The sequence below is a fragment of the Hahella sp. CCB-MM4 genome (genome assembly GCF_002260525.1).
Taxonomy (GTDB): domain Bacteria; phylum Pseudomonadota; class Gammaproteobacteria; order Pseudomonadales; family Oleiphilaceae; genus Hahella.
Genome location: NZ_MRYI01000010.1, coordinates 1 through 57,671, shown reverse-complemented (window position 1 = coordinate 57,671; position 57,671 = coordinate 1). Strand labels below are relative to the sequence as shown.

General features: G+C 49.9%; 43 protein-coding genes and 1 tRNA gene (1 of these 44 running past the window's edge). 19 read left to right on the top strand and 25 right to left on the bottom strand.

Features of this window, described 5'->3' with window-relative positions:
• Positions 1-1,464, bottom strand: the 5' portion of a protein-coding gene (rlmKL, locus tag BTA51_RS17015; RefSeq protein WP_094709385.1) for a bifunctional 23S rRNA (guanine(2069)-N(7))-methyltransferase RlmK/23S rRNA (guanine(2445)-N(2))-methyltransferase RlmL. Its footprint begins 729 nt before the window's first position; 1,464 of the gene's 2,193 nt are visible here — the first part of the coding sequence; the start codon lies at positions 1,462-1,464; its stop codon lies beyond the left edge, outside the window.
• 418 nt (positions 1,465-1,882) lie between these two features.
• Between rlmKL and rmf the strand changes: the two genes are divergently transcribed.
• Positions 1,883-2,092 carry a ribosome modulation factor gene (gene rmf, locus BTA51_RS17010; protein ID WP_026179888.1) on the top strand — a complete coding sequence of 70 codons (210 nt, stop codon included), beginning with the start codon at positions 1,883-1,885 and terminating at the stop codon, positions 2,090-2,092.
• Between the two features lie 126 nt (positions 2,093-2,218).
• Here the strand turns inward: rmf and BTA51_RS17005 are convergent, their stop codons facing one another.
• The gene (locus BTA51_RS17005) at positions 2,219-3,238 is read right to left on the bottom strand and encodes a quinone-dependent dihydroorotate dehydrogenase (protein ID WP_094709383.1); all 1,020 of its coding nucleotides are present in this window, start codon (positions 3,236-3,238) and stop codon (positions 2,219-2,221) included.
• Between the two features lie 513 nt (positions 3,239-3,751).
• Entirely contained in the window at positions 3,752-4,018 is a 267-nt protein-coding gene (locus BTA51_RS17000; protein WP_094709381.1) for a PilZ domain-containing protein, read from the bottom strand.
• A 414-nt stretch (positions 4,019-4,432) separates the two neighbouring features.
• Here BTA51_RS17000 and BTA51_RS16995 point away from each other — a divergent pair, with 414 nt between their 5' ends.
• A complete protein-coding gene (locus tag BTA51_RS16995) occupies positions 4,433-5,602 on the top strand; it encodes a cation diffusion facilitator family transporter (RefSeq protein WP_094709379.1) in 1,170 nt (389 codons plus the stop codon).
• 49 nt (positions 5,603-5,651) lie between these two features.
• Here BTA51_RS16995 and BTA51_RS16990 read toward each other — a convergent pair whose 3' ends face one another.
• The 4 genes from BTA51_RS16990 to uvrB all read right to left on the bottom strand — a co-directional run bounded on the left by BTA51_RS16990 (position 5,652) and on the right by uvrB (position 11,211).
• The gene (locus tag BTA51_RS16990; protein ID WP_094709377.1) at positions 5,652-6,467 is read right to left on the bottom strand and encodes a DUF4126 family protein; all 816 of its coding nucleotides are present in this window, start codon (positions 6,465-6,467) and stop codon (positions 5,652-5,654) included.
• A gap of 326 nt (positions 6,468-6,793) precedes the next feature.
• Complete coding sequence (locus tag BTA51_RS16985; RefSeq protein WP_246841071.1) at positions 6,794-7,564, bottom strand: sulfite exporter TauE/SafE family protein; 771 nt, start codon at positions 7,562-7,564, stop codon at positions 6,794-6,796.
• Between the two features lie 53 nt (positions 7,565-7,617).
• Entirely contained in the window at positions 7,618-9,108 is a 1,491-nt protein-coding gene (rmuC, locus tag BTA51_RS16980; protein ID WP_094709375.1) for a DNA recombination protein RmuC, read from the bottom strand.
• A 78-nt stretch (positions 9,109-9,186) separates the two neighbouring features.
• On the bottom strand, positions 9,187-11,211 hold the full coding sequence (gene uvrB / locus BTA51_RS16975) for an excinuclease ABC subunit UvrB (protein WP_210404864.1): 2,025 nt from the start codon (positions 11,209-11,211) through the stop codon (positions 9,187-9,189).
• A 176-nt stretch (positions 11,212-11,387) separates the two neighbouring features.
• On the opposite strand from uvrB, the gene BTA51_RS16970 reads away from it, so the two are divergent.
• The 10 genes from BTA51_RS16970 to BTA51_RS16925 all read left to right on the top strand — a co-directional run bounded on the left by BTA51_RS16970 (position 11,388) and on the right by BTA51_RS16925 (position 23,157).
• The gene (locus BTA51_RS16970; protein ID WP_094709371.1) at positions 11,388-12,572 is read left to right on the top strand and encodes a pyridoxal phosphate-dependent aminotransferase; all 1,185 of its coding nucleotides are present in this window, start codon (positions 11,388-11,390) and stop codon (positions 12,570-12,572) included.
• Between the two features lie 97 nt (positions 12,573-12,669).
• Positions 12,670-12,745 (top strand) — tRNA-Asn (locus BTA51_RS16965).
• 574 nt (positions 12,746-13,319) lie between these two features.
• Positions 13,320-14,078, top strand: coding sequence for a response regulator (locus BTA51_RS16960; RefSeq protein WP_094709369.1), 759 nt, complete (start codon positions 13,320-13,322; stop codon positions 14,076-14,078).
• Between the two features lie 3 nt (positions 14,079-14,081).
• Positions 14,082-14,444 carry a PleD family two-component system response regulator gene (locus BTA51_RS16955; protein ID WP_094709367.1) on the top strand — a complete coding sequence of 121 codons (363 nt, stop codon included), beginning with the start codon at positions 14,082-14,084 and terminating at the stop codon, positions 14,442-14,444.
• Between the two features lie 20 nt (positions 14,445-14,464).
• The gene (locus tag BTA51_RS16950) at positions 14,465-15,067 is read left to right on the top strand and encodes a chemotaxis protein CheW (protein WP_094709365.1); all 603 of its coding nucleotides are present in this window, start codon (positions 14,465-14,467) and stop codon (positions 15,065-15,067) included.
• 147 nt (positions 15,068-15,214) lie between these two features.
• Positions 15,215-16,462 (top strand): ABC transporter substrate-binding protein, encoded by a 1,248-nt coding sequence (locus BTA51_RS16945; protein ID WP_094709363.1) that lies wholly within the window; start codon positions 15,215-15,217, stop codon positions 16,460-16,462.
• 29 nt (positions 16,463-16,491) lie between these two features.
• Entirely contained in the window at positions 16,492-18,471 is a 1,980-nt protein-coding gene (locus tag BTA51_RS16940) for a methyl-accepting chemotaxis protein (protein WP_094709361.1), read from the top strand.
• A 111-nt stretch (positions 18,472-18,582) separates the two neighbouring features.
• Entirely contained in the window at positions 18,583-22,197 is a 3,615-nt protein-coding gene (locus BTA51_RS16935; protein ID WP_094709359.1) for a response regulator, read from the top strand.
• The gene (locus BTA51_RS16930) at positions 22,194-22,688 is read left to right on the top strand and encodes a hypothetical protein (protein ID WP_094709357.1); all 495 of its coding nucleotides are present in this window, start codon (positions 22,194-22,196) and stop codon (positions 22,686-22,688) included. The genes BTA51_RS16935 and BTA51_RS16930 overlap by 4 nt, the downstream gene beginning before the upstream one ends.
• Positions 22,618-23,157 carry a hypothetical protein gene (locus tag BTA51_RS16925; protein ID WP_168188202.1) on the top strand — a complete coding sequence of 180 codons (540 nt, stop codon included), beginning with the start codon at positions 22,618-22,620 and terminating at the stop codon, positions 23,155-23,157. Before BTA51_RS16930 ends, BTA51_RS16925 begins: the two co-directional genes overlap by 71 nt.
• A gap of 9 nt (positions 23,158-23,166) precedes the next feature.
• On the opposite strand, the gene pyrF is transcribed toward BTA51_RS16925, so the two are convergent.
• The 13 genes from pyrF to BTA51_RS16855 all read right to left on the bottom strand — a co-directional run bounded on the left by pyrF (position 23,167) and on the right by BTA51_RS16855 (position 39,338).
• A complete protein-coding gene (gene pyrF / locus BTA51_RS16920) occupies positions 23,167-23,880 on the bottom strand; it encodes an orotidine-5'-phosphate decarboxylase (RefSeq protein ID WP_094709647.1) in 714 nt (237 codons plus the stop codon).
• Between the two features lie 103 nt (positions 23,881-23,983).
• Positions 23,984-25,144, bottom strand: coding sequence for a lipopolysaccharide assembly protein LapB (gene lapB / locus BTA51_RS16915; RefSeq protein WP_094709353.1), 1,161 nt, complete (start codon positions 25,142-25,144; stop codon positions 23,984-23,986).
• 5 nt (positions 25,145-25,149) lie between these two features.
• Complete coding sequence (locus tag BTA51_RS16910) at positions 25,150-25,425, bottom strand: lipopolysaccharide assembly protein LapA domain-containing protein (protein WP_094709351.1); 276 nt, start codon at positions 25,423-25,425, stop codon at positions 25,150-25,152.
• A gap of 112 nt (positions 25,426-25,537) precedes the next feature.
• Positions 25,538-25,834: an integration host factor subunit beta gene (locus BTA51_RS16905; protein WP_020406764.1), complete on the bottom strand. Its 297-nt coding sequence runs from the start codon at positions 25,832-25,834 to the stop codon at positions 25,538-25,540.
• 132 nt (positions 25,835-25,966) lie between these two features.
• A complete protein-coding gene (gene rpsA / locus BTA51_RS16900) occupies positions 25,967-27,646 on the bottom strand; it encodes a 30S ribosomal protein S1 (RefSeq protein ID WP_094709349.1) in 1,680 nt (559 codons plus the stop codon).
• Between the two features lie 146 nt (positions 27,647-27,792).
• Positions 27,793-28,482: a (d)CMP kinase gene (cmk, locus tag BTA51_RS16895; RefSeq protein ID WP_094709347.1), complete on the bottom strand. Its 690-nt coding sequence runs from the start codon at positions 28,480-28,482 to the stop codon at positions 27,793-27,795.
• Positions 28,479-30,701 (bottom strand): bifunctional prephenate dehydrogenase/3-phosphoshikimate 1-carboxyvinyltransferase, encoded by a 2,223-nt coding sequence (locus BTA51_RS16890; RefSeq protein ID WP_094709645.1) that lies wholly within the window; start codon positions 30,699-30,701, stop codon positions 28,479-28,481. The genes cmk and BTA51_RS16890 overlap by 4 nt, the downstream gene beginning before the upstream one ends.
• 63 nt (positions 30,702-30,764) lie before the next feature.
• Positions 30,765-31,859 (bottom strand): histidinol-phosphate transaminase, encoded by a 1,095-nt coding sequence (gene hisC / locus BTA51_RS16885; protein WP_246841070.1) that lies wholly within the window; start codon positions 31,857-31,859, stop codon positions 30,765-30,767.
• A 132-nt stretch (positions 31,860-31,991) separates the two neighbouring features.
• Positions 31,992-33,089 carry a prephenate dehydratase gene (pheA, locus tag BTA51_RS16880; protein WP_094709343.1) on the bottom strand — a complete coding sequence of 366 codons (1,098 nt, stop codon included), beginning with the start codon at positions 33,087-33,089 and terminating at the stop codon, positions 31,992-31,994.
• A 45-nt stretch (positions 33,090-33,134) separates the two neighbouring features.
• On the bottom strand, positions 33,135-35,750 hold the full coding sequence (gene gyrA / locus BTA51_RS16875) for a DNA gyrase subunit A (protein WP_094709341.1): 2,616 nt from the start codon (positions 35,748-35,750) through the stop codon (positions 33,135-33,137).
• A 453-nt stretch (positions 35,751-36,203) separates the two neighbouring features.
• The gene (locus tag BTA51_RS16865) at positions 36,204-36,635 is read right to left on the bottom strand and encodes a CBS domain-containing protein (protein WP_094709337.1); all 432 of its coding nucleotides are present in this window, start codon (positions 36,633-36,635) and stop codon (positions 36,204-36,206) included.
• Positions 36,636-36,791: 156 nt separating this feature from the next.
• Positions 36,792-37,646, bottom strand: a complete 855-nt coding sequence (purU, locus tag BTA51_RS16860; RefSeq protein ID WP_094709335.1) for a formyltetrahydrofolate deformylase — start codon at positions 37,644-37,646, stop codon at positions 36,792-36,794.
• A gap of 168 nt (positions 37,647-37,814) precedes the next feature.
• The gene (locus BTA51_RS16855; RefSeq protein ID WP_094709333.1) at positions 37,815-39,338 is read right to left on the bottom strand and encodes a fumarate hydratase; all 1,524 of its coding nucleotides are present in this window, start codon (positions 39,336-39,338) and stop codon (positions 37,815-37,817) included.
• Positions 39,339-39,832: 494 nt separating this feature from the next.
• Here BTA51_RS16855 and BTA51_RS16850 point away from each other — a divergent pair, with 494 nt between their 5' ends.
• Positions 39,833-42,670 (top strand): hypothetical protein, encoded by a 2,838-nt coding sequence (locus tag BTA51_RS16850; protein ID WP_094709331.1) that lies wholly within the window; start codon positions 39,833-39,835, stop codon positions 42,668-42,670.
• 72 nt (positions 42,671-42,742) lie between these two features.
• On the opposite strand, the gene BTA51_RS16845 is transcribed toward BTA51_RS16850, so the two are convergent.
• A complete protein-coding gene (locus BTA51_RS16845; RefSeq protein WP_094709643.1) occupies positions 42,743-43,957 on the bottom strand; it encodes an argininosuccinate synthase in 1,215 nt (404 codons plus the stop codon).
• A gap of 131 nt (positions 43,958-44,088) precedes the next feature.
• Positions 44,089-45,018 carry an OmpA family protein gene (locus tag BTA51_RS16840; protein WP_094709329.1) on the bottom strand — a complete coding sequence of 310 codons (930 nt, stop codon included), beginning with the start codon at positions 45,016-45,018 and terminating at the stop codon, positions 44,089-44,091.
• A gap of 271 nt (positions 45,019-45,289) precedes the next feature.
• Between BTA51_RS16840 and pyrC the strand changes: the two genes are divergently transcribed.
• Together pyrC and rnt are read left to right on the top strand one after the other, a co-directional pair.
• Positions 45,290-46,330: a dihydroorotase gene (gene pyrC, locus BTA51_RS16835; RefSeq protein ID WP_094709327.1), complete on the top strand. Its 1,041-nt coding sequence runs from the start codon at positions 45,290-45,292 to the stop codon at positions 46,328-46,330.
• Positions 46,331-46,439: 109 nt separating this feature from the next.
• The gene (gene rnt, locus BTA51_RS16830; RefSeq protein ID WP_094709325.1) at positions 46,440-47,093 is read left to right on the top strand and encodes a ribonuclease T; all 654 of its coding nucleotides are present in this window, start codon (positions 46,440-46,442) and stop codon (positions 47,091-47,093) included.
• A 91-nt stretch (positions 47,094-47,184) separates the two neighbouring features.
• On the opposite strand, the gene BTA51_RS16825 is transcribed toward rnt, so the two are convergent.
• Positions 47,185-47,787: a peroxiredoxin gene (locus tag BTA51_RS16825; protein WP_094709323.1), complete on the bottom strand. Its 603-nt coding sequence runs from the start codon at positions 47,785-47,787 to the stop codon at positions 47,185-47,187.
• A 478-nt stretch (positions 47,788-48,265) separates the two neighbouring features.
• On the bottom strand, positions 48,266-50,248 hold the full coding sequence (locus BTA51_RS16820) for an SDR family oxidoreductase (RefSeq protein WP_094709322.1): 1,983 nt from the start codon (positions 50,246-50,248) through the stop codon (positions 48,266-48,268).
• 607 nt (positions 50,249-50,855) lie between these two features.
• Between BTA51_RS16820 and BTA51_RS16815 the strand changes: the two genes are divergently transcribed.
• Complete coding sequence (locus tag BTA51_RS16815; RefSeq protein WP_094709320.1) at positions 50,856-51,152, top strand: hypothetical protein; 297 nt, start codon at positions 50,856-50,858, stop codon at positions 51,150-51,152.
• Positions 51,153-51,356: 204 nt separating this feature from the next.
• Positions 51,357-54,266: an insulinase family protein gene (locus tag BTA51_RS16810; RefSeq protein WP_094709318.1), complete on the top strand. Its 2,910-nt coding sequence runs from the start codon at positions 51,357-51,359 to the stop codon at positions 54,264-54,266.
• Positions 54,267-54,315: 49 nt separating this feature from the next.
• Here BTA51_RS16810 and sbcB read toward each other — a convergent pair whose 3' ends face one another.
• Positions 54,316-55,764 carry an exodeoxyribonuclease I gene (gene sbcB / locus BTA51_RS16805; RefSeq protein WP_094709316.1) on the bottom strand — a complete coding sequence of 483 codons (1,449 nt, stop codon included), beginning with the start codon at positions 55,762-55,764 and terminating at the stop codon, positions 54,316-54,318.
• Between the two features lie 344 nt (positions 55,765-56,108).
• Between sbcB and BTA51_RS16800 the strand changes: the two genes are divergently transcribed.
• Positions 56,109-57,083 (top strand): amino acid ABC transporter substrate-binding protein, encoded by a 975-nt coding sequence (locus tag BTA51_RS16800; RefSeq protein ID WP_141215622.1) that lies wholly within the window; start codon positions 56,109-56,111, stop codon positions 57,081-57,083.
• A gap of 17 nt (positions 57,084-57,100) precedes the next feature.
• Positions 57,101-57,319, top strand: a complete 219-nt coding sequence (locus BTA51_RS16795) for a DUF6500 family protein (protein ID WP_094709312.1) — start codon at positions 57,101-57,103, stop codon at positions 57,317-57,319.
• Positions 57,320-57,671: the final 352 nt, after the last annotated feature.

Below are 57,671 nucleotides of genomic sequence, written 5' to 3'. Positions count from 1 at the left end.
ATCCAACAGTCGCTGGTGCGCCTTATTCTCATCGATAGATTTTGGGGGCGCGTATTCCTGAATACAGACAGCGCCGTGATACCAATCCACGGCCACCGCATACTCGGGCATATCTGCATCGTATATCCGGTAGGCCTCCAGGTTTTCCCTGGCCGCCCACTTCCGTCGTTTCTTCAGATTCTTCGACAATCGGTTGGCAAACATCTGAGCCTGTTCAGAGAAAACCCTTTTCTCCCCCTGCTCCAGGGCCGCATCGTGCGATGGAAGATTTTGCGTGTAGACATCAAACAGGTACAACGTGGTAGGCAACTTGCCATTAAACAGCTTGTATTGCTTATTTGCGCGCACTCCCAACTCCCGAGCCAGATCTGCGCTGGAGGTAAATACGCCGGCCTTCCATCCATGAAACTCGCGCTTTAGCTGCCGGCCTAAATTCTGGTACAGCCCCCTTAATTCAAGCTCCTGGCCCAAGCGCTCCCCATAAGGAGGATTCGTCAACAGAAGCTTAAAGACATTCTCATCATCCGCTTCCTGCGGGTCAGGCGGAGTCACCGCGGTAACTTTCACAGCATCGCCCTGAGTTAATTGAACCCAACGGTCCACTCCGGCACGGGCAAGATTTCTTTTGGCTGATCGAATCGTATTTGGATTAAGATCATTTCCCGCAATCACCCCGCTCCATCGACGCTTTCCTAACACCGCCCTCTCCTGGGCAGCCCCCAACTCTTTCACCCAACTCTCCTTGTCAAACCAGGGAGCTTTGAAAAAGGCAAACTGTGGACTGATTAGTCCTGGCGCAATATCCAAAGCCATCAATGCTGCTTCAATTGCCAGGGTCCCCGAACCACACATGGGATCAAGGAACATGCCGTGAGTACCGCAATGCTCCGGCCACCCGGCGCGCATCAGAAGTGCAGCAGCCAGGGTTTCCTTGAGCGGCGCGGCTTCACCCTCACGCCGATACCCTCTCTGATGCAGACTACGCCCAGTCACATCCACTCCCAGGGTGATGGTCTTACCGATATTCAGCTGCAGACTCTGGGCTGCGGTGTCCTTTTCGATAACAGGTATTTCCTGCTGCCGGTCCCTGAAATAGTCATTGACCGCATCCTTAACCACCTGGGCTCCGAATCTCGAATGCCGTATGTCACCCCAGGAACCGAATGCTGAAATCCAATACGTCTTTCCGGGATCCAGGTAGTCGCTCCATTGCACTGACTTAGCCAGTTCATACACACCTTCCCGGGTAGCCTGGCGGGTTTCCCCCAGCTCAAGCAGAACCCTGCTGGCCAATCGGGAATTGAGACAGATCCTCATCATATCTGCCTGATTTCCGGTGACAACGACTCCTGCCGGTGAGGTCTTGACCAATGTGACACCAAATCCGAGTAACTCCTGCTCTAAGAGATACTCCAGCCCTTTGGCGCAGGAAACAAAAAAGTTGAAAGTCGATAGACTGGTCATAAAAGTAGGATCCGGGGACACACGTCATTGATTCAAAGGAATTATGGCCTGGGGACTCCCCCTAACCGGCCACAGTTACAAAAAATTTCAAAACGGGGTCTCAGCATTAGATGCAGTATGATCAAAAACTTATCCCCATTTAATTCCACAAAACTATAAAAAAAACGTCACATAGATGAAATAATTTGTGTACTTACGATTTTTTTTTGGCTTAACTTACTTGTGTAGCACATTTTTAAACATGTGATTAAGTTAACTAATACGCGTATTTCAGCAAGACACCATCCCCCCTAGGGATATTCAATAACATAGAGCAAAAGGAGACTCTTAATTCTTTCTCAGCCAATGAAGCAGGCCAATCATGCTACTTGCTATTGGTATTCCTGTTAAACCCAGAACACAATGAGGTTCAAGAAGAATGAGAAGACAGAAGCGCGATATGTTCGAAAGAGCGTACCTCAAGGGTTACAGAGCTGGCATCAGCGGTCGATCAAAGGACCTGTGCCCCACCGGGAACCCGCAAATGCGTCAAGAATGGATAAACGGCTGGAGAGACGGCCGCACCGATCACTGGGATGGCTATGTCGGCGTCTCCGGACTACACAAATTACCCGGTATCGCGTCCTAACCAAATTCTTTTATTCGATCACCCACTGGGGCATATTACTAGCCCCTTTATAAGGCCCGCTTGGCGGGCCTCTTCATTTCTGGTTTCAATCTCTCAACACAACAGAACAAGGCTCCGCATCAGCACTTATCGTTTGGCCAGTGCTTCAGCCACCTCTCTGACCAGTTCCGGCCCGCGGTATATCAGACCACTGTATACCTGTACCAGGCTGGCACCCGCTTCAATTTTTTCCAAAGCATCGTCTGCACTCATGACACCGCCGGAGGCGATCACGGGGATCTTCGAGTCAAGAGCCTCACACAGTATCCGAATCACATGGGTTGAACGCTTGGTCAACGGTGCCCCGGACAGCCCACCCTGCTCTTTACAGTGAGCCTGGCCTTCAACCCCTTCCCGGGACAGAGTGGTGTTGGTCGCAATCACCCCATCCATACCGAATTCAAGAATCGTCGCGGCAACCAACTGGATCTCGTCATCCGACATATCTGGCGCGATCTTGACGACGAATGGAACGTATCGCCCATATTGTTCATGACACTGGGCCTGGCATTCCTTGATCTGCTTCAGCATGGTTTTCAATGACTGTCCGAACTGCAATGCGCGAAGTCCTGGAGTATTCGGTGAAGAGATATTAATGGTGATATAAGAAGCCAATTCATAGACCTGCTTTATACAGGCGACATAGTCCGAGGCTGCTTCTTCTGCAGGCGTATCTTTGTTCTTGCCGACATTGACGCCGACAATGCCTTGGAATTTCTTGGCACGAAGACTCTGGAGCATGTGCTCCACTCCTTCGTTATTGAATCCCATACGATTGATAATCGCGTCTTTCTCTTCCAGCCGAAACAGCCTTGGTTTGGGATTCCCTGCCTGGGGCCTCGGAGTCACTGTGCCCACTTCAATAAATCCGAACCCAAAGCGAGCAAGCCCGTCAATATAATCCCCATTTTTATCCAGCCCCGCTGCAAGCCCAACGGCATTGGGGAATGTCAGCCCCATCACTTCAACCGGTTTACCTTTGACTTCAGGCATAAACAGAGGAAGAACACCGGTGGCATTGGCTAGTTTCAGGGCCTTGAGGGAGAGATCGTGGGAGGCTTCAGCTGGCAGACGGAATAGCAACTTCCTGGCAAGGGAATAACTCATGGAATAGTTCCGTTGGTTCAGAATTTATAAGAAAGTTAGGTCGCGAGGTGAGAGAACGCAATGGCGCGCTATTATAACCAACCTGATTGCTATTAAAAGTCTTGTTCGAAGAGATTCAACAAATACTTTTTTGACTGCGAGTTTATGAATTTCTGATCATCAGTGGAAAACTGATGCACGAATATTGGGCAATATGACAATCCTGTCACTTATCCACGAAATCTGTGGATAAGTTTGTTGATATCATCAGGGAAAAATCCCAGAGCCCTTAGACCCCTTAGCCCCACAGCAAATTGTACATTTTTTAATCAGTAATTTTTATCATTAAAAATCAATAACTTACAAGCATTTAACCAATAAACACCCTCCGACATAACGATCAAATTATGTTATATCTGATCGCTATTAAATCACTAGCGAATGTGACGGCACCGTCACATACAAAAAAAGCACGCGGCTTTGGCGTGCTTTTTTTGTATGCTTTTAATTAACTGGGCGGACAGAAAAGACGAATCAGGAAAATTTCAATCCCAGACCGTCCCGGGTCTGCCTGACAACTTCCATAAATACTTCCGGACTTGCGGCAAGCATGCCCTTGACCCTCAATGAAACCCTGTCCCCTATCTTGGCTGATTTAATTGATGGATCGGCAATAAACACCCCACCTTCCGAAAGATCTGTAGCTCTGACGGTATACTGCCCGGATGCCGGATGATCGAGAATAACATTCATTGACGTGTGCAAACGCTCAAAACGGCGTCGCTCTTCTTGCGAACTCATAGTCCCCACCCTCTATTATTGATTGTTTTTTGACCAGTATAGCAGAAGACTCCAGCTGACAATAAACATCCTCCTGACAGGATCTCATCACCAAATGGCAATTACGAGCCCCTCTAAAACGCCAGCCAAACCGTCAGAGCCAACTTTTGACACGGCAATGGCAACGATTCTTCAGAGGTTCCTTCAACAACGAGAGATACTTGCTTAAAATCCCTATTGGCAGCAACGACCTACAGATTAATATATACAGATTTTCATTCCCCGACTATGTCACTAATGGCATATTTTTTACCTGGCCGGATGCAGATATATTCTGTGCTACTGGCATGTCAGGCCTAAATCGGCTATTAGAAAATTGTGTGCCAGCCGCTTATATTCCATTGGAATTAAATTTTTCAGCATCAAGAAGACAAAATGACTTCAGCCTCTTTATCCACACTATCACGAGAAGAAAGAAGCCGCCTGGCCCAACGAGTCACCGTCATTGGAATGGTGTTGGATATCGCCCTGGGTTTACTCAAGATTGTCATCGGTGTACTGGCAAACTCCTATGCCTTGATTGCCGATGGAATTCATTCGTTTACCGACGCCGGTAGCGACACCATGGTGATTCTGATCACCCGCTACTCCCATCAGGAACCGGATAAAGAACACCCATATGGTCATGGCAAATTCGAAACCCTGGGCACTGTCGTCATGGGCAGTCTGTTAATTGCCATAGCTGGAGCCATGGCCTATGACAGCACCACACGACTGTTTGCCGGCGATGCCAGAGTCATTCCCGGGTGGCAGGCGATACTTGCAGCCAGCCTTTCCATCGCCGGTAAAGAGTGGATCTACCGGTATACTCTAAAGGTAGGAAAACAACTCAACTCGGACCTGATCATCGCCAATGCCTGGCACTCACGGTCAGATGCCTTGTCTTCCGTTGTGGTTCTGTTTGCCCTGCTCGGTGCAATGGCCGGCTACCCCTGGTTGGATGCTGCCGCGGCCATCATTGTGGCAATTCTCGTAGGAAAAATAGGCTGGGACCTGGCATGGAACAGTATCAAGGAACTGGTGGAAACATCTGTGCCACAAAAAAAGATGGATGAAATCCGCCAGGTGATCAGCCAGGTAGAGGGGGTTCGCGACACTCACTTCATCCGTGGACGGTTTGTCGGCCCGGAAATGGTGTTGGACCTGCACCTCCAGGTGGACCCTACCATCAGCGTCTCTGAAGGGCACCACATCGGATTATGCGCAGTTTCAGCACTAAAACAGCACATACAACACGTTTCAGACATCACTTTGCATATTGATGCAGAAGAAGACGGCACATTGGAAGAGCAGATGGCAACGGTATCACGCCTCCCCCAACGCAGCGATCTGACGAAAGAGTTAGAGCAACGGTGGGCAAATATTCTCCCCCCCAAAGCGATAAAACGCCAGCTCCTCCACTATTTGAGGGATAAGGTACATATCGAAGTCATGCTCAACACGACCGATGGGCTGGAAGATCATGAATTGAAAAACCGGATGCTGGCCGAAGTGTCGGATCTTGAATGGTTAGGCTCGCTGAGGGTGTGGAAGTCCCTGGACTAGGGACTTCCTTCGATTGCAAAGGCAAGTGGACTTCAAACAATGATAAGGGCTACTGGTCTCCAAACAGACGCTTCTTCTCCCGTTCAAATTCTTCCTGTGTTATTGCTCCACTATCCAGCAACGATTTAAGTTTTTGCAGGCGACTGTATCGGTCTTCAATCACGGCCTCTGATCCTGCAAACTGCCCGGCAGTTGAGTTGAATAAATCTCCCATGGCAAACGGTTCCACAGACGGCTTCTGAGCTGACGCCTGCTTATCCACAAGCCCCAGGAACTCACCGACTTTCCTGAAAACCAACTTGATAAATCTCCATAACTTAGGCAATAACCAAGCGGCCAGGATTAAGAATAGAATAACCAGCACAATAAATAGTACTGGATGATTCAGGGCAGTCCACAGCCCCGCCAACACCATCACATCCTCCATAATGGAAGCGGTCCAGTTACTAACAGGCTCCGGCGATGTGTTAATCGCCAGACGTGTACCGGCTTTGGTGGCATGGGAAGTGGCAGCGATCCCGCCTCCCACAATCCCTGCAGCGATGGCCAGTGCGGGAGATACATCCCCAACGGCACCCGCCGCCAGAACGGCTCCTGCTGGTATTCGGATAAAGGTATGCAGGACATCCCAACTACTATCAATTCCGGGTGTTTTATCCGCAAAAAACTCGATGAAATACATAAAACCGGCGGCTGCAATAATCAACGGATCTTGCAGCACAGCCAACTCCGCCGGCAATACAATGTTGCCGCTGGCTCCACCCAGTCCGAGCACCAGCACCGCAGCATAAAGGTTGATTCCACTGGCCCATGATACCCCCATGGTCAGGGCAATCGTTGTTACCAGGGCTTCATAGCTTTCCATTATTGATTACCTACTTCTGGCTATTACTTAGCACTTACTAATTGCAATTACTTAGCACTTACTAATTGCAATTACTTAGCACTTATTGAGTGCAGTTACTCAGCACTTACGTGTGGCCATTATTGGTATTTGCAAAGAACGGCCTCAATCTAATCCTATTAGACACGATGCACTCTGAATATAGGCTGAACATTTTGTCATGAAACAAAAAAGACATATTTTGCTGCGAGGGGAGAAAGGCGGCTAGCCTTTAGGTGGCTATCCATTTAGGTGGCTGTGGCTATCCATTTAGGTGGCTGTGGCTATCCATTTAGGTGACGAGCCATTTAGATGAAGACCCATTTCCACAGGATTCTCAGTGCCAACAGGGTCAGCAACCAGCGGAATATGGTTTTGAAGTGTTTTTCGGGGATTTTTCCTAACACTTTGAGCCCCACCCGAGTTCCGAGATAGCCGGATATCACCATCAGTACCATCGTCGGTATCCACGGTGTAAACATAAATCCGGCAAACCCGAAGGCAAGGATTTTCATGCTGTGCTGCAATGTCATGCAGGAGGAAAAATTGGCGGTATAGACCCACCGGTCAACTCCGGTCCGCCCAAGCCAGGCTGATACCAGGGGGCCTGAAGCTCCCACCAGCATTGTGGCAACCGTGGTGAGAAACCCTCCGGATATCAGACCTGCAGAGGTTTTTCCCAAACCGATCTGGGGCATAGGTCCCCAACTCAGCCAGAGTATGAACAGCGCAACCAGAACAGGAATCCAGGTCGGGTTTATACTACTGAGGAGAAACACCGAGAGCAGCGTGGCCAACAGCGCACCGATCAGGAAATAACCCACCACCCGATTATCACGATGCTGACGGGTATGCACCGCCCTGCTGGCATTCGACCCCAGCTGGACGATTCCATGCACAGGAATCAGTGCCAATGGAGGAAGGATGTCTGCCATGATCGTGATCAGAAAAGCACCGCCACCGACGCCTAGGGCAGCGGTCATCAATGAACCAAGAAAGCTGCATAGCAATAACATGAGAAGTTGCCATAGACTAAGTTCTGCAAATCCGTTGGCAATCCACTCTGTCACCCACTCCACAGACTATCTCCCGATGTGCAACGGGCAAAACCCCGTCTGTACGACGGCAGGAGTCACAAGGAGTCTTCCTCTTCGATTTCCTGCAATGCTTCCTGTGAGGTTAGAGATTCCGGCAGCTGCTTGCTGGCCCGAGCTCCCAGCTGCTTAAGCCGTTCCACCCTGGCCACGAGATTACCGCGACCTGTGCTCAGACGTCCCATGGCACTGTCATAGGCTTTCTGGGTTTGTTCCAGGCGTTGACCGATCGATTCAAGATCCTGGGTAAAGTTCACGAACTTGTCATACAGATTACCGGCCTGACGAGCAATCTCCAAAGCATTCTGGGACTGGTACTCATAACGCCAGATGTTATGTATCGTACGTAAGGTTGCCAGCAGAGTGGACGGAGAAACGATGACCACATTCAGTTCAAAAGCCTCCGCGAACAGATTGGAATCCTGCTGAACCGCTGCGGCAAAGGCTCCTTCAATGGGCACAAACAGCAGCACAAAATCCAGAGACTGGATGCCGATAGCTTCCTGATAATTTTTGCTGCTGAGATTTTTAACGTGTTGCCGGATAGATGCCAGATGCTGCTTTATCGCCGTCGCCCTGTCTTCATCATTTTCAGCATTATGAAATTGCTCATAAGCCAGCAGACTCACTTTGGAATCGATGATAACGGATTTGTTGTCCGGCAACCGCACAACCACATCAGGCTGTTGACGTCTGCCGTCAGCGCCGGTCTGGCTAACCTGTACGTCATACTCCTGACCCTTGTTCAGTCCGGAACGCTCCAGTATCCGCTCCAGTACGACCTCTCCCCAGTTGCCCGCGGTTTTATTCTCCCCTTTCAGGGCATTGGTCAATGCAATCGCATCTTCGCTGATACGCTCATTCAGGGTTTGCAGTTTCTTGACTTCATTTGCCAGAGAAAAACGCTGTTGGGATTCTTTCTCGTATACATCCTCAATCTTCTGTCGGAAATCCTTCAACTGATCCTGGATAGGATTTAAAACCTGCTTGATCTGGGTTTCACTATGTTCTGACAGTTTTCGCGTATTGGCTTCAAATATCCGGTTAGCCAGCAACTGAAACTCTTGGGTCAGTTTTTCCCTGGATTCTTCCAGCAAACGGATTTTCTCCGCATGATGCAGAGCGTCTTTGTCCCGGGCGGTTTGCAGACTGGCCAGTTCCGTTTTACCGGCATTGAGTTCCTGCAATAACTCCTGGGCCTCCTGCTGCTGACTGTCCAGGCGCTGCTCCATTGCAATCAGCTGTGATTGACGGTCTTCAGCCCGGGTCTTCAGAATGACATATTCCTGACGCAGCTGATGAAAATCATCCTGCAGGTTTTCCAGTCTTGCTTCTTTCTCGGCGACCTTCGCGACCAACTGCTGCATTTCATCTTCCTTGCTGCGTATAGCCTGCCGAAGTTCGTCGGACTGTTTCTTTTCGGATGTCAGTGAGCGACGCAGCATCAGCCCGGTCAGGCACAGCAGGGCCAGCAGTGTCGTCAAGCCAACGATCCCCCATTCCATTTCGTTGACTGGTAGTCTAATCATTGAAGTTTAAATCCTTTGGTTTCGGAGTGTTTCGGATATGGTCATTTTTCAGCTCAACGTCCCCAGATATGCTTCACTTTAGTCTGCGGCTTTCAGTCCCTGCTCTTTTAAATCGTGTAACTGATCCCGTAGCTGAGCCGCTTTTTCGAACTCCAGATTTCTTGCAGCCTCGTACATCGCCTCTTCCATCTGCTTGACCACCCGAGCAAATTCTTTGGGAGATCTGGCTGCCAGATCAATATTGTAGTCAGCCTGCTTCTCGGCCACTTTACGCTGAGCGCCTTTCTTCCTGGAACCGGGAGCAACCGCGCCTTCCATGATGTCTGCCACGGACTTGCTTAACCCTTTCGGAGTGATACCGTGTTCCTGGTTAAACTCCATCTGCTTGGTGCGACGGCGTTCTGTTTCATCGATGGCCCGCTGCATCGATCCGGTAATCCGGTCGGCATACAGAATTGCCTTCCCGTTAACGTTCCGTGCCGCACGGCCGATTGTCTGAATCAGCGACCGATCTGAACGCAGGAAGCCCTCCTTGTCAGCATCGAGGATCGCCACCAGGGAAACTTCAGGCATATCCAACCCTTCCCGGAGCAGGTTGATACCGACCAGAACATCAAATTCACCCAGTCGCAGATCCCGGATGATTTCGACCCTCTCCACAGTATCGATATCCGAGTGCAGGTAACGGACCCGTATGCCGTTTTCCATCAGGAAATCGGTCAGATCTTCTGCCATACGCTTGGTCAACGTAGTCACCAACACCCGCTGATTTTTCTCCGTGCGCTGGTGAATCTGGTCCAGAAGATCGTCCACCTGGGTAGAGGCAGGACGCACTTCCACCTCAGGATCCACCAGCCCAGTCGGACGAACGACCTGCTCTACGACCTGGCCCTGGTGATCCGCTTCATATTGCCCCGGTGTGGCCGATACAAACACCATTTGCGGCGCCAGCCGCTCCCATTCGTCGAATCTTAATGGGCGGTTGTCCATGGCCGACGGCATACGGAAGCCGTAGCTGACCAGCGTTTCTTTCCGGGACCGGTCCCCCTTATACATGGCCCCAAGCTGCGGAACAGTAACGTGAGACTCATCAATAAACAGTAGCGAATTTGGGGGAAGGTATTCGAATAACGTCGGTGGGGGCTCCCCTGGTCCACGGCCGGACAGGTATCGGGAGTAGTTCTCGATACCGTTGCAATAGCCCAGCTCCAGCATCATTTCCAGATCATACCGGGTGCGCTCTTCCAGTCGTTGAGCCTCCAGTAGTTTATGGTTGCTGCGAAAGTGTTCCAGGCGTTCGGCAAGCTCATCCTTAATGCTTTCTGTCGCATCAAGAATGATCTGGCGGGGGGTGACATAGTGAGTTTTAGGGTAAATCGTCGCCCGGGGCACCTTGCGGTATACCTCCCCGGTCAACGGATCAAACCAGGACAGAGTCTCTATCTCATCGTCGAACAGCTCAATGCGGAGAGCTTCACTTTCGGATTCCGCCGGAAAGACATCAATAACATCTCCCCTCACCCGATAATTAGCACGATGAAGCTCATAATCATTTCGGGTGTACTGAAGCTCAGCAAGCCGTCGCAGGATAACTCGCTGATCCACCTTATCACCACGATCCAGGTGCAACATCATCTTCTTATAGGATTGAGGATCCCCCAAACCATATATAGAAGACACCGTGGCTACGATCAGAACGTCTTCTCTCTCCATCAACGCCTTGGTGGCTGACAGCCTCATCTGCTCGATATGATCATTGATCGACGAGTCTTTCTCTATATAAGTATCGGATGACGGAACATAGGCTTCCGGCTGATAGTAATCGTAATAGGAGACGAAGTATTCCACCGCGTTATCAGGGAAGAATTCCTTGAATTCACCATAGAGCTGGGCGGCCAATGTCTTGTTATGAGCCAGAACGATGGTCGGACGCTGGACTTCCGCCACAACGTTGGCCATGGTGAATGTTTTACCGGATCCGGTTACCCCGAGCAAAGTCTGATGTAGCAGGCCGTCTTCAAGTCCCTCTACCAGTTTTTTGATAGCGGTAGGTTGATCGCCGGCCGGTTGATATTTGGATTGAAGTCTGAATTTCTGCATGATGGGAGCTTACACACACTTTCCTGTAGATGATAGTTTCAAGTAAATGTTAGAATCAGACGGTTTGAACTTGGTTTGCCGTCTTGGCTTCACCAACAGACTGTCGGCCAAAGCACCGCACGCCAACTGTTCAATAATCTTCTTCCATCCGCACAGCCAAAAATCGAGGAATGACTTCTTTGGAAACTGAACTCTCTCGTCGCGTCCAAGCCATAAAACCTTCCCCTACTCTTGCGGTTACCAACCGTGCAGCTGAACTGCGTGCCGCCGGTAAAGATATTATCGGACTGGGTGCCGGTGAACCAGATTTCGATACACCTGCACATATCAAAACCGCCGCTATTGATGCCATTAAAGCCGGCCAGACCAAATACACTGCCGTCGATGGAACCCCGGCCCTGAAAAAAGCCATTATCGACAAGTTCCAGAGGGATAACCAGTTAAGTTATCAGGCTAATCAGATCCTGGTGTCATCCGGTGGCAAACAGAGTTTTTTCAACCTGTCACTGGCACTGCTGAACCCAGGTGATGAGGTCATTATACCTGCCCCTTACTGGGTTTCTTATCCTGACATGGTTCTCGTAGCGGAAGGCAATCCTGTTGTTGTTGAAACCAAGGCCGACGCACAGTTCAAGATGACGGCAGAACAATTGTCTGCTGCCATTACTGACAAAACCAAACTGGTCGTACTGAACAGCCCTTCCAACCCAACCGGCATGGCTTACTCTGCCGAGGAATTAAAAGCCCTGGGTAATGTGCTGAAAAAGCATCCGCAGATATTTGTCGCCACCGACGATATGTATGAGCACACGCTGTTTAATGATGCACCGTTCGTCAACATCCTGAATGTATGCCCGGAGCTCTATGACCGCACATTTGTGCTGAATGGCGTGTCAAAAGCATACTCCATGACCGGATGGCGGATCGGCTATGCTGCAGGCCCGGCCAAGGTCATCGGTGCCATGAAAAAGATCCAGTCCCAGAGCACCTCAAACCCCGCATCTATTTCACAGGCGGCCGCTGTCGCGGCGCTGAACGGGCCGCAGGAATGCATCAGGGAAATGGTGACAGAGTTTAAAAAGCGTCATGACTTTGTCGTAGCAGCTCTGAATGCCATTAACGGCGTCAACTGTCTTGCCGTCGACGGTACCTTTTATGCCTTCCCTGGGTTCCAGGGGGCGATTGAGAAGCTCGACGGTATCAACAACGATGTGGAACTGGCCGAATACCTTCTCAACAATGCTGGTGTCGCGCTGGTACCAGGCTCCGCATTTGGGGCTCCAGGCCATCTGCGGCTTTCTTTTGCCACCAGCATGGAAAACCTGGAAAAAGCAATGGAACGCATTGCCAAAGCTCTTGGGTAAGGCGTTTTAAGGCTTTGAAGGTCAAGCTTCAAAAACCCTATTTTCGGGGCTTGACCTTCTGAAAAGAGGTGATTAATATACGCGCCTTCAAAGCAATTCCCTGATAGCTCAGTTGGTAGAGCAAATGACTGTTAATCATTGGGTCGCTGGTTCGAGTCCAGCTCGGGGAGCCAAATTTCAAAAAAGCCGTGACGTCAAACTCACGGCTTTTTTATTTTTCCCCTTCCGCTCTCTTTCATTTTTTGCTTCTTTTCACATTTTCGCCTTCTTGCTTTCTACACGTTTTTGGTATTTTAATACCAAATAATTGAATTTCCGCAAGATTCCCAACCACCTCCCCTCCTCATTTAGCCCACCTTCTGAGGAAAAATGCACAAAATGATTAGTTTTTTTTCTTATAAGAAAAATTTCCTTAATTGGATTTTAAAATGAGCTAGTTCGCTGTTTTTGTAAACCCTGAGACCAACGTGACAATTCAATTCACGACAAGCCTAAAATTTATCTGAGTTTTTCAGCATTCCGTGCAGAGTTCACATTTTTACAAAATCTACATTCCGTTACTCAGATATCGAATATCCAGAAAATGATTGTACGTAGCGAAATATTTTCATTACTGCAGGTTACATGACTAACTTTGACTCAAGATCGCCCTTCACTTAATACTTTGTTCACATTCTGATCAATCAAATGATCGGTTGTGGCCACCAGTGCCACGGAAATTGAATGCCTCGACGGAGTGAGGACGTTATGGACAAAATTGTTATCTCACATATAGGACTGTCACCGAAGGACCTGATTCTTCTGAAGAATCTATCCCGGCTTGACGAAACCTGGTTTGGCAACTTCCAACTTGCCGATGAGCCCAATACAGCTGATGGACAGATCTTGATCATGGACGTAGATCATCCTGACAGTGCAGCCCAATGGGAACGACTAAAGCCTTTTGCCTACTTTGAAAACACCATTGTGCTGAGCAGACGTCAGCAACAGGTGATTCCCAACACCATCCAATTGACACGCCCTTTGCAGTTCCGGCGTTTAACAGAGGCTCTTCACGCAGCCACTGCTTCAGGTGACAAAGTCAAACGGCATGAACGAAACATTCTGGTGGTGGACGACACCCTTCCGGTAAGAACTTTCATGACCCAGAAACTACATGAAATTCTGACCAGTGACATTGGCGTGGAAGTCGCAGAATCCGGCGAAGAAGCCATCATTATGGCCGCCAATCAGCACTTCGACCTGGTGTTCATGGACGTCATGATGCCTGGCATGGACGGCTATCAGGCCTGCCGCAAGATCAAGGCATTGTCGGGAGCTAAAGTCGTCATGCTGACCAGTAAATCCTCCACCCTCAATCGGGTGAAGGCCAAAATGTCCGGTTGCGATGGTTACATCACCAAGCCACCGGAAGATCGAGAGCTCGTACAGGTGATCCGGCGATATCTTGAGCCGCAAAGAGCCGAATTACCTCAAACCATGCAACTAGCGGCAGCTGGGAGATAAACCATGACCAAGAAAATTTTAATTGTTGATGACAGTGAAGCGGATTTGACCCTTCTGCAGTCGATAGTCGCAGAGGCCAAATACCAGACTGTTCTGGCAAGATCTGGCGAAGAAGCCGTGAGCAAAGCCAAACAGGAAAAACCCAATATGATCCTGCTGGATATCATTATGGGAGAAATGGACGGCTTCAGCGCCTGCAGAGAACTGTCCAGTTCACCAGAAACCGCCAATATTCCCGTAGTATTCGTGTCCAGCAAGAACCAGAAGGTGGATCATATCTGGGCAGCGAAACAAGGCGCTAAAGCACTGATATCCAAGCCCTACCGCCAGGAAGATATATTGAGTCAACTGCAGAGTTATGCCTAAGCAGGACAGGAGATGACATCATGAACAGCGTCGTAATTCCCTCTCAGAACAACCGTCTGCTCACTCCTTCGGAGGCCCTGGCCGTTCTGCAGAAGCTGGATGGAGCTGAAGCTCAGGACGATGTTGAAGTCTCCAGCAGCCATTGGTTTGGTCTACCCCTGTCCCGGTTGGAGCATAGCGGGGCCTCCCTCGGATTACTGATCCGGGAAGATTGCAATAAAGAACTGATTGAAGAGCCTGCCATTTGTCAGGTGCCGTTCACTCCGTCCTGGTTAACGGGATTCACCAACGTCCGAGGTCAGATTACCCCGGTGGTGAATCCCTACGATTTTTTCTGCCTGGATGATGTAGGCAGTCACGCAACCAGGGAACGGGGCGCCCGGCAGGCCCCCTCTTCTTACATTCTTTATTTCGATCATGAAGGCGACTCATTTGCGATATCTGTGCATCACCTGCCCCGTAAATTCAGCGTTACCACTGAGCAGGTCATGAGCCATCCCCCCGGGTTAACCACAGACCTCAGAGCCTGTGTTGACTCCTGTTACCACCATGAAGGCATTTGGTGTGAATGGAATCTTACAAAGTTTAAACGGAGGTTAACCCAGATGTTGAAATCATCCTGACCGCGGCCCCAGCAGGAATCCACCGACAGCAGTACGCGGCTTCTCCCTGCACATGAATCTGAAATAGAACGCCTGGCAGCTGACGCTGTCAGGTACAGGATTATTGCGCCCGGAATTCGGGCCAAAAGTCATATCCAGGAGATTGATATGCAAACTTCAACCACTCGTCACAGAAGCATTTTGCTGACAGCCATGCTGGCATTTTGTCTTGGATCCGCAGGCAGTCTGGCGGCCTCATCGCAGACCGAAGGCGTATACCGGGACAGGATTGTCATCGGCGGCGTACTTGATCTGGAAGGTCAGTCCCGCGGTCTTGGAATTGGTATGAGAGACGGCATCCAGGCGGCTTTTTCAGAAGACAAAATCCAGGGCAAACAATTGGAATACATTGCCCTGAATGACTCCTACACGCCTGAATTGACCGAACAGCAAACCCGCAAGCTGATTGATGAAGGTGTCTTTGCAATGGTCGGCAATGTCGGTACTCCGACAGCCAAAGTCGCCCTCCCTATTCTGGCCAGCCACAATGTCCCGGCGGTCGGATTCTTTACCGGAGCCGGCCTGCTTCGACCCGGTCCGGGGGAAGTAATCAACTTTCGCGCCAGCTACGTCCAGGAAACGGCCAAAGTGATCGAGCAAAGCTTGCTGGCTGGTCTCAGTCCCAGCCAGATCTGCGCCTTTGTACAGAATGATGCTTACGGCATGGCTGGGGTTGAAGGAATCAAGCTGGCATTGAACTCCAAGCCGGGAGCCTCCGGCATTATCAACAAACTGGACCAGATTCTTGCCATGGACGGAGAAAACCCACAACGCAACGGTATCGGCCCGGTGGGGGTTTATCAGCGCAATACCCTGGCATCGAGAGCCGGATATGAATCTCTGAAAAAGTGGGAACAACAGGAAAGTGTAAGCTGCCGGTTAGTCGTCACAGTAGGCACTTATAACGCCATCGGAAGATTTGCTGCCTATGCCCGCCAGAAAGGTGATGACTGGATGATCAGCGCTGTTTCATTCACCGGCGCAGACAATCTGCGTACGGTTCTGAGCCAGTATGGCGTCAACAACAAGGTGATTGTTACCCAAGTGGTACCAGACCTTGATTCAGATCTGCCCATTGTTCAGCAAGCCAAGAAAGCTCTGGGGGAACGCCTGAACGTGATCTCCCTGGAAGGCTACATCGTCGGCAGAATGATGGTGGAGTTGCTGAAGAAGATCGACGGGGATATCACAAGAGACTCATTTCGTCGCGTAGCCAGAAACAGTCTGCTCGAAATCGGAGGCCTGACGCTGGATTTCAGGGGAGATAACCAGGGTTCCGACCTGGTGATCATGACTTATCTCAACAACAAGACCTACCAAACCATTCCTGATAACCAGATTGCCCAGCTGTTCTAGGCCAGAGCACAAATTCACAGGAGCCCGATATGAAATTTCAAAATCTGAATCAATATTTCTCCATAAGCAAGCTCAGTGTGGGCAAACGCCTGACATTGCTGACAGGCATCACCGCCCTTGCCCTACTGGTTATCGCGTCACTGGCAGCATTTGCCCTGACTTATGCAACCCGTTCTGCCGGCGATCTGCACAGACAAGTTGAGAACCAGGCGAACCTGTCCGAACTCATCCGCACCATCGACACCGGGGTTGTGGAAACCCTTAATGGTCTCAACAGCGGTAGCATGATCTGGAGCGAGGCAGACCAGCGCATGCAGGATGCCAGACAATCTTTCATGCAGAACTGGCAACTGCTGCAGGAAAAAGTGAAAGACCAGTCGCTGGAGCAGCAAAGCAAGTTCCAGGACATGCAGAAGACGGTCAGCGGGGTCACCTCCATCTTCGACCAATTCAGCAGCATGGGTACCAACCAGTCCCGTCCTGCCCTGGAACTCTTCCTCCTCAACGACCTTGGTTACCTGCTGGATCCTTTCCGTACGGCCACAAAGAACTATGCTGACATCATGCAGCAAAGTGCCCAGGCACAGTATGAAAACACCCAGACAACTTTAAGTACCAGTGCCATCGTCGGGACTGCGCTGATCCTGCTGAGTATTGCCGGATCATTGATTCTTGCCCGATTCATACTCGGATCCATCCTGATTCCGGTTAACGCGATTGCCGGAACGGTAAGTAAAGTGCAGCAAGGCGATACCGATGCGAGAACAAACATTCAGGGTACCGATGAGTTGTCCCGATTGGGCGCAGCTCTTGACCAGCTGTTAAACGAAAAAGTGGCCACGCTGATTCAGGCGGAAAAAGAAAATGAAGTTCTTAACAACTCGGTTATCGAGTTGCTGGAAGGTACCGCCAAACTCAGCGATAAAGACCTCACCACCCGCCTCACCGTTCGCGAGGACATCACCGGTCCGGTGGCAGACGCCCTTAACATGGTGACCAAGGAAACCTCTGAAGCTCTGGGCAAAATCACCCACATCAGTAAGGCCGTTGGTGTATACAGCGTCATGGTGGATGAACAGACTCACAAGGTTGTTCATGTGGCGGCCGAAGAACGCGCCGTCATTGAAGACACCATCAATAAACTGGAGAGCCTGTCCCGCCAGATGAACCTCATCGCCAAATGGTGTCAGTCCTGTAACCAGATTGCGAAAACTACCGCAGAAACCACAGACAAAGCCTATGAGGCCGTAGGTAACACAGTCGAAAGTATGGGTGAAATTCGCGAGTCCATCAGCGAGACGGAAAAACGTATCAAGCGACTGTCTGAACGGTCACAGGAAATCAGCGGTATCATCGACATCATCAACAACATTGCTGAACGGACACACGTACTGGCATTGAACGCCAGTATGCAGGCAGCAGCCGCAGGTGAAGCAGGTCGAGGGTTTGCGGTGGTTGCCGACGAGGTTCAGCGGCTGGCGGAGAGCTCCCGTAATGCCACCTCTCAGATCAGCGCCCTGGTTCGCAACATCCAGACCGAAACTGCAGACGCGGTGGACAACATGAACAGCAGTATCACCCAGGTGGTCAGCGGTTCCAAACGCGCCACCCAGGCAGGTGAGCAAATGCAGGAAACCCAAAAAACAGCCACCGATCTCCTGGATGCTGTTGAGAAGATTGCCCGCAGCTCATTAACCCAGGCCAAAGAAGCACAACTGGTACGGACCCAGGCGGACAGTATCGAGAAGAGCACTCACGTCACGGACCAGGAACTCAAGCGCCAGTCCCTGCATACCGAGCGCTTAAGAACAGCATCCACATTGCTGCAACAGACAGTTGAAGTCTTCCGCATTCCGGAAGCCGCATTACTGCAGGTCAATATGCCTGAGTTGTTGCAATCCATTCCAGAGGAAGAACCAGCCGCCACGCCGGCTAAGAACAACGAGCCAACGATTCCAAGCTCGTATATCAGGCCATCGAGTAAAGAGGGGTTGAAACAAGCCAGCTGACAGGCCATGCGGCAGACCGGTGTAGTGCCTCCGGTCTGCCGCATGGATTCAGCTAACTGAAGTTGAGCAGTATATCGACTTTTACCTATCTCCCATGCATGGAGAGCTTGTATGGATGCACATGATCAAAATATGGCAATGACGTCTCTGGCCGATGTATTCCGGGATGATCTAAATCAGATAGTTCAATCCGAGATTCCAACTGCGGATGACCTTTTCGCCTTGATGGATAACATAGCGGCAATGCTGGATATGGTGGAATGCCCCCAGCTTCTGGCTAGAGTGGATAGGTTGCGCTCACAATTGGTACCTAACGGAGAAACCTCTGATTCAGCACAAGAACCTCTTCCCAAATCCAAGATCGTTTCCGTCGCACAATGGATGCTGAGGCTGCTTGAGTCGCTCAATGATCCTCTGGTCTTCGCCCCTCCTACAATATCTACATCCGACGATAGTGATGCTGGAGAATCCGAAGCCGCGCTACCGGAAGATCAGGCGAAAGATAGCAGTGAGCTTTCTCGATCTGACACCGTCGCCACCCTCCCTGACACAGACGACTCTCCGTCTGACGTAAGCGACTTTCAACCAGATGAAAACAAAGCACTGGAAACCTGTGAAATGGAGGAACTGTATAAGGTAGAGGAGGAAGAGGAGCCGGAGGAGATAGAAGCATCAGATGAGACCGATACCATCAGCTTGTGTGAAGCTCATGAAATCTCCATGGACGAGAGCACCGATTTAGACTGGGATGCTGATCAAGAAAAAGAATTTGTCGACTCTGATTCAGAAGTCCCCATGCTGGACCTGACAGAAATTCCAGCCGACTCAAACCTATCGCCAGAACAGGCCGAACTGGTGGAGGCATTCTGGTCTGAGATTTGTGAGTTGGAAGCGGATCTCAATGAAGCGCTCGACGTGATGGCCGCTTCCGAATCCAATCGATCCCCCTATGTGGGTCTGCTCCAGACACTGGCGGAAACCAGCAGCTATCTTGGTATTATCGGACTTCAACATTTCTTCGATTGCCTGAGCATTCGTCTGCAAAGTGAAGATACCGTAGGAAAATCACAAATTCAGCACCTCTACAAATGGCCTTCCCTGGTGAAGGATTACCTCTACGAGCAGGCGTCGGAAAACAGCTGCCTGGCATTGCTTGAATACTTGGAAGCCCCTTGCTGGACACAACCGATAGATTCAGAAGATCAACAAGCTCTGCTTTTTGCCCTGGTGGAGTTTGAAGTCAGCAGCGAAGCACTGGATGACACACCATCCCAGGTTTATACCGAAGAGGACGTAGCGCTCAACATTTCCAGTGATGTTACCCTGGAGGTGAAACACGCCTTCCTTCAGGATGCGCCCATTCATACCCATGCAATCTTTGAGGCACTTGCCAACCTTGGTGATGCAGAGGCTCCCGACAAACAATGGGTCATCAAGGCACAGCGCGCCAGCCATAGCCTCAAGGGATCCGCCAACCTTCTGGGTATCAAGGGGGTTGCCAACATAAGTCATACTCTTGAGGACATTTTCGAAGTCATGGCCAAGGGTGAAACTTCGGTCCCGGATCAGCTTTACGAAATACTCATGGAAGCGTCAGACTGCCTGAGTTCCATGGTGGATTTTCTCGCGGGCAAGGACCAACCTCCGGAAAATGCCTTTGAAGTCCTCGAGCAGCTAGTACATTGGAACCGGCCTGATAGCAGATTCAGCGTTGCCGAGCCTGACTTTATGGAAGAGCCCGAATTCTCTGATCTGTCTCAAGAGCCCAGGGTCTCCGCGTTATCTCAGACGAGCTCAGCATCATCTCAAACAGAAACGAAACAGGAGTTCGATTCATCCGAGGATTCTCCAGAAGCGCCACAACGGGATGCCGCACCCGGTACAAATATCGAACCCCCTCTTTCTGATTTTGACAACCTGGTGCTACTTGCCGAAGAGATGAGTATCAACAACGTCCAGGGCAAAGAACTCTATAAGCGCATCCACTCAACCGCTGAAGATCTCTCCCGCCATGATCAGTTACTCAGCCAGAGACGTCTACAGCTGGAGGGCCTGATTGACAACCGCAGCATGGATCGTCGGCCTTCCCGTCAAGTTCCTCAGCAACCTAACCAAACTGCTAAGGGGCAGCCCACACCGAAAGTGGACGAAAACAATGCGGAGTTCGATCCACTGGAGATGGACCGCTACGATGAACTACACGAATGCTCCCATCAGCTGTTCGAATCCGTAGCCGACGTAAGAGAACTCAACCATAAGCTCCAGGATCAGTTGTTGATGCTGGACAGCCTGATGCGCCAGCAACACCGCTATATTGACAAACTTCAGCATCAGTTGCTTTCCAAACAGAAATTGTCTGCCTCTGAACTCACCGGACGCCTGCAACGCTGCGTTCGCCAGGCATGCCGTGCTGCCGGTAAATCTGCGGCCCTGAATGTCATCGGTGATGATCTTGAAGTGGATAGAATCCTGATCGAACAATTGGCTGATCCACTCATGCACCTTCTGCGCAATGCTGTGGATCATGGCATTGAAAATACTGTTATCCGTGAGCAGGCAGGAAAGAACAGCCGTGGCAATATCATGGTGCAGTACTCTCAGGTAGGTCGCTTCCTGCAGGTCGTACTGGAAGATGACGGTGGTGGACTTGATTACGACAGCATCTTCAGAAAGGCCTTGAAAGCAGGAATCATTGCCGAAGGCTCTTCCCGCCCGACCGATCAGGAGCTTGCGCAGATTGTATGGCAACCGGGGTTCACTACCCGTGATAAAGCCACGCAACTTTCCGGCCGGGGGATCGGTATGGATGCGGTAAGGAGTCAGGTTGAATCACTGGGTGGCAGCATCCGTTTCGACACCGAAGCCAAAACCGACAACACACCGGGCTGCCGGTTGGTTATCCGGGTTCCTGTGCGCGAAATTACCCAGTACATGTTGCTGGTAACCGTATGCAAGCAGCGCTTCGCAATTCCTTCATCGACCCTGACCCAGATTATGGCAACCGGTGCCGGTGAGCTGGAAGAAATCGCCGGCCAAACTTATCTGTCTGCAAACGATGAACTCTTCCGTTATGTGGATCTGGCCAAATCGCTGTTCGGTATAGATGAAGAAAGCAAGTCAAAGCCGTTAATCGTCGCGGATGTCAGCGGTGTACTTACAGCTATCGCCGTCGATGAAATCAAAACCGGGGATCAACTGGTATTAAGAACACCCGGCCGCTTGATACCCACACTACCCGGACTGTTTGGTATGACCATCCTGGGTGACGGAACCCTGGTACCTGTTCTCAACCTAGTGGAATTACTGCAAACGGGCAACAAGTCCAATCAGTCTACAGCTCCCATTTCCGCATCCCAGGAAATCCTCAACAAAGTGATGGTCGTGGATGATTCTCTCAGTGTCCGCCAGACCTTAAAGCAATTGCTTCAGGACTGCGGCTTTACCGTAACCACGGCCTGTGACGGGCTCGAAGCCATTGAAAAGATCAAGGCGGAAGCTCCTCAACTGTTATTGGTAGATATGGAAATGCCGCGTATGGATGGCCTTGAGCTGACACGTCAGCTTCGCCAGACACCCGAGCACAACCAGCTGCCTATTCTGATGCTGACTTCCCGAAGCCAGCATAAACATCGTGAACTTGCCAAGAAGGCAGGGGTAAATGGATATGCCACAAAACCTTATAACGAGAACGATCTTATGGATAAGATACAGGAGTTACTGGGATGAACCATCAAACAGCCTACTACCTTGTGAATTGCTCGGGCCGGTCAATCTGTCTGCCGGCCGAAGACATCCTCTATCTGGCATCCGCCGAAGAGGTCACAGAGAAACAACAGATCACCTGCATACGATTTTCCGGGCAGTGGTATCCGGTATATGGCTTTAACAGCAACTGGATACCGGCCTCCGGCCTGCAGCCGGAGGAGAAGAAAGTCATACTGCTGAAAGCCGCCTTTGGGAACACACCTGCTATGGCGCTTAGCTGCCATTCACTTTTTAAGCTGCGAACCGCCTCAAAGGTGTATCCGATTCCCTCGTGTATGAGAAAGCTCAGCCCTATCGAGGGACTGATAAGACAAAACAGCGATTGGCATCTTTTCGCCACCTCTCTAACCATCACACGTTTTTTCGAGAAGGTACTCAGCTATGGAGCTTCAGAATCAAGGAGTGTCGCCGAACACCCACCCATCCAGCGATCTGTCGGTTTGGCTAGCTAACCCACTGGATGGAGCGACAATTGCGCTGGCAGGAAATTCTGTTGAAGAGTTTGTGCCCAATGCACGATTGCTGTCGATACCTGCCAGCGAACCCTGTTGCCAGCACATCACCATCTGGCATGAGCAACCTGTACCAGTGGTATTCACCCGGGCTTGCCACTACATTGTGAGTGCCAACATCGTCGTTCTGAATACCCAGACAACAGATCCTCGTTACGTTGCCCTGGCAGTCAGCACCGCACCAGCCAAAACACTGGTCGATGATCATGGCTTCGTGGATTTCCGCCCCTCGGATTGCGGCATATGGAAATCGGCACTGATTTCCGGGTTCAGCCGCAATGGTGAATCCATACCGATCATCGATCCCACGAAGCTGCTTTCTGACGAATGCAACTTCATGGCAGAAGCAAACAATGCCTGTATCAAACCAGGTAAGTTCTTTGCGCTGCAGAGACAGAAAACCGGATAACCCGCGTTATTATGCGACGCCGTTATTCAGCTCCTGCTGAATGAGGGTCAAAGCCTTTAATGGATCATCCGCTCTGGTGATAGGCCGCCCAATCACCAGATAGTGGCTGCCATCTTCCACCGCCTTGGCGGGCGTCACAATTCTCGTCTGGTCATCCTTGGCTGCAAAGCCCGGTCGAATTCCCGGAGTCACCAGAGCAAAGTCATCCCCCAGCGCCGAGCGCAGCATGGCCGATTCCTGCGCAGAGCAGACAACGCCATCCATCCCGCTGTCTTTACTCAAAGAGGCCAGCCGTTTCACCATTTGCTCAGCATCCGAGGAGTAACCGATTTCCTGCAATTCATCATCACTCAGACTGGTCAGAATCGTCACCGCAATCAAAAGCGGCGGCTGCTGAAAAGGCTGTAATATCTCACGACAGGCTTCCATCATCCTGCGCCCTCCGGAAGCATGGACATTGACCATCCAAACTCCCATATTGGCAGCAGCCTTCACAGCATGAGCGGTTGTATTGGGGATGTCATGGAATTTGAGATCCAGAAATATTTCGAATCCTTTGTTTTGCAACCAGTGGACAATCTCTGGACCAAAAGAGGTAAATAATTCTTTCCCGACTTTCAAACGACATAAAGAAGGATCAACCTGCTCTACAAAACCTTCAAGCGCCTTGCGCTCCGAGAAATCCAATGCCACAACGATTCTGGGTTCAGTGGGTTGAGCCATGTCTATTTCATCACCTTTCATTTCATTATTGATCAGCATAGATACAAAACATCCTGTTCGGCATCACATACTCTTCAAGCCGCCTAAATTTTCTGTGTAATCATCACACCCACGGAATAGGCTTGATATTTCCCCAGGTTTTGCAACTTGGACATTGCCAATGCATATGACGCCCCGAGAATCCGCAATTGATGCAACAGTAGTCCTGATTTTTTTCCAATAAGGATTCCAGCACACCTTTTATGATCTGCACCCAGCGCTTGGTTTCCGTTTCGGCGAACGGAGTCAGGAGCTCCAGCAAAGTTTTCACTCCTCCAAGAGTAGGATGCTCATCAAGCTGCTGTAGAAGAAATTCAATAGCATTCTGCGGATCGCTATCCTGCCCCAGCTGAGTGGCCAATGTCATCATGACATGGGCAGATGGCTGTTGCTCCCAGATTCGCTGAAGTATCCGGACCAGCTTATCCTGCTCCTGGGTCACCATACAGATTTCAACGATCAGATCGACAGCCTCCGTCAGGAAGACCGGATCCTGCTGCTCTATACGCTTCAATTCATTTAACGCTTCTGCGAACTGTTCTGTCGCAATACACACCCGCGCCATCTGCAGGCTGGCCCGGACACAGGATTTATCATGCCCTAAAGCTTCTTTAAGAAACTGCCTGGCCTCCGCGAAATCTTTACGCCGGATACTACGATCCGCCAACTCACAACAATATTGGGCTATTCTCCGCTGCAGATCCCTATCGCGCTTAACGTCCAACGAAAGCGCCCGCTCTCGGGCAATATCCCAGTCTTTCTCGTGTTCATAGATTTCCAGCAAACTCTCAGTACAGCGCTGCTTCCACTGCCTTTCATTGGAAAGCTCAATAAAAAGCGCCTCTGCCCGGTCATACAGCCCTGCGACCATATAGTCCTGAGCTAACTCAAAAGTTAACTGACTTGAATGTTGCAGACGCGCCTCTGGATGTGACAGCAGATTCTGATGAATGGCGGTCGCTTTTTCGATTTCGCCTTTGCGGCGGTAATAGTTGGCAATGGACAGATGGAGCTGAATGGTATGACGGTTAACCTCCAGCTCCTGGAGAAAAGAGTCCAGTGTTGGGGCATCATATGCCTCAAACAGGTACTGAAGGGTCTTGGGATATTTACCGGAACGGGTATCAACGGTCTTGGTGCCGCCCCTTCTAGACTGCTGGTACCCTATAAACCAGCCGATGCCGATGGCTGCCGCCACCAGTAACCACTGCCCGATGAATTCCATAAATGCTAATTATTGGTGGCTACAGTTTGCCTACTTTTTGGCGCCTTGTTCTTGGGTCCTACTACTTTCAGCTTTAGAACCGTCAAACCAGTCACCATCATGCCGAGAATCAGGCCAACAGCAAACGCACCAACTGCCACAAATATCACATCAATAGGTCCGATCTTAGTCACGATCAAATCCAGGTGCACAGCGTCATTGTTCGAGAGCATAAACATTAGCCCGATCACAAAGACGACCAATACCAATAGCAATAGGATGAATTTCTTAATTTTCGCCATGCGTGTACTCGACCCCAATCTCCATTGGGTGCCTATCTTAACATAGATAACGACAATGTCAGGAGAATAGATAGCGACATTGTCGAGTCAGATCGAGGCAGGTTTGACGAAATTAATACCCGGCTTTCAGGCTGGCGTTTACTTCATCACGCAATTCTTTCCCCGGTTTAAAATGAGGCACATACTTAGCCGGCAGGTGGACTGTTTCCCCTGTTTTGGGATTACGCCCCACCCGCGGGGCACGATAATGCAGACTGAAACTACCGAATCCGCGTATTTCTATGCGCTGACCCTGAGACAAGGTTTGCGACATGTACTCTATGATCGTTTTAACGGCGAGCTCAACGTCTTTGACTGAAAGTTGTGGTTGTTTGGACGCAATAATCTCGACTAATTCTGACTTGGTCATAGAATTTTCCTTATCAAAGCCATCGTCAGAAGTGTAGTTAAAGAATTAAAAAAACACAAAAAAAACGGGCATATAGCCCGTTTTTTTCAATTTCCAAACCGAAGTTTGAAGCTTAACTTTACAACTAAGCGATTAGCTTTGCTGTTGCAGCTGTTCCTTGATCAGATCACCGATAGTGGTCGGACCTTGAGCTTCAGTTTGTTTTTCCTTCACATCGCGGATAGCCTGCTTCTCTTCATCAATATCCTTAGACTTGATGGACAGATTGATCACGCGATTTTTGCGGTCAACGCTGATGATCTTGGCTTCAACTTCTTCGCCTTCGTTCAGCACGTTGCGCGCGTCTTCAACTTTGTCACGGCTGATTTCAGATGCTTTCAGTACCGCTTCAACATCATCATTCAGAGCAACAACAGCGGCCTTAGCGTCAACAGAGATTACTTTACCAGTGACGATAGTACCTTTGTCGTTCAACTGGGTGAATTCAGCAAATGGATCGCTTTCCAGCTGCTTGATACCCAGAGAAATACGCTCACGCTCAGGATCAATCGACAGGATAACAGTCTCCAGGTCGTCACCTTTCTTGTACTTGCGTACAGCTTCTTCACCTGGCTCGTTCCAGGAGATGTCAGACAAGTGAACCAGACCGTCGATACCGCCGTCCAGACCCAGGAAGATACCGAAGTCAGTGATAGACTTGATCTTACCGGAAATCTTGTCGCCCTTGTTGAAGCTGCCTGAGAACTCTTCCCATGGGTTAGCATGACACTGCTTGATACCCAGAGAGATACGACGACGCTCTTCGTCGATATCCAGAACCATCACTTCAATTTCGTCGCCCAGTTGGACAACTTTGGAAGGATGAATGTTCTTGTTGGTCCAATCCATTTCGGATACGTGAACCAGACCTTCAACACCTTCTTCCAGCTCAGCAAAGCAGCCGTAGTCTGTCAGATTGGTAACGCGTGCAGTAACACGGGTGTTTTCAGGATAACGCTCTTTGATAGCTACCCATGGATCTTCACCCAGTTGCTTCAGACCCAGAGAAACGCGATTACGCTCACGGTCGAACTTCAGCACTTTAACGGAGATTTCATCACCAACATTGACGATCTCGCTTGGGTGCTTGATGCGCTTCCAAGCCATATCAGTGATGTGCAGCAGGCCGTCAACACCACCCAGATCAACGAACGCACCGTAGTCAGTCAGGTTCTTAACAATACCTTTGACTTCCATACCTTCCTGCAGAGTCTGCAGAAGTGCATCACGTTCTGCGCTGTTTTCAGCTTCCAGAACAGCACGACGGGAAACAACAACGTTGTTGCGCTTTTGGTCAAGCTTAATGACTTTGAATTCGAGGTCTTTACCTTCGAGGTGTGCAGTATCGCGGATAGGACGCACATCTACCAAAGAACCTGGCAGGAACGCGCGAATGCCACCCAATTCAACAGTGAAGCCACCTTTGACTTTACCGTTGATGACACCCATAACAACTTCATTGGCTTCGAAGGCTTTTTCGAGATCTTTCCATGCTTCCGCACGCTTGGCCTTCTCACGGGACAGACGGGTTTCACCGAAACCATCTTCTACCGCATCCAGAGCAACATCGACTTCGTCTCCGATGCTCAGATTCAGTTCACCTTTATCATCAAGGAACTGAGAAACAGGGATAACCCCTTCAGATTTTAAGCCGGCGTGAACAGTAACCCAGTCTTGGTCAATGTCTACAACGGTTCCCTTTACGATGGAACCGGGCTGCATGTCGATTTCTTTTAAACTTTCTTCAAAAAGCTCAGCAAAGCTCTCGCTCATTGTGTTTCCTGTAATGAATATACTCCGCGTGGCCAGCTAACACGGTCAGTTTTTGAATTGATTGCTTAGTTGGCAATACTGGCTTACACCAAAAAAACAATCACCTGATGGAATTTACAAAAAATTCCTGAAGCTGCGGCTCTTGCTTAAGCCTGTTTTGAGGACCAGATTTGAAGCACTTCGCGCAGCACCTCATCTATCGGAATCCCAGACGTGTCAAGGGTTACAGCGTCATCAGCGGGTCTAAGGGGAGCGTTTTCACGGTTCATATCCCGGTCGTCACGCGCCTTGATCTCGCTTAAAAGGTGCGCAATTTTAACACTCTGACCCTGTTGCTTCAACTGCTCATACCGTCTCTGGGCCCTGATTTCGGCGCTTGCCGTTAAATAGACCTTACAGGGGGAATCAGGGAAGACCACTGTGCCCATATCCCGTCCATCCGCCACCAGGCCCGGCATACGACGAAAATCACGCTGACGCTGCAACAAGGCCTCGCGGACAACCGTATGGGGTGCGATCTGGGAAGCTTTGTCGCCACAGGTTTCAGTACGAATTTCTTCTGTGACATCTTCCCCCATCAGGTATACCGAGACCGGCTGATCCATTTGACCAGATCGGAATTCAACATCCAGCTTCCTGGCAACCCCGGCAACAGCTCCAGGATCATTCAGATCCACGCCCTGTTTCACCGCGCTCAGGGCAGTCAGGCGATATAGAGCGCCGGAATCCAGAATATGCCAACCGAGCTGACGGGCCAGTAACTTGGCAATTGTTCCCTTGCCTGAACCAGAGGGTCCATCAATAGTGATCACCGGTGCAGTAGTACCTCCGGTCATACCTCCCCCGCCGGCCTTAGATTAAACCCGACTTCATTCGCCAGCTCCCAGAAATTGGGAAAGGATGTTGCAACATTAGCGCAATCTTTGATGGTGATATCGCTCTTAGAAACCAGTGAAGCGACTGCAAAAGCCATTGCGATCCGATGATCACCATGACTTTCAACACTTCCACTACCGATACTGGACTGCCGCAACACGATACCATCGGGGCGAACCTCGCTATCGACCCCAAGCGCTTTCAGACCGTCTGCCATCACCTGGATACGATCACTTTCTTTGACACGCAGCTCCTCTGCACCACTGAGCACAGTCTCACCCTCAGCATTGACGGCAGCAATGAAGAGCACCGGGAATTCATCGATCGCCAACGGAACCTGATCCTGAGGGATTTCGATTCCTTTCAGCGGAGCATATTTCACCCTGATATCCGCGACCGGTTCACCCCCAACCTCTTTCTCGTTGAAGACTTCGATATCCGCCCCCATCAAACGCAGAATATTGATCACCCCGGTGCGTGTTGGATTGATGCCGACATGACGCAGGGTGAGATCTGATCCTGGAGTGATACTGGCTGCGACCAGGAAAAAGGCAGCCGAGGAAATATCAGACGGAACATCGATTTTTGTCGCAGACAACTTACCACCGCCATTGACGGCTGCACGACTGCCATCCACCGCCACATCGTAACCAAAACCTTTCAGCATCCGCTCAGTGTGGTCACGTGTAGGTGCAGGCTCAACTACCGAGGTTTCTCCTTCAGCATAGAGCCCAGCGAGCAATAAGCAGGATTTCACCTGAGCGCTGGCAATTGGCATATCATAATGAACGCCTCTCAGCTGGCTACCGCCTTTGATAATCATAGGAGGGCGCCCCTGATCTCCCGTCTCGATAACCGCTCCCATTTCCCTCAACGGTTTCGCAACCCTTTCCATGGGACGTTTCGACAAGGACTCATCCCCTGTCAACTCAACACTGAAGCTCTGACCACTGAGAAGTCCTGCCAGCAACCTCATCGAGGTGCCGGAATTCCCAAGGTACAGAGGACCATGAGGCGCTTTGAGGCCGTGCATCCCTACACCATGAATAACAACCCTTCCACGGTCAGGCCCTTCTATCACGACTCCCATGTCCCGGAATGCCTGCAATGTCGCAAGCGCATCCTCGCCTTCAAGAAAGCCTTCCACTTCCGTCACACCTTCTGCCAGAGACCCCAGCATAATAGAACGGTGGGACATGGATTTATCTCCAGGGACTCGAATATCACCTTTCACAGCGCTGCCCTGGTGCGCTATATAGGTCAGATTTTGACTGTTCATATTGCTATCGTAAGCCTTACCTTCAAGCATTTTGGAAAAGTGTTCTCGAGCGGCCTTGGCACGGGTAAATACCCCCATCAAGGTCTCGCCGTCTCCCTGATCAATTGCTTTCCGCAATTTTCCAAGATCCGCGCTAAATTCGTCTATTACCTTGAGGACAGCTGCCCGGTTACTTAAAAAAATATCGTGCCACATGATGGGATCACTGGCAGCTATACGTGTGAAGTCCCTGAATCCGCCGGCAGCATAGCGAAAAATTTCTTTATTGTCGTCTGCCCCCGCCAGGGTATCCACTAGTGAAAAAGCGATCAGATGAGGCAAATGACTGGTAGCAGCCAAAACCTCATCGTGGTGAGGCACCGACATCATCAGCACCTGCGCCCCGGTGGCGCGCCAGAGTTTTACCACCTGATCCAGCGCATTCATCTCAGTATCAGCCGTCGGGGTCAGAATAACTTTGTGATCTTTATAAAGATCCCCATTAGCTGCAGCAACTCCACTTTTCTCTGAACCAGCGATCGGGTGTCCCAGCACAAAATTGGCAGGAACCTCACCGAACACTTTTACAGCAGCCTCGGCCACAGCCCCTTTAACGCTCGCCATATCCGTCAGGATATGGCTTTTTTCCAGGTGAGGCGCTAATTCCCTTAGCACCGGCTCAATTGCCTTCACCGGAGTAGCAAGCACCAGTATTTCAGCTTTAGCGGCAATATCCGGCAAACTATCGCAAGCCTCATCAATCACCTGAAGCTTTTCAGCCAAGCGGACTTCCTGCGCCCGGGTATCAAATCCATAGATCCGCCCGACCGTTCCAGCCTGTTTAAGGGCTTTAGCAAACGAACCACCAATCAGCCCAAGACCGATAACTCCAATGCGAGGCACATCCAGCTTTCCAGACATATAACCCTCAACCATTCAGCCGATTCGATTTTTGCCGACCAAACTCCAAAGCCCCGTCTCTCATCAGGCCAACACTTCCTCAAGCGCCTTGAGGAACCGCTCATTCTCTGACTCCAATCCCACCGACACCCTTAAATGCCTGGTCATGGAGTAGTTGGCGACCGGACGAACAATTACCCCTTTATGCAACAGAGCCTGATAAATCTCTCCCGCATTATCACCCACTTCAACGGCAATAAAATTGGCCACAGACGGAATATATTGCAGACCCAACCGCTCGAAGCCTGACCCCAACTGCCGCAGCCCCGCCGTGTTGACAGCGATGGACTTTTCCAGATACTCCTCATCCTGCAACACAGCCAATGCCGCTTCCTGCGCCGGCAGGTTCACATTGAACGGCTGACGAATTCGATTCAGCAGATCAGCCAGCTCTGGACTGGATATTGAATAACCAAGACGAAGACCTGCCAGCCCATAGGCCTTGGAGAATGTTCTGGTCACTATAAGATTGGGATACTGCGAAATGTAGGAAACCCCATTAGGATAATCTGGCTCCTGCAAATACTCAGCGTACGCCTCATCCAGAACCACAATGATACGCTCTGGTACCCGAGCCAGAAATGCTTCCAGGTCTGCCTTAGGAATCCAGGTGCCCGTGGGGTTATTTGGATTGGCAACAAAAATGACCCGAGTATGTTCTGTGATTGCTTCAACCATGGCATCCAGGTCATGCCCCCAATCCTTTGCCGGCGTAACCACAGGCTTTGCACCAACCCCCATAGTAGCGAGGGGGTATACAGCAAAAGAGTACTCAGAGAATATGATTTCCGACTCGGAATTAGCGAACACCCTCGGCACAAACTCAAGGATATCGTTAGAACCGTTGCCGATGGTCAACTGATCTGTCCCCACAGATAATTTCTTTGCAAGCGCCTGCTTCAAACGAAAAGCATTCCCATCGGGATAGCGCGACAATTCAGGAACACATGCTGCCAGCGCCTCGCCCACCCTCGGGCTTGGCCCTAACGGATTTTCGTTGCTGGCAAGTTTAATAATTTCAGTCAGCCCCAACTCCCGCTGCAATTCCTCAATAGGTTTGCCCGGCTGGTAAGGAGTTAGTTTCTGAATCCCTGCATTAGCTAACGAAAGAAAGTTCATGGCGATATCACTCTATGTTGTTTTTGATAAATATCTGACGCGATTTTAATGAGGCGTCCGCCCCGGCACCTCTAGATACCGGGGCATTCGGTGAAACGATTAGCCCGCTTGATCAGCAGCCTGCTTCAATCGCTATAAGACGCCCAGAGGGTAGGAGCCCAGGTGACGAACGTCCAGCACCTCACGGGACAATTCCTGAATAGCTGCAACGACATTCTCATCTTCCCAATGACCGCTAAAATCAATAAAGAAGAGATAACGCTGCTCACCACTGAGAGCAGGCCTTGAATCAAGCCGGGTCAGACTCAGACTATGCTTATAAAACGCTCCCAGCATTCGATACAGAGCTCCTGGCTCGTCCTTGATTGTTACCAGCACAGAAGTTCGATCATTACCACTCGACGCTATGCGCTCTCTGCCGATAATCAGAAAACGGGCAATCTGATTGGGCCTGTCTTCTATATTCCCGGCAATAGATTTAACTCCAAATAACCCTATGCAGTGCTCTCCGGCAATCGCAGCCGCGTTTTTCTGTTTGGCAGCCAGGGTTACCGCCTCCTCATGGGAGGACACCGCAACCCTCTGCGCTCCCGGCCATTTCTCATCCAGCCATTGTCTGCAATTGGCTAACGAGGAAGCTTGGGAGTATATAACTTCCACATCTTCTATTTGCGTTGCAGGAGAAATAAGCAGGTGGTAATGAGTACGAATCTGGACTTCGCCGCAGATATTCAACGGCGAATTCACAAAAACGTCCAGCGTGTGGTTAATCATCCCCTCGCTGGAGGTCTCCACAGGCACCACTCCATAATGAGCCGTTCCTGCCTCAACTTCACGAAAGACTTCGTCGATAGCCGCATGAGGAAGCGATACTACCGAGTGGCCAAAATGCTTTAACGCAGCGGCGTGGGTGAACGTACCTTCAGGGCCAAGATAGGCAATGTGCAAAGGGTTTTCCAATGCAAGGCATGCTGACATCACCTCTCGAAACAGCCTGGCCACCTCTTCGTCGCTCAAAGGTCCGGAATTTAATTCCATAACCTTTCGCAACACTTGAGCCTCCCGTTCGGGGCGATAGAAAACCACATCCCCCTGGGCTCCGGAACTCAGCTTTACTTCTGCAACACTCTGAGCACAGCGAGCACGCTCACTGATCAGCTCAAGCAGCTGGCGATCGATTTGATCAATACGGTCACGCAGCTTTGATAACTCAATTTTCTCATTGCTCACGAGAACTTTCCCTCAAATCATGAAGCGATTCTGATAATCAAGACACTATTCAGCGTCTTGATTATCTGCAGATGATTCATCCGGAGAAGCATCAACTTCGCCCTCACCTTCCGCATCCAACACTTCATCTTCTTCAGGTTCAGCAATCCGCTCTACGCCAACCAGCTTTTCGTCGTCAGCCACACGAATCAGCCTCACACCCTGAGTATTCCGGCTAACAACAGAAACTTCATCAGCCCGGGTACGTACCAGTGTGCCATGATCACTGATCAACATCAGCTGATCACCATCAACGACTTGTACCGCACTTACCAGAGCGCCATTACGATCAGAGCACTGGATAGCAATAACCCCCTGGCCGCCTCTTCCATAGACAGGGAACTCCTCTACCTGGGTACGCTTACCGTATCCCTTTTCACTGGCAGTCAGAATAAAGGCACCGTCCTGAGGAATAATCAGAGACATCACCCGATGGCCTTCCGCCATTCTGATGCCTCTGACACCACGAGCAGTTCTTCCCATGGCGCGTACATCATCCTCTTTAAAGCGAATCGCTTTACCACTGCTGCTGAACAACATCACATCGCGCTGGCCGTCTGTAATCGCCGCACCAATCAGGGTATCCCCCTCATCAAGGCCAAGCGCAATCAAACCACTCGATCTTGGACGGGAAAAGTTTTCCAGAGGTGTCTTCTTGACCGTACCATTACGTGTTGCCATGAAGACATAGTGATCTTCAGCATACTCATTCACCGGCAACAATGTCGTAATCCACTCACCTTCGGCAAGCGGCAGAATATTGACAATCGGTCGACCACGAGCAGTCCTGCTTGCCTGAGGAATTTCAAAAGTCCGCAACCAATACACTTTACCAAAATTGGTAAAGCACAGAATTGTATCGTGAGAGTTGGCGATGAGGAGTTTTTCAATAAAATCTTCATCACGCATCGTTGTGGCAGCCTTCCCTTTGCCCCCCCTCTTCTGCGCCTGATACGCTTCCAGGGGTTGTGTTTTGGCATACCCTTTGTGAGAGAGGGTCACCACCACATCTTCTTCCGCAATAAGATCAGCTGTCGTCAAATCTCGTTTGGAACTGGTAATTTCCGTCATCCGCGCATCGCCGAACTCATCACGAACAGCCACAAGCTCTTCAGTAATAACTTCCATCAGACGCTCAGCGCTCTGCAGAATTTCTAAAAGCTCGGCAATACGATCCAGGATTTCACGATATTCCTGGATAATTTTCTCGGTTTCGAGACCTGTCAGTTTTTGCAGACGCAACTCAAGAATTGACTGTGCCTGGGCTTCGGAAAGATAGTATTTACCATCGCGCAAACCGTATTCCGGCCCGAGGTCTTCAGGTTTACAGGCATCAGCACCCGCACGCTCCAGCATGCCAACCACAGCACCGGGCTCCCAAGCCTGGGCAAGCAGTTTCACTTTGGCCTCAGCAGCTGTTGGAGATGCTTTTATCAGTGCAATAACGGGATCAATATTGGCCAGCGCAACCGCCTGACCTTCCAGTATGTGGCCTCGCTCACGCGCTTTACGCAGCTCATAAATCGTACGACGGGTAACAACTTCGCGTCGATGACGGACAAAACACTCAATGGTGTCCTTAAGATTCATGATTTTAGGCTCACCATTAACCAGAGCCACCATATTGATACCAAATACGGTCTCAAGTGGGGTCAATGCGAACAGGTTATTCATGACCACTTCGGCGTTTTCACCACGCCGAAGCTCGATGACAACCCGCATACCTTCCTTGCTGGACTCATCCCGCAATTCGGTAATACCTTCAATTTTTTTGTCTTTAACCAGTTCAGCGATTTTCTCTACCAGACGCGCCTTGTTAACCTGATAAGGAATCTCAGTGATAACAATGGTTTCCTTACTGCTCTTCTGGTCAGCTTCAATTTCGTACCGTGCCCGAATATAAATGCGGCCGCGTCCGGTGCGATAAGCTTCAACAATTCCCGCGCGCCCATTGATAATCGCTGCGGTCGGGAAATCCGGCCCCGGAATATACTCCATCAACTCATCAATGGTGATGTCGGAATTCTCAATATAAGCGAGACATCCAGAGATAACTTCCGTCAGGTTATGAGGAGGAATATTGGTCGCCATACCCACCGCGATACCGGAGGATCCATTGACCAGCAAATTTGGCACCTTGGTGGGCAATACGACTGGAATCTGCTCGGATCCATCATAGTTGGGTGCGAAATCGACAGTTTCTTTTTCCAGATCAGCCAACATTTCGTGGGCGATCTTGTCCATGCGAATTTCGGTGTATCGCATGGCCGCCGCGCTGTCACCATCGATGGAACCAAAATTTCCCTGCCCGTCTACCAGGGTGTATCGCAGAGAAAACGGCTGAGCCATCCGAACGATGGTGTCATAAACAGCAGAATCACCATGAGGGTGGTATTTACCGATGACGTCACCAACAACACGCGCAGACTTTTTGTAAGGCTTATTCCAGTCATTGCTCAGCTCATTCATGGCAAAAAGCACGCGACGATGAACCGGCTTGAGTCCGTCCCTTGCATCGGGAAGAGCACGACCGACAATAACGCTCATGGCGTAATCTAGATAGGATTGTTTGAGTTCATCTTCGATATTGACGGGAAGTATTTCTTTGGCGAGTTCAGCCATATATAGCTTTATCCTGTTCTCGAACGGATAGTGTTTGTTGTTCTACCCAAAACCAACATTCCGCTCCCCAACCATAAGCCAAACCAGCTATCACGGACTCACACCCGTAACACGCCGGCTGGACACTGGCCAGGTTCCAGATGATCCACCCCGATGAATTCGCCTCAATGGCAACTCAACTGACAGAATGTGTCATTTAGATTGGTGCAACCCAATAAATGGACATTTTATAACCACTTACCGGATGACAGAGCGGTTTTCACAAGCGGTCAAGGATAACACAATTGGCTTCAGCATCGAAGCAAATTGCAGCTTTTCAGAAAGATTTTTGGCAGCAGTTCAGAAGAGAATAATTCCCCTTATCTTTCAGGGAATCACCGAATTTCGATCGACGAACAACCAGCCGGCACAAACTGTCGACTGGCCACTCATTAATTAAAGACCTGAAATATATCAGGCTGATTTGTGCACAAACTGATCGGGAGAGACAAAATCCTTGACTGCCCGCAGTACATCCTTTCGACTGATCTGCCCCACCAGTTTCCCATCTTCCACTACCGGAAAGCGGCGCCGACGCTCCTTGATAAAACGCTCGCTGACAGAAAGGATATCCTGATCAGACTCCACCACATCCACAGCGGTGGTCATATATTCAGAAACAGTTCCACCGAGAGATTCATAATCATAGTAACTGCCGCTAAGTATACTTTTCAGACAATCCACCTCAGACAACATCCCCACCAACCTTCCTTTACCATCCACAACCGGGGCTCCGGAAATGCTATTTTTCAAGAGACGATTAATGGCCTCAAAAAGCTCTGTTTCAGGATAAAATACGATGAGATTGGTGGTCATGTAATCGCGTACTTTGACAGATTTCAGCATAGGTGGCTCTCCTGCTTCTTTTTCCCTAACAATACGCCGACCACCCAGCCATGCCAACCCTCAGGAAAGCGAAATCATACGCAAATTAGATCCAGGTCAGATCGTGACCGCAAACAACGGCCACAAATCTGTCCTGGCAGCGAGCCCTCTAAGAGGCTACTCAAATACAACCGTCTTATTCTGATGGATAATAACCCTGTCCTCGAGATGGTAGCGCAGTCCGCGCGCCAGCACTTGCCTCTCGACATCTTTACCCAGCCGGACCATATCCTCAATCCTGTCACTGTGGTTCACACGAATCACGTCCTGCTCAATGATCGGCCCTTCATCCAGATCCTCGGTAACGTAGTGACAGGTTGCACCAATCAGCTTCACGCCACGCTGATAAGCCTGATGGTATGGTTTTGCCCCGGCAAAAGAAGGCAGGAAGCTGTGATGTATATTAATGATACGCCCCGCCTGGGTATGGCATAGCGACGGTGGAAGAATCTGCATATAACGAGCAAGCACAATCACATCTGCCTGATACCCATCAATCAGCTTTTCCACTTCAGAAAATGCAGGAGCTTTGTCCGCCGGATTGACCGGCACATGATGGAAGGGGATATCATGCCACTCCACCATACGACGCAGGTCATTATGATTGGAGATAACAGCCACCACTTCACCATCCATCTCCTTGGCATGCCAGCGATGCAACAGATCAGCAAGACAATGGGATTCCTTGCTGGCCATCAACACAATTCTCTTCTGTTGGCCAGAGTCCGCAATATGCCAATGCATTTGAAACTCTTTTGCAATTGGCTCAAACGCCATGCGAAAAGAATCGATGTCAAATGGTAGCGAACTGGCTTTCACCTCATTCCTCATGTAGAACCAGCCGTTGGCTGAATCCGCATGATGGCTCGCCTCTGTAATCCATCCATTATAAGTCGCCAGGAATGTGGTCACCTTTGCGACGATCCCTACCCGGTCCGGACAGGCCATGACAAGTCGAAATGTTCTCTCCATTTGTGCTTCCTTTTATTTTTACTCCAACTACTCCGCCACCAATGGGCTGGCATTCAACTCCAGATCAATTGCAGGCACCTACAAAAAAGGCTGAGCCACTGATATTCAGTGACCCAGCCTGAGTCCGCTTCAAGCCTTCAATCCTTTTGAGTACTGCCCGCTCTCAATCTAGCCCATGATATTGATTGCCTGTTCCTCAATTCTCTTTCGCCATTCGGCAGGACCGGTCTGATGAACAGACTCACCATTCACGTCAACCGCTACAGTGACCGGCATATCCTTAACCTCAAATTCGTATATAGCCTCCATACCCAACTCTGGAAAGGCTACCACTTGAGAAGATTTGATAGCCTTGGAGACCAGGTAAGCAGATCCACCCACTGCCATCAGGTACACGGCTTGATTATCACGGATAGCTTCAATCGCAGTAGGGCCACGCTCAGCTTTACCGATCATACCGATCAGCCCCGTTTCCTCAAGCATCGTACGGGTAAACTTATCCATCCGGGTGGCCGTTGTCGGACCCGCAGGCCCTACCACTTCGTCTCCCACCGGATCAACCGGACCAACGTAATAAATGAAGCGCCCTGTCAGGTCTACTGGCAATGATTCGCCCTTGGCCAGCATGTCGACCATTTTCTTGTGAGCGGCGTCACGCCCGGTCAGCATCTTACCTGACAATAGCACGGTATCGCCGGGCTTCCAGGTTTTAATGTCTTCCCGGGTAACCGTATCCAGATTGACCCGCTTAACATCCGCACCCACTTCCCAGGTGATTTCAGGCCAATCATCCAGATTCGGCGGTGTCTGCAAGGAAGGGCCGGAACCGTCCAACTCAAAATGCGCATGGCGCGTAGCTGCACAGTTAGGAATAATCGCCACAGGCTTATTCGCTGCGTGTGTCGGAAAATCCGCCACTTTTACATCCAGAACCGTCGTCAAACCACCCAGACCCTGGGCACCAATTCCCAGCTTGTTGACCTTCTCATACAACTCCAGCCGAATTTCCTCAGCCCGGTTCTGGGCGCCACGCTTCTGCAGATCCTGAATATCAATCGGCTCAAGCAAGGCCTCTTTAGCAATTTGCATGGCTTTTTCTGCGGTACCACCGATGCCGATACCAAGCATACCCGGAGGACACCAGCCCGCTCCCATCTTGGGCACCTGCTCAAGCACCCAATCAACCACGGAATCAGAAGGGTTCAGCATGGCAAATTTGGATTTCGCTTCGGAGCCACCACCTTTTGCCGCTACATGGACATTGACCGTGTCACCAGGAACCAGTTTCATGTGGATAATGGCCGGAGTATTGTCTTTAGTGTTCTTACGCGCACCGTCTGGATCAGCCAGAACTGAAGCCCGCAAAACGTTATCCGGATGGAGATAGGCACGGCGCACGCCTTCATTCACCATATCCTCAACACTCATATCGCCTTCGAACTTCACATTCATACCAATATCAAGAAACACAGAAACGATACCGGTGTCCTGACAAATTGGACGATGCCCCTGGGCGCACATCCGCGAGTTAATCAGTATTTGGGCCAGCGCGTCTTTGGCTGCCGGAGATTCTTCCCGTTCATAAGCTGCGTGCACAGCCTTGATAAAATCCACGGGGTGGTAGTAGGAAATAAACTGGAGCGCATCAAATACGCTTTCAATGAGGTCTTCTTGCCGAATTACGGTGGTCATGCACACTCTCTCTTTAGTTCTCGCCTGGACCGGACATGCGGCGTGATCATGGCCCTGTATCTGGCGATGATCCGGGCAGCCACTTCAATGCATCCTTAGTCACAAGCCTCACAGCGGGATTGATATCCAGGGCGGGTATTGTAGCCTATTTCCCGACTCGTAATCAGCTTTGATATCGATGTTACGATTTTCAGCCGTCACCCCCTCTTCCTTTTTTTCAGCTCACAACCTAAAGTGCCGACATAACCGGAATAGATAATTAGGTATATCAACTTTCAGTTTTTGGTCTAAACTACTGAAGGCTCTTATAAAAGCAGGCATCGGTGTGCCTGGGGGAAAATCAACCTAAACATGGCGCGATTCACCTTTCGAGCTTTGTTTTTTTCGCCTATGCTTGAAGAAGATTTGGCGAGAAACGGGTAACAACAATAATATCCGCCTAGTCCGGAATTCATAACTAGAAAGCAATAATAAAAGGAAGAAGGTCCTATCTTATGCTCAAGAAAACCTTTTTAAGTTTAGCGGTCGCTTCTGCCGTCACGCTCGCAGGCTGCGGCAATAATGAAGGCGGCAATGCTAACGCGGGTGCACGAAATGATATTGAAGGTCCATTAGTTGACCAGATCAATGAGATCGCCAACGCAACACAAGCGATATTTAACCCGATTTTAAGCCAATTCCCTTTGCCAAACGATATTCTGTTTGCCACTGAGACAGCTGGGGACGGAACCTTCGGGGCGAGTGCCAGCTTAAGTGCGATTGATTACATGGACGGTGCATCAACTGTTGCACCTATTGATATCAAATTTACCGGAAGTCTGGACACGAGTTCAGTGAAGGGGGATACCTTTGTTTCGGGCCCATCCCCCAACCCCAACCAAAATGTTTTTCTTCTTAAACTGACATATCCAAGTGGCGATGGACTTTTACAAGTCGATGGAGAAGTACCCACCTTTGCTCTCGGCGTTGCTTACCAATCCGGCGACACTGCAACCGTTACAAAACTGACCAACACTCGCACTGAAGTCATCAGCGTTGACGGCGGTACAAACAACGTTCTTCGTATATCTCCTTTAGAACCCCTGGACCCAGCTTCCAAATACCTAGTGGTAGTTACTGAAGAAGTTAAGGACTCAGATGGTGACCCCGTATCAGACTCAGTGTCTTTCAATGAACTCAAAGGAACAGGCGAACTAGCCTCTCCATCGCTAGCAGCCGTTAGAACAGCCGTAAAAGGCTGGTTAACACTGGCTCAGGGCTGGTTTAACGCTTTTACCAACTCGACACGAACTGAATCTTTGACCTCTAATGATGTTGCAATCGCTTATACTTTCACAACAGCTGGAACGACCGCTGTACTATCGTCAATTGCCGATCCAGAGTTATTCTTTACTTCGTCAGTAGAGAGCACCGCCAGAAAAGCGGCTATCACAAAGCTAAACACAGATGCACTTTCTCTGGATGCAGCAAATATTAGTGACATTGTAGGCACCAGTGATTTTGATAATGACGATAAGTGTCTAAATGTCGCCCTTCTGTCCACGGTTACAAATTCAGCTTCATCTTCCTATGTTTCATTCTTGGATCCAACGAGCGTAGATTACGACAACTCCATTACAAAGTTTTCCCAAATAAGCTCCTCACAATCTACAGCAATTTACAAATTACAGGCGACAGCCGCAGAAATTGGCAATCAGATTGCCAATGAGGACATAACCAGCATTAGCGGAACTCCGTTAACCTGTGGAGATGGTCTTACAAATCTTCAGGAAGCAACCGCCACAGCAACAGCCTTAACTGGTTTAGGTGCAGATTTCCCAACACCGTCAGCTCAAGATGTTGCCTTTTACACAAACATCCCTAGCTCAGCTGTGAGCGACTCACTTCCAAATACGAGCAACTTGTTTTTGGGGCAAATAAAGCTTCCATACTATCTGTCGGTACCAACTGACACCAGCTCCAGCAACCTATCTGTTGCTTGGAAAGCCTCCGAAACAATTGGTAACGCCATTGACACCGCCAAAGGCAATCCTGCAGGCACTACGCCTCCGTCAGATAAAATCACTTACAGATACCCTTTCCCGGCCAAGCAAGCCGATGTAACTGTACCAATCTTTGTCCAAACCCCTGACAGCGGTGTGTGCAGCGCAAACTGCCCTGTCGTAATTTATCAGCACGGTATTTTTGGCAATCGCACTCATAGTTTACTACTGGGGAATCAACTCGCCGGACAGGGCTTTGTTACTGTGGCCATTGACCTACCATTACATGGCATCGCACCATTAACTAAGACAGGCATTATTGATCCCTCTCTTGGCTTAAGTGTCGATGTAGATTCTTCGAACAATTTTGAAGATCCGCTTTTCAAGGCCAACCCTACTTTTGCAGATCTGACTGAAAGGCATTTTGGCTGGGCTAATCCCTCAGGAACAACCCCCGCCAGAATGAAATATTCAACTACAGCAACAAGCGCAAGCGGTGCTTCAGGTGAGAATTTCATCAACCTTACAGACCTACATATCAGCCGGGATAATATTCGCCAAGCAGTTTTGGACCTATTGAATCTTAACGCATCTTTATCCAATGTAAGCACAGCCCTGCAAGGTTCTACCGGTCCTTCACTGGATACTGGAAGCGTCTATTTCGTTGGACACTCTTTGGGCGGTATTGTCGGAACAGTGTTCGCCGCAGTGAATAACTACTCTGTAGCTGGCAATGCCAATCTCAACACACTGAAAGGGACCGCACTAGTTACCACTGGAGGCGGCATTCCTAGACTCCTAGAAAATTCACAATCAATTGGCACCTCAATTTTAACCGGATTAGCAAGCAAAGGTCTGACTCAAGGCAGCTCCGGACTGGAAACGTTCCTGTCAATTGCTCAAGGAAGCCTGGACTCCGCAGACCCACTTAATTTTGCATCAATGCTTGCCGGTACCAATAATGTTTATCTGAATGAAATTTATGGAGATGGTTCTAATCGATCGACTCAGGACAGCACAATCCCTCCAGCAGCAGATGAGTTGTATGACACTGATTACACAGCTCCGTTAGGTGATGCCAACCCGGCCCCACTAGCTGGCACCGAACCTCTCATAAAAGGAATTGCGCCTACTGCAGTCAATGCAGATGGAGCAGTAACGGATGACATTGTGGTACGTTTTACCGCTGGCACTCACACTACAGTCATTCAGCCAACCAACGCCACTGAGAACGCAGTCTTTGCAGACATGGCGCAGAACATTATCAGCTTCTTCGGCTCAAACGGCACACTCATACAGTTTAATAACGGAACTTTTGTTAAAACTGATACACCTCCCGGAAACCCATAAACAGTCTCTGGCAGGAAACCACAAAAAAGCCCGCAGTTGCGGGCTTTCTTTTTTCTGCTATTCAAGCAGCAATCATTTCATATTCCGGCCTTTGTCCGCCGCAATACGCAGTCTCAATGCATTCAGCTTGATAAAGCCTTCTGCATCACGTTGATTGTAAACACCGCCGTCATCTTCAAAGGTGGCGATACGATCATCGAACAGGCTTTCGTCTGATTTACGGCCAACCACAGTGACATTGCCTTTATACAACTTCACACGAATCACGCCGTTTACGTGCTCCTGGGATTCATCAATCAGCTTCTGCAGTGCCAGACGCTCCGGTGACCACCAGTAACCGTTGTAGATCAGCTCTGCGTATTTAGGCATCAGGCTATCTTTCAGGTGGGCCAGTTCTTTGTCCAGTGTAATGGATTCAATGGCGCGGTGAGCACGCATCATGATGGTGCCGGCAGGAGTTTCATAGCAGCCGCGGGATTTCATACCCACATAGCGGTTCTCAACGATATCCAAGCGCCCGATACCGTTCTCTCCCGCAATTTTGTTCAGGGCTTCAATAACTGTGTGAGGCGCCATATCCTGGCCGTCGATGGCCACGATATCGCCTTTGCGATAGGTCAACTCAATATAGGTTGCCTTATCTGGTGCAGCTTCAGGCGAAACTGTCCAGCGCCACATATCTTCTTCCGGCTCAGCCCATGGATCTTCAAGCAGATCACCTTCATAGGAAATGTGTAGCAGGTTGGCATCCATCGAATATGGTGACTTGCCTTTTTTCTTCTCAACGTGGATACCGTGAGTATCGCAGTAGGCCATCAGCTTTTCACGGGACGTCAGATCCCACTCGCGCCATGGAGCAATCACCTTGATACCGGGTTTCAACGCGTAGGCACCCAACTCAAAACGTACCTGATCATTACCCTTACCGGTCGCACCGTGTGATATCGCATCCGCCCCGGTTTCATTGGCAATTTCAATCAGGCGCTTGGCAATCAGAGGACGAGCAATGGAAGTGCCCAGAAGGTATTCACCTTCATAGATGGTGTTGGCACGGAACATGGGGAATACAAAGTCACGAGCAAATTCTTCGCGCAGGTCATCAATATAAATCTGCTTGATACCCAGTGCTTCAGCCTTGGCGCGGGCGGGCTCAACTTCTTCGCCCTGACCGATATCGGCAGTAAAGGTCACCACCTCACACTGATAGGTTTCCTGCAGCCATTTTGCGATTACAGATGTGTCCAACCCACCCGAGTAGGCAAGCACAACCTTTTTAACCTCTGACATTTGATAGCTCCCACAAAAAGAAAAGGCGCCCATTTTAGCGCCTTACCTGTTATTCGACTAGGGGCGAAGCCTGATTAAGCAATCCCCTTTCATCTTCAGCAATCAAATGATGGCAACACCCATACCCAGATCTAAAAGCTACCCTCTTCAGTGATGTCCAACACCGAGTCATCCACCTTCGGAGGCTTGGTGCCGCGCTCAAGACGAACAGTAGTACGACGATTGCGGGCAAGACTCTCCGGTTTACGGTTATCAACGACCGGGTAACGCTCGCCATGATAGCGCGTGGTAATCATATCCGGTGATAAACCATTAGCGATTAGATAGCTGGTTACAGCTTCTGCGCGGTCTTTCGATAATCTGCGGTTATATATTCTGCGACCAGTGACGTCCGTGTGTCCGTCCACAAATACGGCCGTCACAGACGGGTCGGCTTTAACGTAGAGAATAACCTGATCCAGCGCCTGGCTGTCCGCTTCTGACAAAGTGGCTTCATCCACCCTGAAGAAAACCGCTGTCCGCTCAACCTGACGGAAGTTCACCGGCAACAGCGCGGCCACACAGGTCAGATAATCTTCATAGAATTGACTGAAATTGATTGATGACACCTCTACCCTGACCGTTTCGTTGCCAAAACGCGCCTTTCTGGTAAAAGTCGGCATCATTCCCTGTAGCAGGCTGTCCATCATCTGTGAGGCCTTGGATTGCCCTATAGTGATCGGTTGGGTTTGCTCCGCTACGGCCACATAGCCAAGATCAGTCACCATAGATCCAGGACGCCAACCCGGAGCCTCGAGCACCAGGGCAGCCTGCCCCTTGCGCATAGGATTACGAGCGGTAGAGAGATAGAACTTCAAGGGCTCTCCCGCTTCGTGAAAAAAGACGGCTCGACCATAGCGAGGAATATTATGGGTCAATGAGCATTCAAAAATCGACGAGGATAAATACCACTGACTCTGCTCAATGCCCGCCGAAAAGGTCATTGTTGCCTGAGCCCACCCAGCAGCATACATCGCCAGACTGAATACCAGAGCTGGCAAATAAATTTTTCTGGAAGGCATCCTGTAAAACCGGACTCTGCTTAACATGCTGATAACAAACGCTTTCCACTGCACCTGAAAGGTTATCGGCCGACGGAGTAATTTCTTTATTATTTTTCTGTCTACTTATATTAATTTTTCTATGCATTACGTAAACATGGAGAGTCCATTCGGTGATATTCCCAACCAATCGCCCTCCAATAACACGAACCTGATCGAAGCAGCTCACAATCTGGTATACTCGTGCCCCTTATTGAATGCCCAGACAGTTTCACTTCCGGATAGGCCTTTCATGACCGACTATATAGACATTACTCAGCCAGACGACTGGCATCTCCATCTTCGGGACGGACAATCCCTGGCGACCACTGTTCCAGCAACTGCCAGAATATTTCGTCGGGCCATTATCATGCCCAATCTGGTGCCACCGGTCACCACGACAGAGCAGGCCGCATCCTATCGGGAGCGTATCATTCAGCATGTACCCGATGGAAATAACTTCGACCCGCTGATGACTCTGTATCTGACCAACAAGACTTCTCCGCAGGACATTCAATCAGCCAGTGACAGCGGCCTGATTCATGGCTGCAAACTTTATCCGGCTGGAGCAACAACCAATTCAGATGCGGGTGTTACTGATATTACTGCGGTCTATCCGACTCTGGAGAAAATGTCGGAAGTGGGAATGCCGCTACTGATTCACGGCGAAGTCGTACATAACGAAGTCGACATATTCGACCGGGAGAAACGCTTTCTGGACGAAGTACTTTTACCGCTTACCCAACGCTTCCCAAATTTAAGGATTGTCCTTGAACACATAACGACTGGAGACGCCGTCGAGTTTGTTAAAAATGCCGGAGACCATGTCGGGGCAACCATCACCGCACACCACCTGCTGTATAACCGCAACCATATGCTGGTCGGCGGCATTCGCCCTCACTTTTATTGCCTGCCAATACTCAAACGGGCCAGTCATCAGCAGGCGCTGCAGGATGCTGTCGTATCGGGAAGTCAGAAATTTTTCCTGGGCACCGACTCCGCTCCCCATCCTCAAGAGAAAAAAGAAGCCGCCTGTGGATGTGCTGGCTGCTTTACAGCACCAGCAGCGATTGAACTTTATGCCAAAGCCTTCGAAGAGCTCGGTGCGTTGGATAAACTGGAAGGGTTTGCCAGCCACCATGGTCCGACCTTTTACGGATTACCAATCAATTCCGGTAAAATTCGCCTGCATCGCACGAATTGGGAGATACCAGCCTACATGCCGCTGGCTGACAGCAAAATTATCCCCTTTGGAGCCGGCGAATCCATCCACTGGAAAGCCGAGCTTCTATAGACCTGACAGAGACTGACTATACAGACCCTGGCACCTTGGGCGCTAGGCCCTTACAATGGCCCACGCTCAAGGTACACAATTTCTTCTTACGACGATTACCGGAAATCAAGTGTCAGAAACACAAAACCAACCCAAATCCCCTTTAGCCTTGCGATTCAGAGGTTTCTTACCCGTTGTGGTGGACGTTGAGACTGCCGGCTTTAATGCCAAAACGGATGCTCTGCTGGAAATTTCTGCGGTTATCATCAATATGGACGAACAGGGATTCCTGTATCCCGAAGACCCCATCAGTTTCAACATTGAGCCCTTTGAGGGAGCCAATATTGAAGCTGCAGCATTGGAATTCACCGGGATAGATCCATTCAATCCCCTACGTGATGCAAAGTCCGAGAAAGATGCACTCACTGAGATGTTCCGCCCTATTCGCAAATCCATAAAGTCCCATGGTTGCAATCGCGCCATACTGGTCGGCCACAATGCCACGTTTGACCATTCCTTTATGTTTGCAGCGGCGGAACGCGCGGACATCAAACGCAATCCTTTCCATCCGTTTTCCACTTTTGATACCGCCACTCTGGCCGCTCTTGCCTATGGGCATACTGTGCTCTCCCGGGCATGTCAGCTGGCAGGCATATCCTTTGATAACAAAGAGGCTCATTCCGCTGAATATGACACGGTAAAAACCGCCGAACTGTTTTGCGGAATCGTCAATAGCTGGAAAGAGATGGGAGGCTGGACGACAGACAACGAGGAAAATGCCTAAGCTCTGTCGTGGAACCAACCGCACTGCATTGAAATTTCAAATACAAAAAAGGCCGCAATTTGCGGCCTTTTTTAACGCTGGTCGAAGCCTATTACAGAGCTTCAGCGTTTTGTGACAGGTATGCAGCAACACCTTCAGGAGAAGCGTCCATACCTTTGTCGCCTTTCTTCCAGCCTGCAGGACATACTTCGCCGTGCTCTTCGTGGAACTGCAGAGCGTCAACCAGACGAACCAGTTCGTCAATGTTGCGACCCAAAGGCAGATCGTTAACGATTTGTGAACGAACAACACCGTTGTTGTCGATCAGGAACGCACCACGGAAAGCAACACCGCCTTCAGACTCAACATCGTAAGCTTTGCAGATGTCGTGGTTCATATCAGCCGCCAGAACATAGTTCACAGCACCGATACCACCTTTATCTACAGAAGTGTTACGCCATGCGTTGTGAGTGAAGTGAGAGTCGATGGATACACCGATAACCTCTACACCACGCTCTTTGAATTGAGGAATACGCTTGTCCAGAGCAATCAGCTCGGAAGGACATACGAAAGTGAAGTCCAGAGGGTAGAAAAATACGATGGCGTATTTACCTTTGATGTTCTCAGACAGCTTGTAGTTGTCTACGATTTGGCCGTCAGCCAAAACTGCAGGTACGTCAAAGTCTGGAGCAGGTTTTCCAACTAAAACACCCATTACAATTTCTCCTTAATATCAGATTATCGTGAGTATCAGGTTATCGTGTAAAAATCTCCGCTTTGCCGGTTTCAGCCAACAACAAACCTATTACCAGAACGCCCTGCGGCCAAAGCCATCAGAGCCGGGTAATATCAAACCAGGATTATTGTTGATAAGGTGAATTAACCTGACAAAACATCGAAAAGAGCATGCCTGCCAGCAGATTGGTTCTATTCAGAACGAGGCAGACAATGAAAAAGTTCCGCTATCATAGCCTCTGAAAAACCTATTGACTACGATATTCTTATTTAAATTCTTAATGAGAAAAATAGCGCTCCACTATCGCTCATAGTGACCGTTATTTGATCACACATACATCCCCTTGAACTGCCTGCCACCATTCTTTCATGGACTAATATTCAACCTAAGCCATATAAATGACATAAAAAAAAGCCCCGTGGAATCCACGAGGCTTTCTTTGTCAATTAACGACAAATTACCAGTGAATACCCCGCATTAGCGCAGCAAAAGCTACCTGCTCAGTAGACACTTTGGGCTTTTCATCCTTATCGCCGGCAGCGGCCGAAGAATCCGGGAACATACGGAAGCCCGTATTCATGACGATTTCACCGAACTTAGGCGCCAGAGCATGCAACACCTGGGCAAAGATACCCAGTCGAGTGGCAATGCGCTTGGGCCGGTTGATGATCGCCTCGGCCACGAGATCAGCGGCCTCCTCCGGAGTCAGAGTCGGTACTGAATCATAGATCTTGGTCGGGCTGATCATCGGTGTTCTTACCAGCGGCATGTTGATCGTGGTAAAGGTCACATTTCGATCAGAGAACTCTGCTGCTGCGCAACGGGAAAACGCATCTAACGCCGCCTTTGAAGCCACATATGCGGAGAACCTTGGCGCATTGGTCAACACTCCGATGGACGAAATATTGACCACATGTCCACGACGACGCTCCAGCATTCCCGGCGCGAAGCCCATGATCAAACGCAATGAGCCGAAGTAGTTCAACTGCATGGTGCGCTCAAAGTCATGGAAGCGATCAAACGCCAGATGAATGGACCGGCGGATACTCCGTCCCGCATTATTTACCAGAACATCAACATGGCCATGGTCTTTCAACACTTCCGCCACGAAACGGTCGCAGTCTTCCATATTGGAAACGTCAACCTGATAGGCATAAATCTCACCACCCAGCTGCTCCAGCTCTTTGCGAACTTCATCCAGCTTCTCCTGTGTGCGTGCGGCAATACAAACCTTCGCACCGGCTTCCGCCAGAGACTGCGCCGTGGCCAGGCCAATACCTGATGTCGCTCCGGTAACTACACACACGCGACCTTCGACAGCCCCTTTCAGTGTGCGATCCTTGTACAGATCAGGATCCAGATGACGTTCCCAGTAATCCCAGATGGCCGGAGCATAGTCCTGCAAACGAGGCACTTCTATACCAGTGTCTTTCAGCAGACGCTCAGTCTCACGACTGTCGAACTTGGTTGGGTAATTAATGAAGCTCATGACCTCGTCGGGAATGCCAAGATCATTCATCACCGCATGCTTCATCCGCTGAATTGGAGGCAACTTGGCCACCCCCTGGCGAATCATGGGCGGAATGAACCCGAACATACGGGAATCGATCCGCATGGCCATACGTGGAGCATGCCCAGCTTCAGCAAAGGTATTCAGGACTTCGCCGACTTTCTGCGGATCAGGGTCGGTCAGATGGAAACATTTGCCATCCTCTCCCTCGGCATGAGCAATGTGATCCATGGCATCGACCACAAAATCCACCGGAACGATATTGATCCGGCCACCTTCGATACCAATCGTCGGCACCCATTGAGGTAGTGTGTTGCGTAATTTTTGAATCAGTTTGAAGAAATAGTAAGGACCGTCAATCTTGTCCATTTCACCTGTCTTGGAGTGGCCTACCACCATTCCAGGACGGTACACTCGCCAGGGAACCTGGCATTCTTTGCGGACAACTTTTTCCGATTCATGCTTGGTGCGCAGATAGGGATTGTCCAGTTTCTCCGCTTCTTCAAACATGTCTTCCCGGAAGATTCCACGGTACAGGCCCGCTGCGGCAATCGAGCTGACGTGCTGAAAGCACTTCGCCTGAATCGCCTCAGCCAGTTGAACCGCGCTCCTGGTCCCTTCCACATTGGCAACTTCCTGTTCGCCTGCAGAAGCTTTCATATCGTATATCGCAGCCAGATGGAAAAAGTGATCCACCTTACCTTTCAGCATTTCCTGGTCTTTCTCGCTGACTCCCAGCAGTTTTTCCCCCAGGTCGCCGACAACGCCCACCACCTGCTCGGGGCTTGCATTCCATGCAACTCTCATAATATCCAGCTTTTCCAATGAAGACTCACGGACCAGCATGTATACGGTGCCGCCGCGAGCCAAGAGTTTAGGAATCAAAAATCGCCCGATAAAACCGGTGCCACCTGTTACGAAGTAGTTCATATCAACCCCATCCTGGTTAATGTCTATGTACTTGTTTGGGATTTGCCAAGAACCCGGCTGACCTGACTGGTTGGCTGAACAGTAACGTCTTGCCGATTGTCACCTGAGTGCTGAGACTCACTTTCAGAGATACCGGTCAGGACTTTGAACGGGCTATTATTTTTATTCGGGTCTGCTGACCCTGTTTGTAATTATGGCAAAGATTTTAAAAATGGCGCGGAAATCAAACGTGTATCCGGATCAATTAAACAGACTGCTTTAACCGGCTCCGGAACCGTATCCCGTTCGCACCCCCAAAATCGACTCTAAGTGTACTGACCCGTATACAAAAACTCATGATATTTATTAGAGCAATGGCTCAATTGTGACCTGGCTCAAGCCCAGAGCCTGAGGGTTTCCACAGTTTTTATGTAACATTCCACTCATTTCATGTAACAAAGTGCATTTATGCCAAAATGTGAGCAATTACTCTAACCCTTGGCCACTCAAGTTAGGTTACGCCGTGTTAAGACAGCCCTTGATAGGAAACGGCTATGCTATACTGCGCCGAGATTTGTCGCCGAAGTAGATTTTCCGCGAGCGATTGCCACATAACAGGGCCTGTAACATGACCAACAAAGACGAACGCTATATCAAAATCGCCAAAGCCTGTCTAAGAGCATTGAATGATGTATCCACCGGCACGGAAGATACGCAAAAGAACATCCAGAGTGTTTACGACGCCATCGACCTGGCTTTCAGAACCGAATTTTCCACCATCGAGCAGTCGCGGTATATTGCCGAACAGGCATTGGTTGCTATTGATAACCTCTCTTCCGGCAGCTCACTCGAGCAGGCCAAGCATATTGCCCAAGCAGCACTAAAAAGCATGGATCATCCTGAAGCTTCGGGTAAACATCATTAGTAGCAGGCAGGTGAATACAGATGTTCAGGCTGATATAGAAAGTTCGCCAAAAGAGATTTCGAGAATTGCTTCCGGTTTTAGCAGAAATCTTTGAGGTTATTCGAACAAAATCAACGCTTAAATGTCTGAACGCCTGGTTACCACAAACAAATACTAGCCGACACCGGCAAACACCCTATACTGAAAAAAGGCTATAAAATAACCATGCGAATTGCACCTAAGTATATCGGATTTCTTCTGGGCACCATGGCGTCTCTCCTGATGCTCACCGCATGTAGCAGCCTCACAACTATGATGGAAGTGATGGATACCTCAACCTCAGACACAATCATTAAAAGTCCGGGCGATGCCAGAGAATATCGCGCGGTCACGCTGGACAACGGCCTGCAGGCACTGTTGATTTCCGACCCGACGACCGACAAAGCAGCGGCGGCCCTTGATGTCGATGTAGGCAGTGGCGCAGATCCCAAAGGGCGGGAAGGTTTGGCCCACTTCCTTGAACATATGCTGTTCCTCGGCACTGAAAAATATCCGCAACCTGACGAATACCAGGCATTCATCAACCGCAACGGCGGCAATCACAACGCCTTTACCGCGTTCGAACACACTAACTATTTCTTCGATGTGGATTCCGATTATCTGGAACCTGCTCTTGATCGTTTCAGCCAACAATTTGTCGCCCCCCTATTCTCAGAAGAATACGTTGAGCGGGAAAAGAACGCGGTCCATTCCGAATACACCTCCAAACTCATGGACGACGGACGCCGGTTCTTTGCCGTGGTTAAACAGGCCGTTAACCAGGACCATCCCATGGCAAAATTCGCCGTGGGTAATCTGGACACGCTTGCAGACCGGGAAGGTAACGCGGTACGTGATGACTTGCTCAAGTTCTATAAGGAACATTATTCCGCAGACCATATGAAGCTTGTGGTCTACGGCAAAGAGAACCTGGATGCCCTGGAAACGCTTATCCGCAGCAAGTTCAGCGCGGTTGAAAAACGTCCGGTCAATGAAGAGAGCCCGCGTCCGCCAGTATTCTCCAATGAGGAAGGTCCCAAGCTGGTATCCATAAAGCCGGTGAAAGAAAAGCGTTCTCTGTCGCTATTGTTCTCAATGCCACCGACAGAACCTTACTACCATGCCAAGCCGGTCTACTATCTCACTAACCTGATCGGCCATGAAGGTGAAGGCAGTCTTTTATCCTGGCTGAAATCGCAACAATTGGCAGAAGGACTGTCGGCCGGTTTGTTCACAAGTGAAGATGACGGCTCGGTTTTAAGCGTGTCGATCAGCCTGACCGAAAAAGGTCGCCAACAATATCTTGATATCATCCGCGACACCCTGACCTACATAAACAAGATGAAGCAGGAAGGAATCGACCAGTGGCGTTTTGAAGAACAGGCCAAAATGCTGGATATCAGCTTCCGGTTCCAGGACAAAGCGGCCCCGATTCATTATGTCAGCAGTCTGGCCAGCCGTTTGCAGGACTTTGATGCCCACGAGGTTTTGAAAGCCCCCTACTCCATGGATGATTTTGATCCCAATGTGATCAAAAACTTTTCAGACCATCTGACCGCAGACAACATGCTTGCCATTCTCGTGGCACCAAATGTCGAAACGGACAGCGTCGAGCCCTGGTACGAAGTGCCTTACTCTATCAAGCCGCTTTCCGAAGACACGATTCAATATATCAGCGCCAATAACCCTGAAGCCGACTACCATATGCCGGCGGAGAATGATTTCATTCCCACCAACCTGGAACTGCAAACCGGGCCAAGTATGGAAAGGCCGGAACTGCTGGTGTCCTATGACGGTTATAACGCCTGGTACTCCAAGGACATTTCCTTCGGTTCCCCGAAATCCAGCTTCTACCTAAGCGTGCGCTCTCCTATGGCCAACGCCAGTGCCAGGGATCTGGTACTCACGGAGCTTTACGTCTCTCTGGCCAAGGATGCTCTGTCAGAATTCAGTTATCCCGCTTATCTGGCAGGGCTGGATTTCAAACTCTATAGGCACTTACGCGGCATCACCCTGAGAATAGACGGGTTCAGCGAAAAACAACCTGTTCTGGTTGAGCGTATTCTGGCCACTCTGCAGAATCTGGAAATACGACCAGAACGCTTTTCCCAGTACAAGCGCGACCTGCAACGTGAACTGCGCAATGCCGCCAAAGACAAGCCGTTTGAAAGACTGGCCAGCGAAGCCAGAAGCAAACTGCTACAGCCCTATTGGACAGAGGAAGAACAACTGTCAGCCCTGGATAGTATTGACCAGGAGCAACTGAGCGCGTTCATTCCAAAGTTCTGGGATGCTTTCAATCTGGTTACCCTGACCCACGGTAATATTTCCCGGGAACAGGCAAAGCAGGCCTCGGAAGTTATCCGAAATAAACTTCTAAAAGATGCCAATATTGTTGAAGTGGAAAAGAGCCAGGTGGTAGACCTGCAACGTGCGGACTGGTTCGAGGCGATCCCCACCCAGCACCAAGACACCGCGTATCTCTACTATCTGCAGGGGCCTTCCAAGTCCTACTATGACCGTGCAGCCTTCGGCCTGTTGTCACAGATTATCGGACCACTGTATTACAACGAGATTCGTACCCAGGCTCAGATGGGGTATGTGGTGTTCGCCACCCCTTATACGCTGCTGGATGTACCGGCCCTGGCGTTCATTGTGCAATCACCTTCTCACAGCGCGGATCAGATTCATCAAGCCACCAGCGGGTTTATTGGCAACTTCACCAATATTCTCAAAGAGCTGCCGGATGCGGAGTTTGAAAAGCATAAGGAAGCGTTGATCACGCGATTGTCCGAATCCGATAAAACTCTGGAGCAACGATCAGACCGCTACTGGACAGAAATCGATGTGAAGAACTTCCAGTTTGATACCAGGGAACAGATCGCCGCGCAGGTTCAGGCAATGACCAAAGATAAGCTGCAAGCCTACTATCAGCAGCACTTCGTGGATCAAAGACAAGCGATGCTCCTGACCACCTTGCCCGTCGACAATGACGAGCTGACCGTCGCTCCACTGGTGTCCAGAGAAAAACTGCAAACTATTGAAGACAGACAACAGTGGATTAACGCCAACGGTTTGTTTCCCGGAGGCGATTAAGCCTCCGTCCGGTTCTTACTTTGGATCACTTAGGGCCTGTTAACAGGCCCTAAAATTCGACAGGGTAAATGGACTCACCATACAAATGCAGGTCCTGCAAAATGGCCATATCCCTGTCTGTCCTTCCCGGCTCAGATGCCAATTTTTGCAAGCGTCCGAAATATTCATCAAAGGTCAATGAAGCAGCTCCCGGCTGTGTCAGCCGCTGATAGCGATATCGCTCCCAGCGCTCCATCTCCTCTTCCATCAAAGTGTCAGGAAAGTTACGGGCCCGATAGCGGAACAGCATTTCAGGAATACGCTTATCCTGGAGAGGTATATCGAGTTCGGCAAGAACCTCTGGACTCTGCTGTCGAATAAAGTCCATTTTTTCCCGGTCGGAGGGGCTGAAGAATCCTCCACTGTATAACATAAGATCCGGGTCACTGGAGTCAGCTCCCAGCTGCTCACCAAAGACTTGCGCTACCTTGGCCCCGATTCCACTGGCACTCCGTATCCATTCAAGATGCTGTCGAAGCTGATTGCCATCCAGCTGGAACTCGCGCAAACGCTCGGGGTCAGCAGATTTCAGAATTTTGCTTTCCACCAGAATCGGACATTTATTGAGATGAACCACTTTCAATGGAATGCGAGTAGAACCCGGCTCAAGATCATCATTGGACACAAAAATACGTGCCCGAATCTCTTCTACAGAAAGATCCATCCAGGAGCGGGGATCCTCTCTCAAATCATAGACGATGACACCGTTAGGGTTGGTAGGATGCTTGGCCAGCGGCACTACCATGGCACAGCATCCCAATCTGGCGGGAAACTTTGAAGACACATGAAACAACGGCTTCATGTTGTCGATATCCACCATGGCCCCAAGCGCTTTTTTACCCCGGTTACTAAACACATAGTCAAACAGCCGAGGCTGCTTTTCCTTGATCAATTTGGCAACGGCGATAGTGGCGTAGACATCTGACATCGCATCGTGAGCAGCTTCATGCACAATGCCATTGGCAACAGTCAGCTCCTCAAGACGGAAACTGGCCACTCCCTCAGAGTTCATCGGCCAGTGAATACCTTCCGGACGTAACGCATAAGTGAGGCGCACCATGTCGATCACATCCCAACGGGAATTGCCGTTCTGCCACTCCCGGGCATATGGATCGTAGAAATTCCGGTACAGCGTCTGGCGGGTAACTTCATCATCAAATCGAATGCTGTTGTAACCGGCAACGCAGGTTCCCGGGCGAGACATCTGTTCATGGATCTGATAAATGAACTCTGCTTCGGGCAAACCTTCTGACATTGCCTTTTGAGGCGTAATCCCCGTAATAAGGCAGGCTTCCGGATGTGGAAGTACATCATCCGCAGGCCTGCAGTAGATCACCAGGGGTTCTTCGATAATATTGAGATCCAGATCGGTCCGCACGCCCGCGAACTGGGCAGGCCGATCGCGCATGGGGTCAGCCCCCCATGTTTCATAGTCGTGCCAATAAAAGGTTTCAGCCAAAACAACCGTCCATTCACTTGGGTTTTGAAATTTAAACAGCGGATGCTAACACAGACCGAAACAAGATAAGAGCGGCAGGTTAGGATGAGCGCCTATTCTACAAATCTGCGCACCTGTATCCCGAATAAGTCGGACCAGAATTGCGCAACAATGACCATTATTAGATGAGAAAGTGTTGAAGATGACTATACTTCAAAGATAATGGAGGCGTTACCCGCTCCATATGAACTAGTATTGGCAAATGTTATAGTCAATGCAGGCAAGCCTAGCTTCCCCGCTTTACTGCCTGGTCCCCGAATGCTGTTTATCGCCTGCATATGTACACGAGCCTGATCAAACTTATAGTGTTAATCCTTTCTGCCCGTATTTTGAGGCTCGCATTCGTTCTGGCTGTGCTCCTTGGTGCAAGCACTTATGGTTTTACTCAGGAAGCCAACGCTGAGGAATTGGCCACTAACTCCCATCCCACCATCATTCGATATTTTCAGAACGACTCCCGTTACCTGTACCGAATTGCATTGCTGGAACTTGCCCTTACAAAAACGGTAAGCCAGTTTGGCCCTTTTATTCTCCGACCGTCGACTGACGAGATATCACAAGCACGGGGCATTGCCCTGCTTAAAGCTGAAAGAGGGGTGGATATCGCCTTCCTCCCCACCTCGAAAGAACGGGAGTCGACTATGCAGGCAGTGAGAATTCCCATACTGCGCGGAATATTGGGATATAGGGTTCTACTGATTCACCGCGACCTGCAACCAAAATTCGCAAAAATTCAATCTCTGGATGACCTGCGCAAAGACTTCGTCGGAGGCTTTGGCTCACAGTGGGCGGATATGGCCATTCTCCAGTCCAACAAACTGAACGTAACCGGAGTCGCCCTATACGACAGCCTCTTTTCCATGCTCGCCTACCGTCGCTTTGACTATTTCCCTCGCGGGCTGAATGAAGCGTGGAAAGAACTGGAAGAGAGAAGCACTGAATTCCCCAATCTGGCCGTCGAAGACACAATCGCCCTCTACTACCCTTACCCCGTCTATTTCTTTGTGCAGCATAACAATCACCGCTTGGCAGAGCGTATCCAAGAAGGGCTCACAAAGGCATTGGAAGACGGCTCATTCAGGGCTCTTTTTCGACAGTACCATGAGTCTTTTCAAAATCGGGTCAAACTCTCCCAACGCAGAGTCTTTATACTTGATAACCCCACTCTTCCCGAAGATACGCCAGCGATCGATACCAGTTGGTGGCTTGAGGAGCTGAAGGGAGCTAGCACTGATGACGGGTTTATAACCAATGACGATTCAATTAACAGCAAGTACTAGGTTACAAAGATTATAAAATGCGAGCAAATCTCCGAAAGAAAATCATCGATGTGTGTGACAAGAAAGTAGCCTCGAAAGGAGCTGATGTTGGCTTGTCATTTTATGCGTTTTTCGCGAACAAGAATGATGATCCTGACCTTCTTATGGAAGCAGCCACCTGGTGGATTAAAACCCATAAGCTGGATCATTTTGAAAAGGCCGTGAAGATTAAATCTATGGTGGAGTCTGGTGCTTAGCTGTTTAGAATGTCGGAATGTTCCTGATTATAAGAGTCCGGTCATAAACTATTCCCGCTAAAGAGACAACTAACCGAAGCATTTTATGCACAGAGATAAATTTGGAAATGAATTAATAGAGGGTAACCTTGTAAGAATTCTGCAAGTAGAACCTCATTGGTTTAATTACTGCCCAGAAGAGGCTTATCATTTGCTTCAAAGAGCTTGCGCTTCGCCTCTGAAAATGACCCTGTAAATAATTCTGTGTATCTGCCTGGTTATTAAAGATGCTCCGTTAAGCGATCTTCGAACTCGATCATAAATCGGTTCAGCGCTGACTTCCAATTCCTGATCGGCATCGTCCATTTCTTCG

Excerpts from the sequence above, each read along its gene's own strand:
- pyrC (WP_094709327.1), top strand. The coding sequence starts at position 45,290 with ATGACCGACTATATAGACATTACTCAGCCAGACGACTGGCATCTCCAT.
- BTA51_RS16910 (WP_094709351.1), bottom strand. The coding sequence starts at position 25,425 with ATGGCGAAAATTAAGAAATTCATCCTATTGCTATTGGTATTGGTCGTC.
- BTA51_RS16960 (WP_094709369.1), top strand. The coding sequence starts at position 13,320 with ATGGACAAAATTGTTATCTCACATATAGGACTGTCACCGAAGGACCTG.
- BTA51_RS16925 (WP_168188202.1), top strand. The coding sequence starts at position 22,618 with ATGGAGCTTCAGAATCAAGGAGTGTCGCCGAACACCCACCCATCCAGC.
- rpsA (WP_094709349.1), bottom strand. The coding sequence starts at position 27,646 with ATGAGCGAGAGCTTTGCTGAGCTTTTTGAAGAAAGTTTAAAAGAAATC.
- BTA51_RS16945 (WP_094709363.1), top strand. The coding sequence starts at position 15,215 with ATGCAAACTTCAACCACTCGTCACAGAAGCATTTTGCTGACAGCCATG.
- pyrF (WP_094709647.1), bottom strand. The coding sequence starts at position 23,880 with ATGGCTCAACCCACTGAACCCAGAATCGTTGTGGCATTGGATTTCTCG.
- BTA51_RS16905 (WP_020406764.1), bottom strand. The coding sequence starts at position 25,834 with ATGACCAAGTCAGAATTAGTCGAGATTATTGCGTCCAAACAACCACAA.
- BTA51_RS16810 (WP_094709318.1), top strand. The coding sequence starts at position 51,357 with ATGCGAATTGCACCTAAGTATATCGGATTTCTTCTGGGCACCATGGCG.
- BTA51_RS16930 (WP_094709357.1), top strand. The coding sequence starts at position 22,194 with ATGAACCATCAAACAGCCTACTACCTTGTGAATTGCTCGGGCCGGTCA.
- BTA51_RS16840 (WP_094709329.1), bottom strand. The coding sequence starts at position 45,018 with ATGCCTTCCAGAAAAATTTATTTGCCAGCTCTGGTATTCAGTCTGGCG.
- purU (WP_094709335.1), bottom strand. The coding sequence starts at position 37,646 with ATGGAGAGAACATTTCGACTTGTCATGGCCTGTCCGGACCGGGTAGGG.
- BTA51_RS16845 (WP_094709643.1), bottom strand. The coding sequence starts at position 43,957 with ATGTCAGAGGTTAAAAAGGTTGTGCTTGCCTACTCGGGTGGGTTGGAC.
- BTA51_RS16890 (WP_094709645.1), bottom strand. The coding sequence starts at position 30,701 with ATGTCTGGAAAGCTGGATGTGCCTCGCATTGGAGTTATCGGTCTTGGG.
- cmk (WP_094709347.1), bottom strand. The coding sequence starts at position 28,482 with ATGACCGGAGGTACTACTGCACCGGTGATCACTATTGATGGACCCTCT.
- BTA51_RS16825 (WP_094709323.1), bottom strand. The coding sequence starts at position 47,787 with ATGGGTGTTTTAGTTGGAAAACCTGCTCCAGACTTTGACGTACCTGCA.
- lapB (WP_094709353.1), bottom strand. The coding sequence starts at position 25,144 with ATGGAATTCATCGGGCAGTGGTTACTGGTGGCGGCAGCCATCGGCATC.
- BTA51_RS16990 (WP_094709377.1), bottom strand. The coding sequence starts at position 6,467 with ATGGAAAGCTATGAAGCCCTGGTAACAACGATTGCCCTGACCATGGGG.
- BTA51_RS16865 (WP_094709337.1), bottom strand. The coding sequence starts at position 36,635 with ATGCTGAAATCTGTCAAAGTACGCGATTACATGACCACCAATCTCATC.
- BTA51_RS16935 (WP_094709359.1), top strand. The coding sequence starts at position 18,583 with ATGGATGCACATGATCAAAATATGGCAATGACGTCTCTGGCCGATGTA.
- rmf (WP_026179888.1), top strand. The coding sequence starts at position 1,883 with ATGAGAAGACAGAAGCGCGATATGTTCGAAAGAGCGTACCTCAAGGGT.
- hisC (WP_246841070.1), bottom strand. The coding sequence starts at position 31,859 with ATGAACTTTCTTTCGTTAGCTAATGCAGGGATTCAGAAACTAACTCCT.
- BTA51_RS16955 (WP_094709367.1), top strand. The coding sequence starts at position 14,082 with ATGACCAAGAAAATTTTAATTGTTGATGACAGTGAAGCGGATTTGACC.
- BTA51_RS16795 (WP_094709312.1), top strand. The coding sequence starts at position 57,101 with ATGCGAGCAAATCTCCGAAAGAAAATCATCGATGTGTGTGACAAGAAA.
- BTA51_RS16815 (WP_094709320.1), top strand. The coding sequence starts at position 50,856 with ATGACCAACAAAGACGAACGCTATATCAAAATCGCCAAAGCCTGTCTA.
- gyrA (WP_094709341.1), bottom strand. The coding sequence starts at position 35,750 with ATGGCTGAACTCGCCAAAGAAATACTTCCCGTCAATATCGAAGATGAA.
- BTA51_RS16850 (WP_094709331.1), top strand. The coding sequence starts at position 39,833 with ATGCTCAAGAAAACCTTTTTAAGTTTAGCGGTCGCTTCTGCCGTCACG.
- rmuC (WP_094709375.1), bottom strand. The coding sequence starts at position 9,108 with ATGATTAGACTACCAGTCAACGAAATGGAATGGGGGATCGTTGGCTTG.
- BTA51_RS16995 (WP_094709379.1), top strand. The coding sequence starts at position 4,433 with ATGACTTCAGCCTCTTTATCCACACTATCACGAGAAGAAAGAAGCCGC.
- BTA51_RS16855 (WP_094709333.1), bottom strand. The coding sequence starts at position 39,338 with ATGACCACCGTAATTCGGCAAGAAGACCTCATTGAAAGCGTATTTGAT.
- BTA51_RS17005 (WP_094709383.1), bottom strand. The coding sequence starts at position 3,238 with ATGAGTTATTCCCTTGCCAGGAAGTTGCTATTCCGTCTGCCAGCTGAA.
- BTA51_RS16820 (WP_094709322.1), bottom strand. The coding sequence starts at position 50,248 with ATGAACTACTTCGTAACAGGTGGCACCGGTTTTATCGGGCGATTTTTG.
- BTA51_RS16940 (WP_094709361.1), top strand. The coding sequence starts at position 16,492 with ATGAAATTTCAAAATCTGAATCAATATTTCTCCATAAGCAAGCTCAGT.
- BTA51_RS16950 (WP_094709365.1), top strand. The coding sequence starts at position 14,465 with ATGAACAGCGTCGTAATTCCCTCTCAGAACAACCGTCTGCTCACTCCT.
- BTA51_RS17000 (WP_094709381.1), bottom strand. The coding sequence starts at position 4,018 with ATGAGTTCGCAAGAAGAGCGACGCCGTTTTGAGCGTTTGCACACGTCA.